Origin of the sequence: Okeania sp. SIO2B3 (assembly GCF_010672525.1) — a bacterium.
Taxonomy (GTDB): Bacteria; Cyanobacteriota; Cyanobacteriia; order Cyanobacteriales; family Microcoleaceae; genus Okeania.
This window is the reverse complement of the sequence record NZ_JAAHGH010000068.1, coordinates 1-40,883: the sequence shown is the minus strand read 5'-3', so window position 1 is coordinate 40,883 and position 40,883 is coordinate 1. Positions and strand designations below refer to the sequence as shown.

Sequence of the window (40,883 nt, the reverse complement as noted above, 5' to 3'; positions counted from 1 at the left end):
GCTGTTTTGGCCTAACAGGTCTCCTAATTGCTATAATTTCATGACTCATCCACTTAACTCCCTATACCTGATTTGAGCTTTGGTTCTATCTATAATAGCACTACCGAAATTGTGCTGTGGTTTTGAGCGGCCCAAATTCTGATTTTGGTTTCTATATGAGACTTTTGAGCAGAATCAATTTGTGTTCTGGAGTAACATATCTCTATCAATGTCAGCATTCAGCTAGCTCGCTGTTAGCTATAAGCTATTATGACAGGGTTTTAATGAATATAGACTGTTTCAGCTAGCTTTTAGGGGTAAGTATAAATTCTGACTCAATTACTCAAGCTTTGCTCTCAAACTCAAAGCAATAGCTGATGAATGATGGCTGTTAGCTCCGCATTCCCCAGGAAATGCTTACCTATCAATTTAATGATTAAAGGTGACAATTAAACTTCTAATTTTCAGTTTTGGAATCAGGAAAATATTCTGATACCATTTTCAAAAAATATTGCTACATTGACTATTCAAGGTCTTAGGTCTGAGGTCTTAGGTCTGAGGTGGTAGGTCTGAGGTCTGATCTCATGTCCGGATAAGAGCGATCTGGAAAAAACTGATCATGAGTGCTTAAACAGTAAATCTTTCTATTTTCCCCTCCCAGGAGGGGCCTGCGGGTGGGTCCCCTACTCCCCTACTCCCCTACTATCTTAATAATAACTATTCAACCGGACATGATATTAGATACTGGGGAATAAGTTCATACTTTGAGTGGTCATCAAGATGAAATTTATTGGGTTACTTTTAGTCCTGATGGTCATAGTATTGCTAGTGGTAGTAAGGACAGAACTATTAAACTTTGGCAACGATAAGTAATTACAGCAACGAAGAAGGAAGAAGGAAGAAGCAGGAAGCAGGAAGCAGTAAGTAGGAAGCAGGAAGCAGGAAGCAGGAAGCAGGAAGCAGGAAGGAAGAAAAAATGAAACAATGTTTCGTCAGTTGTGGTTTGAGTATTCAGCTAGAAAACGATCTATCTAAGGATTTTTATAGTTATTTTGAACTTATTGAAGAAACAGGAAATAGTTGAAATTGATCGAATAATTTTTCTTACTTAGGACTCGTGTAAAAATAACCTGAACAGTTTTTTTGATGGGAGCTATATTTCACAATTTATTCCAGATAAAATTTGTACAACTTATTTTTAGATGGCTCCTTAACTTTCAGAATTTTTTTATCTCTGAAAAAATGTACAAGTATTATTACCCAATAAATTTTAATAGGTCAAACTCCTGACGTATTTCTAGAAGAGGACGGTTAAGTAGAGACTCATAATCTAGAAAAGGGTAATATTTTCTTGTGCCACGAGTCTTAAACCAAATTATCAAGACTTCTGGTAGTAACCGTGGCAATACAAATAAAATTGAACTATACAACCATAAAACTCCATGCTGTTTAATTAAGTCATCATACATAATGTCTATTGCTGGTCTGATTTTGGGGTCTTTGCGGGTATTTATATAATCATCAAACTTAAAATCACTTGTCCAAAAAGATAATGGTAATAACTTGATTTCGTCATACATATCAGTGTCACAACCAAGGAGAACATGAGAAATATCGTGTGCCAACAAGATTTTGGCGAATTCTGGAGGCTGTTGTCTGGGGTCAGTGATATTAGGATTTACCTTAAAATATTCTTCTAATCCTTGCTGAAGAGTCTGAGTGCTATATTTATTAGTGTACTTAGGAGGAAAATGCTTACTCATTATCTGATTATTACGATACGACACTGTTTCGTAAGTATATCACAACAATTATGAGCAATACAAAAAAAAGACTAGGAAGACCTCGTAGTGCTAAATCTCATCAAGCCATATTACAGGCTACTTTAGAATTGTTAGGAGAAGTTAGTTTTGAAACGATGAGTATTGAAGCAATTTCTGCTCGTTCAGGAGTAGCTAAAACTACTATTTATCGACGCTATAGTAGTAAGGAAGAATTAGTCGCTGATGCGATTGAAAGTGTTAGACAAGATGTAACGATCCCTGATACTGGAAATATTTGGAGCGACCTTGATGAGCTGATTGAAAATGCTGCACAGATTACTCAAAGTTCTTTAGGACGACAAACTGTAGCCATGATTATCAGCAGTGCTTCTAGTAATTCTCAATTTGCTCAAATTTATTGGACAAAATATCTGCAACCTCGACGAGAAGCCTTTGCTATTGTAATTGAGCGAGCCAAGATGAGAAATGAAATTCAGGCTGATTTAGATTCTGGTCTGGTATTTGACTCTATGAGTGGAATTATGCTCTATTCTCTAATTTTTCCGCCTACAATTGAATCTTGGTCAGAATATGTTCGACGTGGATTAAATTTGTTATTTCAAGGAGTATTAAGTCCATCTCAATCATAGAGGCTGAGATGGCTGATGAGCAGACAGTAAATAACTTGGAGATTGAGGAGTTAATGGCGTTGGTAAAGCGCGGGTATGATATTAATCTTAATTACTGAGGAGTCAACCCACCCGCGCGCCACTCCCAACCCACCCGCGCGCCCCTCCCAGGAGGGGAGGGGAAGTCAGGAAGACCGAGTCAGGAGGGAAGAAAGAAGAAAGAGGAATAGAAGGAGAAAGTTTGGCGTTGGTAAATCAAGAGATGAAACTTTAAGGGTAATCCTCCTGTGATAGCTCCGAATACCTAACCAGAGTAGGCAAGGGATGTTAACCTTACTAGGAAATCATCTTACCAATTACCAACGCCGAGTTAATAAATGGCTGAAATTATTGCGACTTAGTTTCAGGAAAAAGTTAAGACTTTGAGTGATGATACAATCTAAAAAGGCTAAATTCCTTATCTGTCATACTTTTAGATTTAATCAGCAAGCTCTAATTAGATCTAAAAATATTGTCCATCTTCACCATTACCAAATCTTTATAACTGTTTTTTCTCCTGTAGGGGCGAACGGCCATTTGCTTCGCATAACTATTGTTAACGCCCCTACTCCTGACTCCTGACTCCTACCTTCAAAAGATTTTATATCGATGCTACCGGATTTGATATTAGGAGAGAGGAGGAAATTTTTTCTACTAGAAAACTATATATTTATATATTTATTAAGTCTTTATTCTATTCCCAGCTCTGATGTTCCCTATTAAATTGTGGCTGAATTGTTTAGACTAATTTGATACACCATAAGTGCTACAGCAGTAATACCAGTTAAAATCATTAATCCCGCAGGCATCATTTTACGAGTTTTCACTAAACGGATAATGAATGTAATTACTAGAATAGTTGCAATAATTGTAGAAAATATTAAACCCCAATTCATACCCATTAGTTGGATAATACCACTAATTATTAGTAGTAGACCACTTACACTACCAGAGATTAAGGAAATTTTGCTGCCCACTTTGGTATATCCGATAATGCCCCCAACAATGGCTAAAATACCATAGGCGATCGCTGCTATTATGGCAATATTCATAATTATTAGTATTAATTTTCAAGAACTAAAATTAATTTATACAGCTATTGTTATAGTCAGCTCTACTAATAGTTATAATTTTTATTAAATCTTAATATTACTTTACGTTTGATTTTCATCAAAACTTGAAAATAAGGAGAAAACTTCCCCATTTCCCTATTCCCTGTCCCGCAAAACTTAACTAGTAATGGAAGCGAAGTAACGATAATTAAAGTTTAAAGCCTAATCACATCAAGGAGAAAAAAATCCTTTGAGTCAATCCTATCCTTTTCAGGAGATGTAATTGTTAATTGTTTAATTATGAACCAAAACCTACTTTTTTCAAATTCAAATAGATAAAACCCTGAAAAATATTGTTAAAGATTCTCAGGGTTTATTCCAGATATTAATTTTCCAACAAACTCAATCAAATAATCAAAAATATTGTTAGTAAGTAGAGCAGGCTCAAAAAAAGACGTTACATTTTTAATCAAAAAACACCTCAAGGCAATGAATATAAACTTTTCAGCTAATTTAAAATTTGATACATAGCGCCCAAAATTCACCATGTTCTACTTAGTAATGAACCTTAAGTTAAGTTATACCTATCTATTAAGACTTACTTTCAGCAGCTTATAAAAATATCAGTATTTATTTCCTCTGTCTGAAGTAATATCTGCAATATCTTAAGTTAATCTAAAAAAATAATTTTCTATAACTATAGAGAGTAGACTTATTTTCAGAGTAACCCATAATTACTCTTAATAAATAACAAATATGGCTGAATAATTAGCAGTTATTAAAAAGGCAATCAAATTATCAATTATGTCTTCTCTAGATTACCAAACTATAGATTACCAAACTATAGCCCAAATTCACAACTTACAAAAGCAAACAGCATCTTTGTTGTTATATCAGTCTATTCTCAAAAATCCAGTAGGTGAAACTTTTATTCAATTATTACAATCTCTGTCTAAAAATGATGTAAATGAAATTGAATGTATTCAAGCTTATAGTAATTGGTTTAAAACTATTGCTAGTAGAAATATTTCCTGGCAAGAATATATAATTTCTCAGATTATTAAGGATGATAATCCCTTTAGCAAACAAGTTCAACAAAGAAAACTGACTGACCTTTCTCCAACGTTAATTTCAGCAGCAAAACATGATTTGCAAATTTTACAAAATCTTTATCAATGTAGTAGTCAAAAAATTAGTCAGTGGATACAAACAATAGCAAAATTAGAGAAGCCTCCTATTGCGTGGGAACTACAATTAAGAAAAGAAGAAGTTATATATAAAAAGTTAATAAATTTGGAAAATTGGGCAGATGCTATTGAAACCTTAGCAACTCATTATCATCAGAATGGTACGGGTTTATTCGCCGAATCAATTGCCTTTGAATGGCGTAACGGTCAACTACTTACTATTACTTACCCCGACCCAGTTGAATTAAAAGAATTAGTCGGATATGAATTTCAAAAAGATACCTTAATCAAAAATACAGAATTTCTCCTAGCAGGATATTCAGCCCTGAATATATTACTATATGGTAGTCGCGGTTCTGGCAAATCTTCTTTAATAAAAGCTTTATTAAATGAGTATAGTCAACGCAATCTTCGTTTAGTCGAAGTAGCTAAATCAGACTTAAAAGATTTACCATTAATTGCAGAAAAATTACGCGATATTCCACAAAAATTTATTATCTTTGTGGATGACCTTTCCTTTGAAGAAGATGATGATACTTTTAAAGCTCTCAAAGTAGTTTTAGAAGGTAATTTAACTGCTAGACCAGCAAATGTGGTAGTCTATGCTACATCAAATAGAAGGCATTTAATTAGAGAATTTTTTAACGATCGCCCTCGCCCAAAAGATAGTGATGAGGTTCATAATTGGGATACAGTTCAAGAAAAGCTTTCTTTTAGCGATCGCTTTGGCTTAACTTTAACTTTTGAGCCTGCTAACCAGGATACTTATTTAACAATTGTTAGACATCTGGCAAAACAGGCAAAAATCAATCTAAATTCTGAAGATTTAGACTATCAAGCCTTACAATGGGCTACTAGACATAATGGTCGCTCTGGGCGAACGGCACGACAATTTATTGATTTTCTCAAAGCTAATTTAGCAGTTTTTGAGAAGTATTGAAAAAAGTAGTAGGTGTTAACAATTAATAATGAATAATTAATAATTACCTCTCCTTGAAAATAAGAGGCTTTAAACCTTAATTATTCGGTAAATTTTAAGTTTTAGATTAAATATAAAACTTATTTGATAACACCTAATATTTTCCCAAAATAGAGATGGTAAAAAAATCATTAACGAGGTAACTAAAATGGGTCTTTTCGATCAAGGAACAACAACAATACAAGCTACTGATATTCAATTAGAACCCGCAGAAGCTTTTGCAGCGATCGCCTTAATTGCTGTTGCTGCTGATGGTGTTATTACTAGGAGTGAATCTCAAGGTATTAATAATATTTTCTCTCGTATGCAACTGTTTAGTGATTATCCAAAAGAACGTAAGACAGAAATGCAAGACCGTCTCCTTGGTATGATTAAAAATAAAGAAATAAAGCCTTTGTTTGATGCGGCAGTTGCTAAACTTCCACAGGAGTTAAGAGAAACAGTTTTTGCTGTTAGTACAGACTTGGTTTTAGTAGATGGAGACCTTGCTGAAGAGGAGGAACAACTTTTGAATGAGTTGTATAATGCTTTGGAAATTTCTGAAGCAGTAGCTACTAATATTATTGATGTAATGATGATTAAAAATAAGGGTTAATTTAATTACAAAATTAATTCTGATGAATGTTCAATGAACAATTACTACAATAAAATTGAGTATTGTTCATTGTTCAAAAAAGGAAGAAGGAAGGAGCGAAGGACTGAAAAATCTTGCGTTGTATGAGTTTTAAGCTTTTGATATGTCCGCACCATTTGCTTCAACTACTATATATAGTGAACAAAAACTATAACGTTATAGATATGTAGTGTTTAGAACTCAAAAATACCTAATTCCTAAGTATATGATTTATACTCCCTACCCTTCCTTGAGTGTTAGGTGGTAGGCGATCAGTATTTAGGTCAAGAGTATATATAGTGAGCAAAAACTATAACGTTACAGATATGTAGTGTTTAAAACTCAAAAATACTTAAGTCCTAAATATATGATTTATCCTCTCTACCGGGACTTTAGTGCTAGGTGTTAGGTTATCAGAATTTAGGTAAACAGAGTATATATAGTGAGCAAAAACTATAACGTTACAGATATGTAGTGTTTAAAACTCAAAAATCCCTAATTCCTAAATATATGATTTATCCTCCCTACCCTTTCTTGAATGGTAGGTGTCAGGCGATCCGGAATTTAAGTAAATAGGGTTTGCTGATTAATTATCAAACCATTAACAGGTAAAAGTTTGAGCTTTCTTGGATTCCCAAAAAGTGCGCTTGTTTTAGTCTAAAACCCTCATGCATGTTAGCATCAAAAGCAAAGTAAGGACAGAAAAATTGAGGGACAAAACGCCCGCTCCTACCTCCTCGCTCATTCCCCATTTCTCCTGACTTCCCCTCCACCGGAGGGGGAGGGGGCGAGGGGTGGGTTGTCTCCTACCTCCTACCCCTACTACTCATAGTTTATTCAGCAAACCCTAAATAAACTATATAAAGATATAGCGAGGAAAAACTATAACGTTACAGATATGTAGTTTCTAGCTCACGGGGTGACAAGCTAGTTGAAAGCTATATATAGAGATGGACTTATCGAATAAGCTGAAGAATACTTCAACAGAAAGGGAACCATTACAGGGCAAACGCATCTAAATTCTGGAAGCTTTTGTTGTTAAGCTTGAGAAAAGTAATGAGTAGAAATACTTATAAGTCTAACATCCTTGCCCTGTCAGAACTTCAAAATCAGATGCGTTGGCCCTGCCACACCCCCCACCTGCGTTGAATAATAGTTCAAGCTAGCCTCTAAAATCAGATTATCAAAAAACTCACTTTTATGAATTTTAGTTGCTCAGAAATAATTAAATATTAAGTAGTTTATTCATGGCTTTAATTCCATTTATGTAACATGGTAATTTATGATGATTAAACTTCATTAAATCTTCTACTAATTTCCCGATAATTTCATCATTTACAATTCAAAATGTTACCCATTATTTTTTCTTGTGCTGGTAGCACATTATCTGAAGCAGAGCGACAACTATTTACCCGTTGTCAACCTGCTGGATTTATTCTGTTTAAACGCAACTGTGAAACCCCTAGGCAAACGAAACAGTTAACCGATGTTTTGAGAGATTGTGTTAATCAAGAAAATATTCCAATTTTAATTGACCAAGAAGGGGGGCGCGTGGTTCGTCTGGATGCACCCCACTGGTGGCTGGCACCCGCTGCGGTTTCTTATTTACAGCAAACCAGCGATCTTACAGAAGCTGCTCGTTTGGCAGAAGCAGATGCAAAACGTAATGCAGAGCAATTAATAGCCCTTGGCATTAATGTTAATTGCGCCCCGGTGCTAGACTGTCCCATACCGGACGCTGACCCAGTGATTGGAGAACGCGCTTATAGCAGTTCTCCTCAAGAGATTATTACGATGGCTGAGGCTGTAATTAGAGGTTATCAAGCAGGGGGTGTGGTTCCGGTGATTAAACATATCCCTGGTCATGGTCGGGCTTTAGTCGATAGCCATGAAGCATTGCCAGTGGTGGATGCATCCAGACAAGACCTGTGTAACCGTGATTTTTTACCTTTTCAAGCCTTGGCTAAATCTGTTTCTTGGGCGATGACTGCCCATGTGATTTATACTGCCTATGATACAGAGCGTTGTGCCACCATTTCCCAAAAAGTGATTCAGGAAGTGATTCGCCAGCATATTGGATTTGAAGGGGTACTGGTGACCGATGATTTAAGCATGAAAGCTTTGTCCGGTGATGTGGTCGTCAAGGTTAGAGATAGTCTGGCAGCCGGTTGTGATTTAGCGTTGTATTGTCATGGTAGTTTAGCCGAGATGGAAAGTTTAGCTAATCATATTGCCCCTGTTGAACCTATTTCTTTTTTACCCAATATCAGTTAGATTCTGTCTCAAATATTAATTAATTTCATCTTGAATTGATTCAAAAACCCTCTTATACCAATTCTTAAAAGTAATGCTATACTTGGGTAACACTTCAGTTATTAAGTTATTAACACTAATTTTAGGCTTTGTTGCTAATTAGCAGCCTAGTTAATGTTAATTATTCTTATGTTTACTTCTCCTCCACTCCCCCACTCCCCTATTTCCCATCCTGGGAGGGGTTAGGGGTGGGTCCCCTACTCAAGAAAATGTAGAAAAGTTTTTGAGAAATGGTATTATGTCTTCTAAACTCAATAGAAAGTCTGAATTTACTTCTCTGTCTCTAGAGGAAATATTATCCAGCTATCGCCTCAGTCAAGCGATTTTTACCCTATATCACTTGAAATTACCCGAATATTTACACCAACAGGGTAGTCAAGACTTATCCGAGATCGGAAAAGCCTTTCAAGTTGAAACATGGATGTTAGAACATCTGTTGGAAATTGCTCAAACCCTCAATTTAGTTCAAAAAGATGAGAAAAATCGTTATCTGTTAACGGATGAAGGATTGCGTTTATGTCCAGATACCACTGATTCAATTATACCTATTTTAGCCCATTATGACTGTGGATATAGACCTTGGGGCTCGCTGTTGAATAGTTTATAAACAGGAAAATACGCCTTTAAGCAGGTGTATCAAACGGATATTTTTTCCTACTTTCGCCAGCATCCCGAACAAATTCTATAACTGGTTAGAGTTTAATTTTTAATTGAACCTAATACCTATTACCTATTACCTAAAACTTTATTCAACTTAATATCATTTCTTTGTAACGATGCACTTAATAATTTTTGCTCTGACCTTATTATTCTGATAATTATCATCTTTTATTAAGGGCAAATTCATAGAGAAATGGTTTAATGATAAAATCTATATCTATAAATGAAATGTCTTTTTACTATATAAGAATAGTTCATTTTCAAGACACTGATGCTGCTGGAGTAGTTTATTTTGCTAATGTTTTAGCAATGTGCCATGAAGCTTATGAAGCATCTTTAGTAGAATTTGGTATTAATATGAAAGTCTTTTTTAGTAATCAAGAAATGGCTATTCCGATTATTCATGCTAATGTTGATTTTCGTCGCCCGATGTTTTGTGGGGATGAGTTAACTATTGAATTAATTCCTAAAAGTTGGGGAGATGATGAGTTTGAGATTTCCTATCAAGTATTTTTAAAAGAAACAGGAGATAAGTGGGCGGCCAGGGCTTTTACGAAGCACGTTTGTATTCATCCTCAAAGTAGAAATCGGCAAAAATTATCTGATGAAATGAGGAGATGGTTATTGAGTTTTTCTAGTTTAGAGTTGAATAAATTTTACGAAAAATAGAATTTATGGATATATTTAAACCTTTTTTTGATTTGATAATAGATCCGCTGATGATAGGATTTACAATACTTTTCTTTGTAGTTGCTTTTGTTGCAGCATTTAGAAGTATAACTTTTCTTAAAACTATAATTTTAGCTTTAATCTTGTTTTTCCTTGCTACCGTTTTTTCTATCTTTATTCAGAATATTCCAGGAGGTGAAGCTGGAGTTATAAATATAAATTATATTTTCTTAGCATTGGCAGGAGGATTTGCTTTAGGAAAAATCTCAAAGTGGATAATGGAAAGACTATTCATGTAGCAAAATTAAAGTTGAAAAATTTGAACAGATAAAATAATGATAGAGCTGAGTTTAATACAGCAAAATGCAAGTATATGAAGTACAAAAATTTAAGACCTCGCTCTTAATAACAGGGTTTAAATAAAACTTTTGTGGTGTGGATATTTTCTCCGCTACTGGTATATCTAACTTAGGCAAAATCTACTGTATCAATAAATTTAAAATAATACTTACAGCATCATTAGTAGTGTCACACTGGATATTTTTTTAGTTTTCCAGTTTGCCAGTAATAAGTTTATTGATTATTTAAAAGTTATTGATAATTTTCTCTTTGTCGAATATGATCTAATGGTGATTCTTGTTGTGGGGGTTCTTCATAACAAAAATTCAAATTCCATAGTTTGAATACTAGCATTTTTGAGTATTACTTGAATTCTCAGCTTACCAGGTTTCCAAGTTTTAGAGCCAAGTTTTAATATCTTACACTCAATACCTTCTATTGGGAAAATTAACTTTATATTTCCGAAGATAATTCTTACTTCATTTTCAATAATTTCTAGCTTTTCTTGAAAAAACCTAGAGGCAATTGACTTAGAAGTATTTTTGTCTTGATCTATATATCACATCGCTTTCATAACTTCTCTGAATTCTTTTTCTTGTCAACTCCTTAAATCGTTCAACAGTAAAAGTATCTTTACCAATCATCAAAATATCAGTATCGCACTCTAGAGCTTGAAAAGTATTATCCATAATCTTCAAGGAGACTTTCATCGTTATGATAATAACACAATATTTTTACCAGTTAAAAATTGATTTATACAGCTTTATTATTCCTGATTCAATAAAATATAAACAGAGTCGAATTTAAGAACAATAAAATGTCAAAAAATACTTACGCTATTATTGGCAGTGGCGCACTAGGAGGTTTTTACGGTGCAAAACTACAAAAAGCAGGATTAGAAGTTCATTTTTTACTGCGTAGTGATTATCAGCACGTTCTCAAAAATGGTTTAATCATAGAATCCAAATATGGCGACTTTACCCTCCCTCAAATTAACGCCTATAACAATACCAATAAAATGCCAAAATGTGATGTGATTCTCGTAGCATTAAAAACAACACAAAACCATTTATTATCAGAATTACTTCCACCTTTATGCCAAGAAAATAACGTTGTCTTACTCTTACAAAATGGATTGGGTGCAGAACCTGAAATAGCCAAAATTATTGGTGAAGAAAGAGTAATTGGAGGAGTATCTAATATTGCTTCTAATAAAATAGGTTACGGTCATATTCGCCATGTAGATTATGGTCTAATTAGAATCGGAAAATATACCACAAATTATCAACCTGCTAATATTACTAATAAAATGCGTGAAATTTCCCAGGATTTTGAAAGTGCTGGAATACAAGTTAATTTGAGTGAAGATTTATTCCGAGAAAGATGGAAAAAATTAGTTTGGAATATTCCTTATAACAGCTTGTCAGTAATTCTAGATGCTCGAACTGATGAAATGATGGGAGATACTCATACTAGAAACTTAATTACAGAAATAATGCAGGAAGTATTGGAGGGTGCAAAAAGTTGTCAGTGCCAAATTTCAGATAGTTATATTCAAAATATGTTAGACGATACTGACAAACTAAAGCCTTATTTAACTAGCATGAAAATTGATTATGAGCGACGACAACCTTTAGAAATAGAAAGTATTATTGGCAACCCCTTACGAATGGCAGGTGCAGCAGGTATTCAACTAGATAAAATTGGGATGTTGTATCAACAATTAAAATTTTTAGATGCCAGAAATAGACAAGATATTTGAATTTTATCTCTCTACTTTATCAACCCAAATGGTTGAGATTTTTGATTTTTATTTATTCAATTAAAGACACTTTTTTGAGTGGTAAATAATATGAAATACTAAAACTTTTGTCACCTAATAATTAAGGTTTAAAGCCTCTACTTTAAAGGAGAAACAAGCGGTCGAGGGGTGGCTTGGGTTAGGGGTAGGGTTGACTCCTAAAAAATATCCTAGCTATTTTTAGCAAATATTGATCAATTTGTTATTATAGATTATTTGGTTAAAGTCAAACTCTGTTTTTAGTAAAGTCTTTTAAGTAAGGCCATTATTCGTAGCATGACTTTCCGTATTTCATATCATACCAAGCGTGGAAAAAGAATGTTGCGGATAATCAGGGCAGTAGGAGCGTTAACGTAGTTGCTAGCTAATGGCCATTTGCTAAGGTAGAGCTGTCGCTTTATATGTCGCGGGGCGTTAACATAGTTGTGTGCTAGCAAAACGCCCCTACTTTATAGGAGATGTCCCTTAGACTAAAAAGATAAATTCGGTTAAAATACTACCCTTGTAGGATTAGCGGAAAAATTAACGATGGTGACAAAAGAAGAAAGCGATCGCTTCTTAACCTCTTGGAACAATACTGCTGTGGAGTATCCCCAGGAAAAGTGCATCCACCAGTTATTTGAACAACAGGTAGAAAAGACCCCAAACTCGGTGGCATTAGTGTTTGAGGAAAAACAGCTAACCTACCGGGAATTGAACGGCAAAGCTAATCAACTCGCCCGCCACTTGCAAGATTTGGGCGTAGGGCCAGAAGTGCTAGTGGGTCTTTGCATCGATCGCTCTTTGGACATGGTTATCGCTATGTTGGGAATCCTGAAAGCGGGTGGCGCTTATGTGCCGCTAGACCCAGCTTATCCTACAGAGCGTTTAGCTTTCATGGTTGAAGATGCGGGTTTGTCTATTGTAGTTACTCAAGAAAAACTAGGGACAAAATTGCTGGAGTTGGCAACCCTGGCAACGTCTTCTTTGATGGTTAGCTTAGACAAGAACTGGGAGAAGATATCGCAACAGAGTCCAGAAAATCTAGACAGTAGGCTAAGTTCTGAAAGTTTAGCTTACATTATCTATACGTCGGGTTCTACTGGAAAACCTAAAGGAGTGCAAATTGCCCACAAGTCTGTAGTAAACTTATTACAGGCGATCGCTACTTGTCCGGGTCTCGGTGCTGGCGATACAATGCTGGCTGTCACCACTATATCATTTGACGTTTCAGTTCCCGAAATATACGGACTATTAACTATTGGAGGTCGCCTCGTCTTAGCTAGTCGAGAAGTAGTGAAAGACCCACCACAATTAATGGAGTTGCTAGCATCCCAAAATCCTACAGTTATGTCAGCAACTCCAGCAACTTGGCGAATGCTGCTAGACGCTGGTTGGCAAGGTAGTCAAAATCTGAAAATTATTTCTACTGGAGAGAAGTTATCGAGAGAATTAGCAGACAAGTTATTAGAAAAATGTGACTCCCTCTGGAATTTATACGGACCCACAGAAATTACTGTTTGGGCAACTATCTACCAGGTCAAACCCGGTGAAGGAGAAGTAGCGATCGGGCGACCAATTGCTAATACTCAAACTTATATTCTCGATCCGGAGCGGAAACAATTACCAATTGGCGAACCTGGAGAATTGCACATTGGTGGTGCAGGTTTGGCGAAAGGATACCTCAATAGACCAGAACTAACCGCAGAAAAATTTATTCCTAACCCATTTAGCGCTGAACCGAACTCTCGTCTCTACAAAACTGGAGATAAGGCACGCTATCTTCCTGACGGCAACATTGAATACTTGGGACGCATCGACCACCAAGTCAAAATTCGTGGTTATCGCATCGAAGTTGGAGAAATTGAGGCAACCCTGAGCAAACATCCCGATGTCAAACAAACTGTGGTTACTGCACGGGAAGATATCCCCAACCAAAAACGCCTGGTTGCTTACCTGGTTCCCGGTTCCGAAGCAGATACAGAAAATGTAGTCAAGCAAACCGAACAATGGCAAAAAATTTGGGATGAAGCTTATATTCAGCCAGACAATGAGGAAGACGCGAGTTTTCATATCGGTGGTTGGAACGATAGCTATACTGGGAAAGACCTAGACCCCGAACAAGTGCGAGAGTGGGTAGAATATACCGTTGAGCGGATTCTATCTTTGCAACCCAAGCGACTGTTAGAAATCGGGTGTGGGACGGGGTTGCTACTGTTTCGGATGGCTTCTCAATGTGAATATTACTATGCTACGGATCTTTCTGGGGAAGCAATTCGCTACCTAGAAAGACAAATTGGTAATAGTGAGTTAGCATCCTCAGTAGTGCTGCGTCAGACACCTGCGGATGGTTTAGGAGAAATTGTCAATGAACCCTTTGATACAGCTATCTCCAACTCAGTGATTCAGTTTTTTCCCAGTATTGAATATCTAGTTCAGGTTATAGAAACAGCGGTACAGTTAGTTGAACCTGGAGGTCAAATTTTTCTGGGAGATATACTGAGTTTGCCTTTGTTAGAAATGTTTCATACCTCGGTGCAGTTATATCAAGCTCCCGCTTCTCTTTCGATATCTGAATTACAGCAACGGATAGCTTCGCGCTTATCCCGAGAACAACGACTAATTATTGACCCCGAATTCTTTATTGCTCTCAAAGCGCATTTACCCCAAATTAGTCATGTAGAAATTCAACTCAAGCGCGGGTATTATCAAAATGAATTGACTCGCTTCCGTTACGATGTGGTTCTCCATTTAGGGAAAAAAGTCTCGTCTGCGACAACTTCCCCCGTATTTCTTAACTGGGAACAAGATAATTTAACCATCGCCAAAGTTCACGAGCAACTGATAGAAACTTCCCCAGAAATGCTCGTTGTGGCTGGCATTCCCAACGCCAGAATTTGGGGAGATGTGCAAGCAATGGCATTGTTGGCAAGTTCAAATTGTCCTGAAACTGTAGGGGAACTGCAACAAAAAATTACCCGAAACGGAATTGAACCGGAAGAATGCTGGGAATTGCAGAAAAAGGTTCCTTATCGGATAAAAATTACCTGGTCTGGCAATGGTGCTGATGGTTACTATAATGTGATATTCGTGCGAAACGATACTAATTTAATTGCAGACAGCACTATGACGTTGCTCAAGCAAGAAATGGATCGTCTTTCACTCCCCACACTTCCCACATTCCCCTCCTGGGAGGGGGAGGGGCGAGGGGTGGGTTCCACACTCCCCACACCCCCCACACTTAAACCTTGGAGTGCTTATGCTAATAAACCATACACTGGAACCAAACACAGTCAATTAATTCCTCAGTTGCGCGGGTTCCTCCAAGAAAAACTGCCGGATTACATGATGCCATCAGCATTTGTTGTTGTGGACGAATTCCCCCTCACACCCAGCGGGAAAATTGACCGACGCGCTCTACCTGCTCCAGATAAGTCTCGTCCGGTTCTGGATGTGGAATTAGTTGCACCGCGAACTCCCACAGAAGAAATTCTCGCAGGAATATGGGCAGAAATTCTCAGTCTTAACGAGGTAGGAGTATTAGACAATTTCTTTATGTTGGGAGGAGACTCCATTGGTGCAACTCAACTGATTTCACGAGTGCGCGATACTTTCCAAATAGAACTGTCGCTGCATCGGTTGTTTGAATTTCCAACAGTGGCAGAATTTGGGGAACTGATACTAGGAGCGACTCGCCAACAATTAGCTCCTATACAACCAGTGTCGCGAGATGGAGAATTGCCCTTATCCTTCGCAGAGCAACGACTGTGGTTTTTAGACCAATTGCAGGAAGGAAGTGTCGTTTATAACGAGCAAGAAGGGTTGCGTCTATCCGGTTCCCTCTCTGTCGAAGCATTAGAAAAAGCAGTACAAGAAATAGTTCGCAGTCACGAGAGCTTGCGGACGAATTATCAGGCGATCGCTGGTTCTCCTGTTCGAGTTATTCACCCAGAACTGGATTTGAAAATGCCTATTGTTGACTTACAGCAGCTGCCATCAGAGGAACAGCTAAAAGAAGTGCAACGCTTGGGTGAACGAGAAATTCAGCAACCTTTTGACTTAGCAAATGATTCTTTAGTGCGAGTTACCCTATTGCAATTGGCAGTCGATGATTATGTGCTGTTGTTGACAATGCACCATATTATTACTGATGGTTGGTCAACAGGTGTATTTAGCCATGAATTGGAAGTGCTTTATGGAGCTTATGTTCAAGGAAAAGCTTCACCCTTACCGCAACTGCCAATTCAATATGCTGACTTTGCTTGCTGGCAACGGCAACCTGCAACTGTTGAAATTCTAGCACCGCAACTAGATTACTGGAAACAACAGTTAACAGGAGCGCCACCTCTATTAGAATTACCTACAGACTATCCTCGGAAAACGGTGCAGACAGCTATTGGAGGTAAAGAGTTTTTTGAGCTTGGAGTCGATTTCACAAAACAGCTCAAGGGTTTGAGTCAAGAATTAGGAGTGACTCTATTTATGACTCTATTTACTGCCTTTAGCACTTTACTTTATCGTTATTCTGGTCAAGAAGATATAGTTGTTGGTACACCCATTGCTAACCGCAACCGCAGTGAAATAGAAGGGTTAATTGGCTTTTTTGTCAATACCTTGGTGCTGCGAACTCAATTTGAAGATAATCCCAGTTTTACTGAATTATTGCATCAGATACGGCAGACTGCTTTGGATGCTTACGCTCATCAGGATTTACCGTTTGAGCAATTGGTAGAAGCACTGCAACCGGAACGCAGTCTAAGTTACACGCCCATATTTCAGGTGGCGTTTGCCCTGCAAAATGCCCCGATGGCACCTCTGGACTTACCGGGGGTGAGTTTTAATTGGTTGCAGATGGAAAGTGCAAAAGCAAAATTCGATCTAACCTTGTCAATGGAGGAGACAGAAAAAGGATTAATTGGATATTGGGAATATAATCGGGATTTGTTTGAACCAGCAACTATTCATCGATCTATCGGACATTTTAAGACTTTGCTCCAAGCGATCGCTACTCATCCACAAATGCGTATTGGGGAACTACCATTGTTAACAGAAGGAGAACGCCATCAGTTATTAGTAGAATGGAACAATACCCAGGCGACCTATCCACAGGATAAGTGCATCCATCAGTTATTTGAGGAACAGGTGGAACGGACTCCCGATGTGGTAGCAGTGGTTTTTGAGAGCGAACAACTGACATATCGTGAGTTGAACGCGAAAGCAAATCAACTGGCACGGTATTTGCAAAACTTGGGAGTCAAAACAGAGGTACTCGTGGGACTCTGTGTTGAGCGATCGCTGGAAATGTTAGTAGGAATACTGGGCATTCTCAAGACTGGTGGAGGGTATGTAGCGTTAGACCCAAATTCTCCTCCAGAAAGATTAACCTATCAAATCTCAGATTCCCAGATATCGGTTTTGTTAACTCAGAAAAAATTAGATTGCGTACCGCTACAACCTCAAGTAAATCAGGTTTTCTTAGACGTAGATTGGTTGAAAATAGCACAAGAAAGTGACCGTAATTTAGTGAATCAAGTCCAGCCGGAAAATTTACTCTACACTATCTATACATCAGGAACTACAGGTCAACCCAAAGGAGTAGAGATCGAACACAAATCGATGACAAACTACCTCAATAGCATTATTCAACAATTTAATCTCAACTCTTGTCGTAACTTTGCATTAGTTTCCAGCATTACTACCGATCTAGGTAACACAATTGTTTTTCCTGCCTTATGTACAGGAGGGTGTCTTCACATTATCTCCCAAGAAAAAGCATCTGAACCCGATACCCTAGCTGATTATATCCAGCATCAGGAAATTGATTGCGTCAAAATTGTTCCCTCCCATCTGATAGCATTGCAAAGCGCGTCTCACCCAGAACGACTGTTACCACGTCAAGTGTTGATTTTAGGTGGCGAACCCTCTAATCCTGAGTGGGTTAAGTCCCTGCAATCTCAAGTTCCTTACTGTTCTATCTTTAACCATTACGGACCAACAGAAACAACTGTAGGAGTGTTGACTTATCAGTTCAACCAAGAGTCATCCATAGAGAGCAGATCAACCTTTCCCATCGGTCGCCCGATCGCCAACACCCAAATCTATATTCTCGACAAGCATCTCCAACCAGTCCCCGTCGGTGTACCAGGAGAATTGTACATTGGTGGCGCAGGATTAGCCAGAGGTTATCTCAATCGCCCGGAATTAACCGCGCAAAAATTTATTCCTAATCCCTTTAGCACGGAACCGAACTCCAATCTTTACAAAACTGAATATCAGGCACGCTACCTTAACGATACCAAAACAACCTATCCTCAAAATCAGTGTATTCATCAGTTATTTGAGTCACAAGTAGAACGAACTCCCGACGCAGTGGCAGTTGTTTTTGAAGACGAACAACTTACCTATCGCGACTTGAATGAGAAAGCAAATCAACTGGCACGGTATTTGCAAAACTTGGGAGTCAAACCAGAAGTTCTGGTAGGCATTTGCGTAGAGCGATCGCTAGAAATGATAATAGGATTGTTGGCAATACTCAAAGCAGGTGGAGCTTATGTACCCTTAGACCCAGATTATCCGAGCGATCGCTTGGCTTATATTGTCTCAGACTCCCAGGTTCATTTTCTCTTAGCAAATGAGAAGTCGAGCTATAAACTACCAAAAGATAACTTACAATTTATCTATTTAGACAAAGATTGGAACGATATTTCTTGCTATAGCCAAGAAAACAATGTGAGTCAAGTTCCTTCGGACTCCTTAGCTTACATTATCTACACATCAGGTTCCACAGGAAAGCCAAAAGGGGTAGAGATAGAGCATCGGTCTTTGAGCAACTTCGTGCAAGTAGCTCATACTGAGTATGGCATCAATAAGGACGATCGTGTTCTCCAATTTGCCTCAATTAGCTTTGATACAGCAGTGGAAGAAATTTACCCATGCTTGGTTTTTGGAGGCACTCTGATTCTCCGAAATGAAGAAATGTTGAGTTCTGTCTCGAAATTTATGCAAACCTGTCAGGAGTGGCGCATAACAGTATTGGATTTGCCGACAGCTTACTGGCAAAAAATCATAGCAGAATTAGATACTTCAATCCAACAGGTGTTTCCCGACTCAGTGCGTCTAGTCACTATTGGAGGAGAACGAGTGCTTCCGGAGTCAGTGAAGAATTGGCAAAAATATGTCGCCGTTTATCCAGAACTGTTTAATGGTTACGGACCAACAGAAGCAACAGTGATGGCAACGCTCCAGAAAATAACACCATCCCTCGCTATAGGGCAAGAGGTGCCAATTGGACGTGCTCTTGCTAATACTCAAATCTATATTCTAGACCGCCATCTCCGACCTGTCCCCATTAGCGTACCTGGCGAACTCCATATTGGCGGCGCGGGATTAGCCAGAGGTTATCTCAATCGCCCTGAATTAACCGAGCAAAAATTTATTCCCAACCCCTTTAATAATGAACCTGGTTCTCGCCTCTACAAAACAGGCGATAAAGCACGCTATCTCCCGGATGGCAACATCGAATTTATTGGACGTATCGACAACCAGGTAAAAATTCGAGGTTTCCGCATCGAACTCGGAGAAATTGAAGCAGTTTTAACTCAACATCCAGAGGTGGGCGAAGCTGTCGTTATTGTTCGAGAAGATACTCCAGGAGACAAGCGCCTCGTTGCCTATATTGTTGCTAAAGAAGAAGTAGCATCCTCTGAGTTACGCAGTTTCTTGAAGACAAAGCTACCAGACTACATGATACCTTCTGCTTTCGTCTGTTTAGAGGCCATCCCTCTAACTCCCAACGGCAAAAGCGATCGTCGCGCTCTCCCCGCACCAGATACTTCTCATCTGTCTCAAACAGCAGGAATAACTCCCCGCACCACTACAGAACTGAAACTGGTACAAATTTGGTCGGAGGTTCTCAATATTCCTACCCTGGGAGTGCGAGATAATTTCTTCGAGTTGGGTGGTCATTCCCTGTTAGCAGTGCGTTTGATGGCTCGCATCGAACAGCAGTTAGGAACTCATCTACCTTTAGCAACTTTGTTTACCGAACCCACTATCGAATGCCAAGCTAGTTTGTTAAGTGATACCACTCAGGCGCAACCTTTTTCCCCCTTAGTCCCTATTCAGAAAACAGGAGACTTACCACCTTTCTTCTGCGTTCATCCCGTGGGAGGCAATGTTTTGTGTTATGCACAATTAGCCGATCTTTTAGGAAATAACCGACCGTTTTACGGTTTGCAGTCCCCCGGTTTATCTGGAAATTCTCAACCGTTAACTAACATTAAAGACATGGCTACTTGTTATATTGAAGCTTTGCAGGCGGTTCAACCAAGAGAACCTTATTATTTGGGTGGTTGGTCTTTGGGTGGTGTCGTTGCTTGGGAAATGGCACAGCAATTGCAAGCATTGGGACAAGAAGTCGGACTGTTGGCTTTAATTGATAGTTACGCACCCACGGTTATTCAAGAACAAATCGATGACACTTTTCTGACTAATTCTCTAGTCACCGATATCGGCGGTATATTTGGCAAGGAGTTATCAATTTCTGCCAACGAACTCCAGCAACTTTTGCCAGAGGAACAATTAAATAGCATCCTCCAAGAAGCTAAACGCCTGAATATTTTGCCACCCGATATCAGTATAAAACAGATGGATCGGTTGTTCGAGGTCTTCAAGGCTAACCTCAAAGCGATGTATGAATATCTACCATCACCTTACTCTGGTCGCACAGTTCTGTTTTGTGCTAGCGATGAAGTCTCACAGCGAGGTTGGAGTTCTTTAGTTACGGAAGCGATGGAAATTTATACTATTCCTGGAGACCACTATGGGGTTCTACGCGAACCAGGTATTGAGGTTTTGGCCAAGCAGTTAGAAACTTGCCTCTAAATAGGGCTTGCTGATTAATTATCAAAGCATTGATAGATAAAGGTTTTAGCCTTCTGATATTCCCAAAAAGTGCGCTTGTTTTAGTCAAAAACGTTCAAAAAGGAGCGCATTTTGGGCAAATCAAGGACAGAAAAATTTAGGGACAATTCTTACTTCTACCTCCTCGCTCATTCCCCGTGTCTCCTGTCTCCCCCTCCCCTTCTGGGAGGGGCCCGCGGGTGGGTTGGGAGGGACCCGCGGGTGGGTTGTCTCCTACCCCTACTAAAAGACTTTTGAGCGCAAACCCTAAATATAGCAATTCCCAAAAAGAGTGAGGTACATAACTACTTGCTTTAGGCAACAGATCATCTGGCAACAGGCAATAGTGAAGTAAAGACAATAGTGTACCTCACGCTTACTGAGAAACGCTATATCAAATCCGGTTGAATACCTATTATATAGTTGGGAGAGATAGGGAGATGGGGAGATGAAGAAGTTGGGAGATGGGGAGAATTGACTTATTCCATTTTTGGGTGATAAGCTTCAGTCAAAACACAACTAATATCATGTCCGGATAAGAGCGTGATCAAAAAAACTTTCTTCCTTCTTCCTTCTTCCTTCTTCCTTCTTCCTTTCACTTTCGCTGAATAAATAAAGCGATCGCTCCTAAAAAAAACCACCCCATTACACCCGCCAAAGGATTACCATTTATCCCAACTACCCACTCTTCAACTACACTAGAATATTTAACTAAACCACCCACATTAATAATGTAATAACCCCAAACAAAACCAGCATGAATACCAATAGGCAAACCCAATAATTGTTGTTGATAATCAATACATTTATCTTTTTCTTTTGAGTTTAATACCCCCCTATCTACAAGGTCTTTAAAATTAGTCTCCATCCACTTCTTCCTTCTTCCTTCTTCCTTCTTCTTTCTTCCTTCTTCCTTCTTCCTTCTTCCTTTCACTTTCGCTGAATAAATAAAGCGATCGCTCCTAAAAAAAACCACCCCATTACACCCGCCAAAGGATTACCATTTATCCCAATTATCCACTCTCCAACTACACTAGAATATTTAACTAAACCACCCACATTAATAATGTAATAACCCCAAACAAAACCAGCATGAATACCAATAGGCAAACCCAATAATTCTTGTTGATAATCAATCCATTTATCTTTTTCTTTTGAGTTTAATACCCCCCTATCTACAAGGTCTTTAAAATTAGTCTCCATCCACTTCTTCCTTCTTCCTTCTTCCTTTCATTTTCGCTGAATAAATAAAGCGATCGCTCCTAAAAAAAACCACCCCATTACACCCGCCAAAGGATTACCATTTATCCCAATTATCCACTCTCCAACTACACTAGAATATTTAACTAAACCACCCACATTAATAATGTAATAACCCCAAACAAAACCAGCATGAATACCAATAGGCAAACCCAATAATTCTTGTTGATAATCAATCCATTTATCTTTTTCTTTTGAGTTTAATACCCCCCCTATCTACAAGGTCTTTAAAATTAGTCTCCATCCACTTCTTCCTTCTTCTTTCTTCTTTCTTCCTTCTTCCTTCTTCCTTCTTCCTTTCACTTTCGCTGAATAAATAAAGCGATCGCTCCTAAAAAAAACCACCCCATTACACCCGCCAAAGGATTACCATTTATCCCAACTACCCACTCTCCAACTACACTAGAATACTTAACTAAACCACCCACATTAATAATGTAATAACCCCAAACAAAACCAGCATGAATACCAATAGGCAAACCCAATAATTCTTGTTGATAATAAATCCATTTATCTTTTTCTTTTGAGTTTAATACCCCCCATATCTACAAGGTCTTTAAAATTAGTCTCCATCCACTTATTCCTTATTCCTTATTCCTTATTCCTTCTTCCTTCTTCCTTATTCCTTCTTCCTTCTTCCTTTCACTTTCGCTGAATAAATAAAGCGATCGCTCCTAAAAAAAACCACCCCATTACACCCGCCAAAGGATTACCATTTATCCCAATTATCCACTCTCCAACTACACTAGAATACTTAACTAAACCACCCACATTAATAATGTAATAACCCCAAACAAAACCAGCATGAATACCAATAGGCAAACCCAATAATTCTTGTTGATAATAAATCCATTTATCTTTTTCTTTTGAGTTTAATACCCCCCTATCTACAAGGTCTTTACAATTAGTCTCCATCCACTTCTTCCTTCTTCCTTCTTCCTGCTTCCTTCTTCCTTCTTCCTGCTTCCTTCTTCCTGCTTCCTTCTTCCTTCTTCCTTCTTCATCACGTTTTGCCCAAACAAAGATTAAACCTAACAACACCAAACCAGGAAACTGAAACCAAGTCCGCAAAATTTCCTCAACTGGTTTAATAAAGTGTAGTAAAGCATATACAAAACTACTTACCCACAAAGCTACTTTTGGTTTGTAGTCTCGCTCCAACTCATCCAATAACCACCCTCGAAATAGTAACTCCTCAGCAAAACCAATACCCAGAGATACCAAGAAACCTTCCAGAATAAATTGAGGTAACTTTGCTGAAGGTGACTGCCATATTACCCATCCCAGGAGCGCTTCTAAAATAAAAAAACCAAATAAGCTAAATAAACCTATTCCTAAACCTTGAAAAAAATTCTGAAAGTTGCGCCTACTTATTTCTAAACCGTAGCGACGTAGTAGATGTGGTTGTTGATAAACTTTCTTTCCCCAAAACTGGACCAAAATAATAAACTCTATATATAGGAGAGCGATCGCCAATATACTCGCCAAATTTGCATCTTGCCCAAAAAAATATATTGGTGCTGCTAGTGGTATCCAACTCAGAAGTAATGTTAAAATAAAAATTCCTACTCTTATAGGAACCGGAAACTTTGCTATTTTGCTGAATGATAAATTAGGCACTACCAACACCTATACAAATGAGAAACCGAGCTTCTCAAGGTCGAAACTCGGTTTCTATATTACAATTAAATCAATCATCAGGTTCTATAGTGCTAGTTAGTCCCTGATTTTTTAAATTTTCGCAATAAAACTCAGCGTGTTCTAAAGCACAGGTAATAACCAATGCAATACCGTTACTGTGAGCTTCCATCATAATATCGACAGCTTGGGGTTGAGTTAGACTCGGCACTGTCTTCATCAATGCCTGCACTACATACTCCATACTATTAAAATCATCATTATGGAGTAATACACGATAACGTGGTGCAGGTTTACGGACTGTGGAAGTGGAACGTTTTTCTATAGTCTCGACAGACACTACTCTATCCTGATTAAAAAATACTAATAGTTCATAAAAATATAGTCAAATATGACGTATCATTATTTTGCAAGTGTTACCTTGACTGGGTAAACTACAACACCCTCTATCCCATAGCTAAAAGCATTTGGGACTGCTTTTTTCTTTTCCTCTTTGCATGATTATCTCCCTGATTCAATTTCTACTTGGTCATAATACAGAGGCTTGGACATAGGTTCTGATGTGTCTAGAGGTAGCGTGTCAGTCCAGGAATTTCACCCTATTGAACTCAGATCGTTGACTCTTGAGGATATTTGATTTTCGTTATATCACAGACATTGTTAGATTATGTCAATAGTCGCCCAAATTTCTGGAGACCATATGACTATATTTAACTATATCAGGATTTACGCAAAGGCACTATTTATAGAGTGTAAGTTCTATTGGACAATAGTTTTAAGCGCTATATATAGCGTATCTGCGTAAGTCCTATATATTTGTTTTGAATGTTTATGATACCCAGATATTGTAAGTATATAGTTCATAAAAATATAGTCAAATATGACATATCCTTATTTTGCAGGAGTTACCCTGACACTCGTGTTAGCGCAGCTCCTCCGGAGGAGGCACTACAACACCACGCCAGTTGCGTGACTGTCGGGAAACCCGCAAGGGCGCACTGGCTTCTCTATCCCATAGTCAAAGATATAAGAGAGCTGCTTTTCTCATTATGTTTAGAGAACCGTTCACATAACTCATTGATTAACCCAGTAACTCTGGGCAAATTTGATTATACCATTAATACAGATAGTCAAAAGTGATTAAATGTTGTCAAATATTTAATCACTTTTGTACAAATCTAACGAAGATATTTGACATCACTTGACTATATATGACTATATTTATGTATAAATTTTATTATACTTAAGATAATTATAACATAAAACTTAACATTGCTCAATAAAGTAAATCAAAAAAATCAAAATTAGGAGGTTATCTGACTTTTGACTTTTAAATTTTGACTCAAACGCTCTAATTTGAGAATTATAATCTAAGAAGTTCTATAACTTAACTTTATTTATAATCTATATGAAACGTAGACCTCAAACTACCACCGAACCATCTAGATTCAACTATGCCACTATAGCAATATTAGGAGGAGTATTTGTTTTAGGAATTGGCATCGGCATTGCCTTTAGCTCCACCGCTAATTTTACTCCCCAAAATGTGGCCTCTCGTGAATTTATCGATCGCAGCGTACCAAACCCAGAACTTTGTGTACAGTTTGGAGCTAGTGCTATGGTAACGAATATGAGAGTTTTCTTGACTCTAAATCCTTTTAATGTATATGTATCTCAACCAAATATAAAACCAGGGTGTGTCATCCGCAGAAATAACTGGTCAATTCTGGAGAAAAGAAACTTAGTCAACAACGAGGAAGTACGCAATTGTAAAAACAGAATGAATACTTTTGGTTATACCGGAAATATTAATGACGACCCAGAGATTAATTGTATCTATCAAAACGATAGTGCTCAAAACCTCTTCTTACCCGATCAATTAGGGCCAGGGGGAAATGCTCCTGAAAATAACTTTTAAGGGAGTAGGGAGTAGGGAGTAGGGGAGTGGGTGAGTGGGGGAGTAGGGGAGAAGTCAATCTAGTAGGGTGCGTTAATGAAATGTAACGCACCCTACTGGATTTTAATTTTCGGTGTGTTACGCTGATGATTTCACAGAACTCAGGAGGACCGAGTAGCAGCTAGAAAGAAGTTTTTCCGTGACTTTAGAGTCAGAAATAGATATAATTCCCACTATCGTTTTGGGTGATATATACCGATGTTGAATTTCCTACATCAAATCAGCAACGCCTAATTTTTTGTAGAGACCTGGTTACTAATTCCCTTGACCTACCTCTAAAAACTGCCAATATCCTCGTAAAACCTAGAACTAGGTAAATCCTCAACTACACGAACCTCTATAATACTATTGCCTTCTAGGATAAAAGGACGAGGAGAAGTAAAAACAACACTACCAGCACCAAGAGCTGCTCCTGCCAGAAAACCAAAACCTGAACCTGTCAGTAGTAATAATCCTAACCCCCCACCAGCGCTACTGGCCGCCAAAACTTTTTCATTTATATTACGATGGCCTCGGAGTAATTCTGATTCAGCAGAAAAAGGAATTAAGCGCTCATCTACATATATAGCCCTAGCGATAAATTTACTTCCATGAGTGGTAGTATCAAAACCACCAACTACAGGTGTTCTAGCTGGTACTATAACTCTACCAGATTCGTCAACGATCGCCTCTTTGAGTAGCAAAACTTCCTGTATCTCAATATCTCGTGGTAATGTAACATCTTGAGATGGATAAATTAAACCTATGACTTCTCCTTCCTCAATTAATATGGCAATATCATCTTCAGATTGTTTTTGCCCCGATGACCCAGGCAAAGGTTCTCCAAAAGTAATTATATCTACTGATTCTGTAGTATTGTCTTTGGGTTTTTCTGTGGACTCTGGAGGAAGTGAAATAACTGTCTCTTCTTCCTCTGTAGTCTCAAGTGTGGGTGTTTCTACAACCTGAGAACTTTCCGTTTCCGGCTTTTCATTACCCAGAGCATCTATTACTGGGGACCTAAGTCTACCTGGCCTGTCAGTGGGAATGACCAAAAATGGTACGGAAGGCTCTGCAGAAGGCCCTGGGTTTGGTAAAGGAGATTCTTGTTCCGGAGCAGTGTCTAATAAACCTACACTATCTTGCTTTGGTTGAGTAGAAGTTTGATTATTTTCTTCTTCTTCGGTAGTTTGAGCATTTTCTAATTCTGTATTTTCTGGCTCAGTTAGCTGTTGGTTGCTAGTTTGAGAATTTTCTAATTCTGTATTTTCTGGCTCAGTTGGCTGTCGATCTGAAATTATGGCCTCTGCTGGCTCTGAAAATTCCCCCTCAGCTACAAGTAAACTTAACTGCCAACTATTTTCCTGTGGTTCGACCTGTTCTAATTGTACTTGTTTGCTAGAGATAACCACTTCTGGAGCAAAATCTATAATAACTTTTGCTTGTTCTGGTTGCTCTTGAGAAAGACTAACTCGGCGTACCAAACCTGCCGGATATAACTCAGTCACATCTACACTAACCTCTGTATTGGGAATGTATACAATTAGACGAGCTGGTTTATTTTCCAAAGAAAAACTAGGAGCTGTACCTGATGGGAGAGTAAACTGGAGTTGATTATTGTCTGGGTCAAAAAACCAGTTTGTTAAGAAGGCGGCAAAAACTGGCCGAGTAAAACTAAAGTGAATTACCAGTGTTCCTACTAATCCAATAAATTTTAATAAAAATTTTGATTTTAACAGATTTTTTGGAGATAAATATTGATTGGGCATAGCTAATTCCTCAAATTTTGGGTAGTGGGGGAGTGGGTATGTAGGGGCGAATGGCATTCGCCCTCACTGTATTTAGTGTCCGTGGGTAAGTCCTGATTATTAGACATCTCCGATAATAAAAAATAAAATCAATTCTTATCCATAAATTATCAATTATTTCTCCCTGTTCCCTGTTCCCTGTTCCCTCTTTTTGGAGGAGATATCTATTAGGTAATTTATCCCAAATTCCATCAATACCATTACGGTTGCAGGACACCAAATTTTGGAAAAAAATAGCGCATCATATAAAATATAGCAAGGAACGAGTTGGTTAGGACTTATGTTTATGTTGATGATGAACCTGAGACAGAGAAAAGCTTTTGTTACTGTTCCCTGTTTCCTATTCCCTATTCCCTATTCCCTGTTCCCTGCTATAAATTAGATAAAGTTTAAGACTAACATATAATGGTACAAGCACCAGCAAAAATTCAAACTACAGAATTAGCTACCCTCGCAATAGACCTAATTCGTCAGTCCGGATGTGAATATGGAGATATTCGCTTATGTACTTATCATTCTCAAAATTTAACAGCTCGCGATCGCTCTCTCAATAGATTAGAAGATAAGGTTAATTCTGGTTTTGGGGTGAGAGTTTTGCTCAATGGTTCATGGGGTTTTGCTGCCAGTCATCGCCAAAGTCTAGAAGAGGTAGCTAGAATTGTTGCTCTAGCAGTAAATATTGCTAAGGGTAGTCGTCTCTCTCAACGGACACCAGTAAAGTTAGTACCTGTGGAAACCCACCGCGATAGTTATATTACTCCAATTGAAATTGACCCTTTTGCAGTACCTATTGGCGAAAAGGCAGAATTACTTTTAAATTTGAATGAGAAGTTATTGAGTTATGAGGAGCGGGGAGTGAAAAAAGCTGCTTCTTTTCTCCGCTTTAGTAAAGAAGAGAAAATATTTGCTTCTACAAATGATTCCTTAATTGAACAAACAATTTACCGCAGTTATCCTGGGTTTTCTTGCACAGCTATTGCTAATAGTGATGCTCAAAGTCGTAGTTATGAACGACCTCCTTTGAATATTGGTTATGAGCATATTAACCCCACGGATCTATTGAGTCAGGTAGAGCGAGTTGCTGAGGAAGCAATTGAAAAAGTTTATGCTCCCAAAGGACCTGCGGATATTCGCTCCACTCTAATTTTAAAACCAACGAATCTATTTTTAACCATCCACGAATCTGTTGGACACCCCACGGAATTAGATAGGGTTTATGGTTATGAATCTAATTTTGCTGGTACCAGTTTTGCCACTACAGATAAAATGGGTAAACTTCAATATGCTGCTCCCTGGGTGAATTTTAAATGCGATCGCACTCAACCAGGTGGCCGTAGTACTATGGGATATGATGATGAGGGTGTGAAGTCACAAGAGTGGTATGTTGTTAAGGATGGGGTATTAGTTGATTATCTCACAGACAGAGAAACAGCTTATCGACTTGGACGTGGTAGTAGTAATGGTTGTGCTTTTGCTGACAGTTGGTCGAGTGTACCGATGGTGCGCATTCCGAATTTGGGGTTAGAAGCGGGTCCTGATGATGGTAGTCATACTGCGACTTTAGACGAAATGATTGCTGATACTGAAGATGGGATTTTAATTGATGGTGTTGGTAGTTTTTCTATTGACCAACAACGACGGAATTTTCAATTTGGTGGAGATGCGTTTTGGCAGGTGAAAAAAGGGAAGGTTGTGGGAATGTTGAAAGATGTTACTTATCATTCAATGACTACAGATTTTTGGAATAGTGTTGATGCGGTGGGAAGTGTTGCAGAAAGGGAGCAGTGCGGTACGAATATTTGTGGGAAAGGGGAACCTATGCAGTTAGCTCAAATGACTCATAGTTGTGTACCTGTGCGAGTGCGCGATATTGTGATTGGTAGTGCTTCGTAGGTTTTTGACTTGCTTCCTCTTTTAGGATAATGAGGTACAGTTTTAAAATTAATATTTTTTTCCCTACTCTCTAAAGTCCTAAAATTTTGGGTGGTGGTGCATTTTAATGGTCGTGCGGAACAGGAACAGGCAGGATGCCCATTCCACATACGTTAGTGGGAGCATCTTGCTCCCGTGCCAAGCATCCCTTGTTTCTTGTATACCATTACTATGCAGGACTACCAAATTTTGTACCTCATCAACTCCAAAACTGCTGTAAATGGTATAATTTTTATGCGGTTTAACTAATTTGAAAAACCCTAACTTCTGACTTCAAACAAACCTACTAGAAAATCAATCAAACCAGAAAATGACAAAACTATTAGAAGAGGCTATCGCAGCCTTAACCAAACTCCGAGAATCAGAACAAGATGGCATTGCTACTCTAATTTTAGAAGAGATTGCTTCGAAAAAAAGGGTGCAAGAAGCCTCTGACAAATCCCAATTGCAATTGGGGCAACAAGCAGAGGAAGCCTTAGAAGAATTTCTTCAAGACGATGCAAAAACCCCTGCGAGCGAAAAAAAACCCTTCGGAACCTGCGGTTAAACCCTTCTGGCAAAAAATCAAAGAAATAGGCGCTAAAGTTCCCCGGGAAGAATGGGAAAAACTGCCAAAGGATTTTGCTCGCAACTTTGAAAGCTATATGTATGGAGTACCAACAGAAGAATGAGAAGGATATTTTTAGATACTTCTTATCTTCAAGCGCTGGCAGACGAACGCGACGACTTACATGATCGAGCGGTCGCAGTCTCCGAAAGCAATGGTTTCTATGGTGGTGTAACTACGGAGATGGTACTAACGGAACTACTGAACGCTTTATCCAACCGAGGAGAATATCTGTGGCAGGTTGCAATAGAAATTGTTGAAGCTTTGCGTGACGATCCAAACATAGAAATTATTCCCCAAACCACCGACCAGTTCGAGAATGCGATCAAGTTCTACCAACAACGACTGGACAAAGGCTATAGTCTCACCGACTGCGCCTCCATGCTAGTTATGAAAGAACAGGGGTTATGGGAAATAATGACTTACGATCGCCATTTTACGCAAGAAGGGTTTAATGCCTTGCTCAGAGACAATTAGCTGGCAATCAAAACCCCAGAACTCCTGGATAAATAAAAAGCGATCGCTGTCTAATCGAAATTATCGAGTTCAAGCGCGTTAAAAAATTTTGAACAAATTGGAGGATTGAAGATTTAGTGTCAGCAGTTCAAAGAGAATTGACTTAATCAAAGAATAACGATATAATGCATTAGCATACTATTAGACAGGCTGCGCTCACCCGTATATGAAATCCATTAGAACCAAACTCAAATTAAATAATCGGCAGAAAACTCTGATGGCTCAACACGCAGGCTATGGCAGATGGTGTTATAATTGGGGGTTAAGTTTGTGGAATGCAGCTTACAAAGATGGTTATAAACCAAATGCTCGTAAGTTGAGAGAGGTTTTTACTAACCATACAAAACCCTTTTATCCCTGGATGAAAAACTTGTCCTCTAGGGTTTATCAATATGCTTTCATCAATTTGGGTGAGGCATTTAAAAGGTTCTTTCAAGGGTTAGGTAAATATCCAAAGTTTAAGAAGAAAGGCAAACACGATTCCTTCACGATAGATAATTGTGGAAAACCGATAGAACTAAATGGTTGGAATCACAAATTACCTTTTATTGGTGTTGTTAGAACTTATGAACCCATTGAGGCAACAACTCAAAAAATAACTATTAGTAGACAAGCGGGTTCATGGTATTTAAGTTGCAGCTATGAATTTACTCAAGCTCCAACTCCAAAAACTACTGAAGTTGTAGGTGTAGATTTAGGTATTAAGACATTAGCAACTTTAAGTGATGGAAAAGTATTTGAAAGTGCGAACTCATACCGTAAGTTTGAAGCCAAGCTTTCCCGACTACAATACCTCAATCGGAATAAAATTGTTGGTTCTACTAATTGGCAAAAAGCACAACTTAAAATTGCGAAGCTACACACAAAAGTAGCTAACATCCGCAAAGACGTACTTCATAAATTGACAACATACTTAGCCAAAAACCACGGCGGTGTTGTCATAGAAGACTTGAATGTTCGCGGTATCTTAGCTAACCATAAGCTAGCTAAGTCAATTGCAGACCAAGGATTTTATGAATTTAGGAGACAACTTGGATATAAGTGTCAGTGGTACGGTTCTGAGTTAGTATTAGTTGACAGGTTTTTTCCATCATCGAAGACTTGTTCTAACTGTGGTCATGTTCAGGATATGCCATTAAATAATCGGACTTATGATTGCCCTGAATGTGGGTTGTCAATAGATAGAGATTTAAACGCAAGTATAAATTTGAGAGATGCGGTCGGCTCGACCGTGAATGCCTGTGGATGAGTAACCGCCGACGGCCTCAGTAGAAGCAGGAAGTAAACATCAATTCGTCTCGTTATGTGACGCTTTGTCTCAGTTTTATAGAACAGATATTTATGGTAATTATGTAGTCAAGGATCGGATGTTTTGTACCTATTTAATTACTCACCTAAATTACCCATTAGTCTAGTGCCGCTACGCGGAAGTCAAAAGTCGTAGGGGCTAATGCCATTCGCCCTTACAAAAGTCAAAAGTATTAATTGGTAAAGCTTTTAGGATTTTGTAACTGGTTAGTTATTTCTGCCATCCTACACTAGAGTGTTGTCAAGTTCTTTTAAAACAACAGTTGGTGATTAAGTTGATAATTAAATCCGATAAATTTTATAAAAATATATTCAAACTAATTCAAGTTATTTTACCTGAATTAATAGGTTTTCTAGGATTTATAACTATATGGCAAATACTAGCAATGCACTATAGTTCAATCATTCTACCTTCTCCCCTAGAAACTCTAGTTGCTCTGAAAAATTTGGCAACGGCAAATAAATTAACTTTGGCTATTTTAACTACTACTTTAAATGCCATTAGTGGTTTCACAATAGCAACATTAAGTGGCAGTTTGCTCGGAATAATAGCTGGTATAAAACCTTTGATTAGTCGAGCAGTCAGACCTCTGATTACTGCTTTGCAAGGAGTACCACCTATTGCTTGGATTGTAATTGCATTACTTTGGTTTGGCACTGGTAATTCTACTTCAATATTTACCGTTGCTGTTGCTACTTTACCAATTATTTTTATTGGTGCTGTGGAAGGTGTGAGAAATATCAATTCACAGCTAATCGAAATGGCTTTTACTTTTAAAATCCCTATCAAAAATTTATTATTAGACTTATATTATCCACATTTATTATCAAGTTTATTTCCTTCAATAACATCTGGATTAGGATTGGCTTGGCGAGTAGCAATAATGTCTGAATTATTATCATCAGAAACAGGTATTGGTGCAGAAATGAATCTAGCTAGAATTAATCTTGATACGGCGGAAGTAATGGCATGGGTGGTTGTAACAGTGGTATTAATTTTGATATCTGAATATTTAGTTATTCGCCCCATCCGTAGATTTTTAGAACCTTGGAATTATGGTGAAAAAAATAAGTAAAGAAGGAGTCAGGAGACAGGAGACAGGAGTCAGGAGGGAAGAAGGAGTCAAGAGACAGGAGACAGGAGGGAACAAAGAAGGAAGAAACAAAAGTAAAGATAACTTCAGTATTTATAAAGAGAATTATTTTTGACAAAAAAGCTGTTTTGGCAATTTTATTCAGAGTTTTATTCTTCATAGATTTTGCAGTACTGCCTATTTGAAGTTAACAATTAAAATCTGAACAGTATCCAACCAGAAATAGCACCTAAAAAAATCATCAAAATAATATTTACCTTCCAACGAAAATTTATCAGACAAGCACATATAGCGATCGACAAAGTTTGCCAGTTAATCAGTGTCGTTCTAGATAATGTCAGAAAAGCAGATGCCATTAAAGCAAAGGAGTCAGGAGTCAGGAGACAGGAGACAGGAGGGAACAAAGAAGGAAGAAACAAAAGTAAAGATAATTTCAGTATTTCTAAAGAGAATTATTTTTGGCAATTTTATTCAGAGTTTTTTTATTATTATTACTTTATTCTTATAGATTTTGCAGTACTGTCTATTTGAAGTTAACAATTAAAATCTGAATAGTATCCAACCAGAAATAGCACCTACAAAAATCATCAAAATAATATTTACCTTCCAACGAAAATTTATCAGACAAGCACATAGAGCAATCAACAATGTTTGCCAATTAATAAGTGTCGATCTAGATAATGTCAGAAAAGCAGATGCCATTAAAGCAATAGAAGTAACATTAATCGCATCAAGTAATTCACAAGTCCAGCGAAAATTACGCATTTGTGGCACCAAAGAATTGAGTGCAGCACTAAACAAAAATGCAGGTAATAAAATTGAAATAGTCCCTACTATTGCCCCTGGTAATCCTAATAATAAATAGCCGATAAAAGTGACGCTGGAAATCAAAGGACCTGGTGTAATTTGTCCGATAGCAATAGCATCCAACAATTGTTGCTGAGTTAACCAATGAAACTGATCTACTAAATCTTGTAGGAAGGCAATTAATACATAACCACTGCCATATAATAAACTGCCTACCTTCAGGCAAAAACTACTGAGTTTCCATAGAGAAATCTCGGATGTTGTCAGGATATCAATTAATAAAAATACTCCCAGGAGTATCAATAAGATTATCAGTGTTTTTGGTAATCGAATTCTAGTATTTTCCGAAGGTATATTTGCCGGAGTTTCAGTGGTAAATTCCCGATAAAAATGAAGCCAAAACATACCCAAAAATCCCCCAAGAAGAATAACAATTATGTTATTTAATCCCAAGATTGATGCTGGTATCACAAAGATGACAATTACTGCCAAACTCCAGTGTTTTATTGCTGTTTTGCCCAACTTATAGACAGGCAGTAAAATTAGAGATAGAACAACTGGTTTAATCCCATCTAGAAAAGGTGTAACTTCAGGAAGTGAGCCGAATTGATTGTAGAGGATAGCCAAAGCAATTGCAATTAGAGCTGATGGGAAAACTAAACAAAGACCAGCAATAGCAAATCCCCACCATCCACTTTGCAAATAACCAACATGAGTAGCAATTTCCACAGTATTTGGTCCAGGGAGCAGGTTGGTAGCACCAAAAAAGTCGATAAATTGGTCTTGAGTAAGCCATTTTCGCTTATCAGTAACTTCAGATTTAATCATAGCAATAATGGCTGGCATACCACCAAAACCGATACTACCTACTTTGAGAAAAACACTTGCTAGTTCGAGGAGTCGTTGCAATTTTTCTTTGCTAATCAATGACTTTTATCCTTAACTAATTTTCTAAGTAATTACTATATAAACATCTCTTAAAATAGTTGAATCCCTATTATAATTATTTTTTAAGGAGCATTAATTTATAATATATTTGATTTTTATATTTTAAGGAGTAAATTTTGCAATTAATTACCGTAATTTTAAACTAATTAATAAATTATTTTATCAGTTAACCAAGGGGTTTTTAGCTGGATATTTTCAGAGTTATTTTCTCTTACAACTTGTTTGATTTGTGCCAAATAATTTACTTACTGAAAAATTAAGGTTTAAAGCCTCTGCTTTAAAGGAGAAACAAGAAAAAAACCTTTGAGTCAATCCTCTTCTTTTCTAGGGAAAGTAATAATTAATTATTAATAATTAATTATTGAACATAGCTATTTTCAGAATGTCTATAGTACATTTATCGATATTTTTTTCAGTGTGATTAGTAGTAAGAATTATATATTTATTTGCATAAGTCAAGTAATTTTTTGGAAATATTAAAATAAATGTTAAGAGCTTCTAAATCAACTAAGCGACAGGAAGAGAGGAACTTTGACGGCTTGTCTTTTGACAGAGTAAAACCTATTACTTATGATACTAAGCGCCATTATATTAGGAGCTAAAAAAATAATTCATTACAAAATAAAATCTAGAAATTTAATAAATAAGCATCCAAAATACCACTAAACCAAGATTTAAAAATTATTCCTATAGTTAGTAATTATCTTTTCCCTTATAGGCTTAATACCCCACCGTCTAAACGGTGCTTAAAATTATTTGGGGTTAGAATCCCCATACAATTTTCCCTTCTGCCTCCTGCCTTCTGCCTCCTGCCTTCTGCCTTCTTCAAGCTAATATGATTGTCTTAGAAAACATTCACCATAAATACAGTAACCTCACGGTACTTAATAATATTAATATTCACCTAAAACCAGGTAAAATTTTATGCTTAACAGGACCTTCTGGTTGCGGAAAAACTACTCTTTTACAAATCATAGCAGGCATAATTAAACCAACTTCAGGTAAGGTAAAAAATCAATTTGTACAGACAAGTTATGTTTTCCAAGAAGCAAGACTACTTCCCTGGTTTACTACTTTAGAAAATATTGCTTTTGGTTTAAAAGCAAAAAGAATAACTAAAAAACAACGTCAAAAAATAGCGATCGCTCTAGCTCAACAATTAGGTATTAATAAAGCAGCTAACCAATACCCACATCAACTTAGTGGTGGAATGCAGCAGCGAGTTGCTTTGGGGAGAGCATTAGCAGTGGAACCCGATCTACTTTTGTTAGATGAGCCTTTTAGTGCTTTAGATATTGGTAGAAAACGCGATTTTCAGAGGCTATTGTTAAAGTTATTGAGCGAACGTAATATGGCAGCTATTTTAGTTTCCCATGACTTAGCAGAAGCAGTCTTAGTAGCAGACAACTTGATTATTTTATCACCCTCTCCCAGTAATATTGTCTATGAGTGGCAACCCGATAGACCGTCAACAGCAAGAGATGAAGCATACATTTACAAAACACTTTCTCAACTTTTGATGATTCCAGAAGTAGCCACTTGTTTCCGACTATCAACTGGATTATTTGTTGGTTCTAAAAGTTAGTCATTTCAGTTATCAGCTATTGCTTTTAGTTTAGGAGCAAAATTAATTGTCTTACTACAAAAGTGACCTCCCTTGCTCTTAAAGTCAGTTATTAATTTAAACACTTTCCTGAAGGAGATATTCTTGTTGTTGTTAACGCAGTTCCTCTGGAAGAGGCTAGCTGACTGCTTACGTTAGTCGTCTACTTTTTTTGATTCTAATTTTACCGAATAATTAAGGTTTAAAGCCTCTCCTTGAAAAGAAGAGGAAATTATTAATTATTAATTATTAATTATTTAAGAATGCTTAATCAAAAACGTCGTCAATTTTTACAATTAATATTAGCTACTACTGGTTTAACATTTACTACTAATTTATCTGAGGGAAAAGCAGAAAAAATTATCGCTCAGTCTCAGGAAAAACTGGCAAACTTAGCCATTGGTGGCTCTCCAATTATGATTACAATTCTGCTAGCCTATTTAGCAGAACAAAGTTCAATTAAAAACTTAGTAGAAACAGTAGACTTCCGTATTTGGAAAACTCACGACCAACTCCGAGCAGATGCTGTTTCAGGAAAGCTACAAGTATCAGCAACTCCCACATCCCTCGCAGCAAATCTATATCAAAGAAAAGTTCCGATAAAATTACTTAATGTACTGGTTTGGGGAGTGTTAAATATTTGGTCTAGCCAAAATATCCGCAGTTTTGAAGATTTAAAAAACAAAACATTACTAATAGCTTTCCGGGGCGGTTTGCCTGCTCAATTATTCTTTTATTTAGCCAAAGAAAATGGATTAGACCCAGAGAAAGATTTAAAAATTCAATACACCACAGACTTTGCTCAAGCAGTGCAATTATTATTAGCTGGTCGTGGTGATGCAGCTCTTTTATCTGAACCTGCGGGTACTGGTGCTGAACTTCGCGGTCAACAACAAGGATTAGATATAAAACTGGCAATTAATTTACAAGAAGAATGGGGAAAAGTGACAGGTAGAGCGCCTCGTTTTCCCCAGGCAGGAACTTTAGCTTTAACTTCTTTAATCGATAAATATCCCGATATAATTCAGATTATTCAAAATGGATTAGTTGAGGCTGTAAATTGGTCTCAAAAAAATCCTGATGATGCTGCTGCTTTGGGAGCAAAATATCTAGGTTTGAAAGCTCCTGTTATTAAAAAATCTCTGGGATATACGCCATTAGAAATGGTGAGTGCGAAAGATGCAAAAGAGGATTTAGAGTTTTGGTATTCTCGTTTATTGGAGCAAAATCCTAAACTTTTTGGTGGCAGTTTGCCCGATGATAAATTTTATTATGGATGATAAATATGACATAATTTATTAATCGCTGAAGAAACTAATTGGGTGTTCATTAATGGATAATGGATAATTACCTCTGGTTAAAACCGAGAGGATTGAGAATAAGGAAATATTATTTTTTTTTCCCTTAAAAGGGTCGGCTTTAAACCAGAATTATTTAATTATTAATTATTAATTATTAATTATTAATTATTAATTGTTAATTGTAATAATAGATATAGAGTTTCTCTGATCAATGAGATATATTCCCTAGTTAATCTGTTCCCTAAAATGCTATATATAGCAAACCAAGAACTTTATTTATTGGCGAGGAAATAAATTCTATTTTAACGGATAAAAATTAATCATACACAGGACTTATGCAGAGACTCTACATATAGCGAGGGCGAATGCCATTCGCCCCTACAAATCCTGGGTTAAAGGTTGATTTGCGTAAGTCCTGATACAGTTTACTCTAGGGTTTTGGTAATTACACTCCCCATTGCCGTAGTGATATAGGAATTATTAGTAGCATTTATTTTAGAGTTCTATTTTTAATAAAATCAATTTTTTTTAGGAGTTAAATATGTCAAAAATTTTGTTTAATTGTCTTTTATTAATCTTCTATAAAACCGTAATATTTTGTGCTGTAACTCAAGCAAATGAAATTAAATATACACAAATAAATTCTGAAAGAAAAACATTAGAAAAAGAATCATCAAAACCAAATATAACTCCAGTTTCTGAAGATGCAATTATTGTTAAACCAAATCAACTTGAGCAAAATACAGACTCAATGGGTCAAGTTACTTCTGTCTCTCAATTATCCGATGTTCAACCCACAGATTGGGCATTTCAAGCATTACAATCATTAGTAGAACGTTACGGTTGTATTGTTGGTTATCCCGACGGTAGTTATCGTGGTAATCGTCCTATGACTCGCTATGAATTTGCCGCAGGTTTAAATGCTTGTTTAGACAGAATTACCGAATTAATTGCTGCCTCTACAGCAGACTTAGTAACTAAAGATGATTTAGAAGTTTTACAACGTTTACAAGAAGATTTTGCTGTCGAACTTGCAGAAATTAAAGGCAGAATAGATGCTCTAGAAGCACGGACTACAGAACTAGAAGCAAATCAGTTTTCTACCACAACTAAACTAGGTGGAGAAATTGTATTTGCTATTAGTAATGTCTTTGGAGAAGAGAAAGCTGGCGGTGGTAGTTTAGAAGATAATACCGTTTTAAATAATCGAGTAAGTTTGAATTTTAATACTAGCTTTACAGGACGAGACTTATTTAGAACTCGTTTAGATGCTCTGGATACTGTTGCCTATGGAGTACCAATAACTGGAACAAATATGACTCGTTTAGCATTTCAAAGAAATACTAATAATACTGTTGATATTGGTAAATTATTCTATCGCTTTCCAATAGGGAAAAAATTTAGAGTTCATGTTGACGCTATTGGCGGTAGATTTAATATGAATGTTTCTGATAACTTCAACAGACTTTTTGCAAATAGAATATCAGGGGCAATTTCTAGGTTTGGACGCTTCAATCCTATCTATGCTCAAGGGGCACGAGGTGCTGGAGTAACAGTTGTTTATAATATTAATAAATCGGTAACTTTATCATTAGGATATTTAGCAAGAGATCCAGAAAATCCAACAGAGAGTAATGGATTTTTTAATGGTAGTAATGCAGGTTTAGCACAACTAGATATTCGACCAAGCGATCGCCTCCGTTTTGGCGTTACTTATGTACGTTCTTACTATCCAAAAAGGAAGTTATTTGTCTCAGCAGCAACAGGTAGTAGAAGAGCAAATGCACCATTTGGTAATTTAGTTCCTACTTCTGCAGATCATTTAGGTATTCAAGGAAGTTGGCGTGCTTTGAATAATTTCACAGTTTCCGGTTGGACTGGATGGAGTTTTGCTGATGCTGAAAAATCTGTTGGTATGGTTAAGGAAGGAGATGAAGCAACTATTTTTAATTGGGCGGTTACTTTCGGATTTACTGACTTAGGTAAACAGGGAAGTTTGCTTGGTTTTGTAGTTGGAAATCCACCTAAAGTAACTGATACTGATAATGGTCCAGATGATGATGATACAGCTTGGCATTTGGAGAGTTTTTATCGCTATCAAATTAATGACAATATTTCAATTAATCCGGGAGTTTTAGTAGTTATTAATCCCGAACATGATGAGGATAATGAAACTATTACTGTGGGAATTATTCGGATGATTTTTTTGTTTTAGGAAAAGAAAGAAGAAGTTCATTAATTGATAATGGATAATTACCTCTGGTTAAAACTGTTACGGAACTGAATATAAAGAATGTAGGGGTGTTCCATGGAATATCTCTACAAGGATTTATTTATTTCAGGACTTACGCAAAGGCACTATTTATAGAGTAAAGTAACTGTTGGACAATAGTTTTGAGCGCTATATATAGCGTATCTGCGTAAGTCCTATATTTGCTATTAAACTATTGCTTTGAGAAACTGCATAAGTGCTTGATTGTCAAGAAATATAATTGAATAGAAGCAAGTTTAAGAGTGAATGTAATGAGGGCAATAGTTAGATATTCTCTGGTGTGGAGAGCAACATTTATTGGTATCTGTGGGTTAACTGTGGGGATGGTTAAACCAGTGGTGGGGGAAATTCAACCTCCTGTGGTAGCGCAACAGTCTGGGGAAGTTGATGTAGAGCGAATTTTCCAGCAACCAGATCGGTTGTCGCAACAGGAGAAAGACAAAAACAAAGCCCAACGTATCTCTCCTTTTATCTGGGTAGTAGTAATCATTGGCCTCTACTACGGATTATTGATAGGGATACCCAAACTAGCTCCTGAAAGCGCTGCTGCTGCAATGGTTCTCAGTTTTTTAGGTCGAAAGAAATACTACCAAGGAAAGTATGATGAAGCCGAACCTCTTTTGCAACGCTCCTTAGCCATCAGAGAGAAAATCTTGAGAGATGACCATCCCCATTTGGAAGAAAGCCTCAATAACTTGGGAGAACTCTACCGCAAGCAAGGAAAGTATGATGAAGCCGAGCCCCTTTTGCAACGTGCTTTAATTATTAAGGAGAAAGCTTTCGGGGTTGACCATCCCCATTATGCTCTCGGCCTTAGCAATTTAGCATTACTTTACAACGTAAAAACTGAAAACTAATCAACACAATTTTTTTTTAACAATGGAAATAATCTCCTGAGAGTAAAAGCTATGGTTCGAGAGTGAACTAAGTTGGTAAATTTTCCCGTTTGT

At 37.5% G+C, this 40,883-nt stretch carries 32 protein-coding genes; 21 read left to right on the top strand and 11 right to left on the bottom strand.

All coding sequences use genetic code 11. The features are described from left to right. Window positions 1-743 precede the first annotated feature (743 nt). Window positions 744-848 (top strand): WD40 repeat domain-containing protein, encoded by a 105-nt coding sequence (locus F6K15_RS27590; protein ID WP_363268842.1) that lies wholly within the window; start codon window positions 744-746, stop codon window positions 846-848. A gap of 387 nt (window positions 849-1,235) precedes the next feature. On the opposite strand, the gene F6K15_RS27585 is transcribed toward F6K15_RS27590, so the two are convergent. Further along, window positions 1,236-1,742: a hypothetical protein gene (locus F6K15_RS27585; RefSeq protein ID WP_293067143.1), complete on the bottom strand. Its 507-nt coding sequence runs from the start codon at window positions 1,740-1,742 to the stop codon at window positions 1,236-1,238. A 50-nt stretch (window positions 1,743-1,792) separates the two neighbouring features. Here F6K15_RS27585 and F6K15_RS27580 point away from each other — a divergent pair, with 50 nt between their 5' ends. Beyond that, entirely contained in the window at window positions 1,793-2,392 is a 600-nt protein-coding gene (locus F6K15_RS27580; RefSeq protein ID WP_293067141.1) for a TetR/AcrR family transcriptional regulator, read from the top strand. A gap of 737 nt (window positions 2,393-3,129) precedes the next feature. Here the strand turns inward: F6K15_RS27580 and F6K15_RS27575 are convergent. Continuing rightward, on the bottom strand, window positions 3,130-3,462 hold the full coding sequence (locus F6K15_RS27575) for a TMEM14 family protein (RefSeq protein WP_293067139.1): 333 nt from the start codon (window positions 3,460-3,462) through the stop codon (window positions 3,130-3,132). 804 nt (window positions 3,463-4,266) lie between these two features. Between F6K15_RS27575 and F6K15_RS27570 the strand changes: the two genes are divergently transcribed. From F6K15_RS27570 to F6K15_RS27545, 6 genes are all read left to right on the top strand, one after another. After that, complete coding sequence (locus F6K15_RS27570) at window positions 4,267-5,589, top strand: ATP-binding protein (RefSeq protein ID WP_293067137.1); 1,323 nt, start codon at window positions 4,267-4,269, stop codon at window positions 5,587-5,589. A gap of 187 nt (window positions 5,590-5,776) precedes the next feature. Then, window positions 5,777-6,223: a tellurite resistance TerB family protein gene (locus tag F6K15_RS27565; protein ID WP_293067134.1), complete on the top strand. Its 447-nt coding sequence runs from the start codon at window positions 5,777-5,779 to the stop codon at window positions 6,221-6,223. Window positions 6,224-7,588: 1,365 nt separating this feature from the next. Next, a complete protein-coding gene (gene nagZ, locus F6K15_RS27560) occupies window positions 7,589-8,515 on the top strand; it encodes a beta-N-acetylhexosaminidase (protein ID WP_293067131.1) in 927 nt (308 codons plus the stop codon). A gap of 277 nt (window positions 8,516-8,792) precedes the next feature. Continuing rightward, complete coding sequence (locus F6K15_RS27555; protein ID WP_293067128.1) at window positions 8,793-9,161, top strand: methyltransferase dimerization domain-containing protein; 369 nt, start codon at window positions 8,793-8,795, stop codon at window positions 9,159-9,161. Between the two features lie 281 nt (window positions 9,162-9,442). Next, window positions 9,443-9,883 (top strand): thioesterase family protein, encoded by a 441-nt coding sequence (locus tag F6K15_RS27550; protein ID WP_293067125.1) that lies wholly within the window; start codon window positions 9,443-9,445, stop codon window positions 9,881-9,883. A 5-nt stretch (window positions 9,884-9,888) separates the two neighbouring features. Continuing rightward, the gene (locus F6K15_RS27545) at window positions 9,889-10,182 is read left to right on the top strand and encodes a hypothetical protein (RefSeq protein WP_293067122.1); all 294 of its coding nucleotides are present in this window, start codon (window positions 9,889-9,891) and stop codon (window positions 10,180-10,182) included. A 353-nt stretch (window positions 10,183-10,535) separates the two neighbouring features. Here the strand turns inward: F6K15_RS27545 and F6K15_RS38675 are convergent, their stop codons facing one another. Continuing rightward, a complete protein-coding gene (locus tag F6K15_RS38675) occupies window positions 10,536-10,715 on the bottom strand; it encodes a KGK domain-containing protein (RefSeq protein ID WP_363268844.1) in 180 nt (59 codons plus the stop codon). A gap of 324 nt (window positions 10,716-11,039) precedes the next feature. On the opposite strand from F6K15_RS38675, the gene F6K15_RS27540 reads away from it, so the two are divergent. Together F6K15_RS27540 and F6K15_RS27535 are read left to right on the top strand one after the other, a co-directional pair. Then, a complete protein-coding gene (locus tag F6K15_RS27540) occupies window positions 11,040-11,984 on the top strand; it encodes a putative 2-dehydropantoate 2-reductase (RefSeq protein WP_293067119.1) in 945 nt (314 codons plus the stop codon). A gap of 567 nt (window positions 11,985-12,551) precedes the next feature. Then, on the top strand, window positions 12,552-20,885 hold the full coding sequence (locus F6K15_RS27535; RefSeq protein WP_293067117.1) for a non-ribosomal peptide synthetase: 8,334 nt from the start codon (window positions 12,552-12,554) through the stop codon (window positions 20,883-20,885). A 613-nt stretch (window positions 20,886-21,498) separates the two neighbouring features. Here the strand turns inward: F6K15_RS27535 and F6K15_RS38670 are convergent. The 6 genes from F6K15_RS38670 to clpS form a co-directional block, all read right to left on the bottom strand. Next, the gene (locus F6K15_RS38670; protein ID WP_363268837.1) at window positions 21,499-21,879 is read right to left on the bottom strand and encodes a hypothetical protein; all 381 of its coding nucleotides are present in this window, start codon (window positions 21,877-21,879) and stop codon (window positions 21,499-21,501) included. After that, a complete protein-coding gene (locus F6K15_RS27525) occupies window positions 21,834-22,106 on the bottom strand; it encodes a hypothetical protein (RefSeq protein ID WP_363268835.1) in 273 nt (90 codons plus the stop codon). The genes F6K15_RS38670 and F6K15_RS27525 overlap by 46 nt, the downstream gene beginning before the upstream one ends. Before the next feature lie 27 nt (window positions 22,107-22,133). After that, the gene (locus tag F6K15_RS27520) at window positions 22,134-22,319 is read right to left on the bottom strand and encodes a hypothetical protein (RefSeq protein ID WP_363268833.1); all 186 of its coding nucleotides are present in this window, start codon (window positions 22,317-22,319) and stop codon (window positions 22,134-22,136) included. A 143-nt stretch (window positions 22,320-22,462) separates the two neighbouring features. Beyond that, entirely contained in the window at window positions 22,463-22,648 is a 186-nt protein-coding gene (locus F6K15_RS27515; RefSeq protein ID WP_363268831.1) for a hypothetical protein, read from the bottom strand. A gap of 157 nt (window positions 22,649-22,805) precedes the next feature. Beyond that, the gene (locus tag F6K15_RS27510) at window positions 22,806-23,783 is read right to left on the bottom strand and encodes a type II CAAX prenyl endopeptidase Rce1 family protein (RefSeq protein ID WP_293067114.1); all 978 of its coding nucleotides are present in this window, start codon (window positions 23,781-23,783) and stop codon (window positions 22,806-22,808) included. A gap of 70 nt (window positions 23,784-23,853) precedes the next feature. After that, the gene (clpS, locus tag F6K15_RS27505) at window positions 23,854-24,141 is read right to left on the bottom strand and encodes an ATP-dependent Clp protease adapter ClpS (RefSeq protein ID WP_293067111.1); all 288 of its coding nucleotides are present in this window, start codon (window positions 24,139-24,141) and stop codon (window positions 23,854-23,856) included. A gap of 1,068 nt (window positions 24,142-25,209) precedes the next feature. On the opposite strand from clpS, the gene F6K15_RS27500 reads away from it, so the two are divergent. Continuing rightward, window positions 25,210-25,719: a DUF3172 domain-containing protein gene (locus F6K15_RS27500; protein WP_293067108.1), complete on the top strand. Its 510-nt coding sequence runs from the start codon at window positions 25,210-25,212 to the stop codon at window positions 25,717-25,719. A 314-nt stretch (window positions 25,720-26,033) separates the two neighbouring features. Here the strand turns inward: F6K15_RS27500 and F6K15_RS27495 are convergent, their stop codons facing one another. Further along, window positions 26,034-27,563: an AMIN domain-containing protein gene (locus F6K15_RS27495; RefSeq protein WP_293067105.1), complete on the bottom strand. Its 1,530-nt coding sequence runs from the start codon at window positions 27,561-27,563 to the stop codon at window positions 26,034-26,036. Between the two features lie 387 nt (window positions 27,564-27,950). On the opposite strand from F6K15_RS27495, the gene F6K15_RS27490 reads away from it, so the two are divergent. The 6 genes from F6K15_RS27490 (at window position 27,951) to F6K15_RS27465 (ending at window position 33,117) form a co-directional block, all read left to right on the top strand. After that, window positions 27,951-29,438: a TldD/PmbA family protein gene (locus F6K15_RS27490; RefSeq protein ID WP_293067102.1), complete on the top strand. Its 1,488-nt coding sequence runs from the start codon at window positions 27,951-27,953 to the stop codon at window positions 29,436-29,438. Window positions 29,439-29,787: 349 nt separating this feature from the next. Continuing rightward, window positions 29,788-30,024, top strand: coding sequence for a hypothetical protein (locus tag F6K15_RS27485; RefSeq protein ID WP_293067099.1), 237 nt, complete (start codon window positions 29,788-29,790; stop codon window positions 30,022-30,024). 120 nt (window positions 30,025-30,144) lie between these two features. Continuing rightward, on the top strand, window positions 30,145-30,561 hold the full coding sequence (locus F6K15_RS27480; protein WP_293067097.1) for a type II toxin-antitoxin system VapC family toxin: 417 nt from the start codon (window positions 30,145-30,147) through the stop codon (window positions 30,559-30,561). Window positions 30,562-30,766: 205 nt separating this feature from the next. After that, a complete protein-coding gene (locus F6K15_RS27475) occupies window positions 30,767-31,849 on the top strand; it encodes an RNA-guided endonuclease TnpB family protein (RefSeq protein ID WP_293067095.1) in 1,083 nt (360 codons plus the stop codon). A 325-nt stretch (window positions 31,850-32,174) separates the two neighbouring features. Further along, a complete protein-coding gene (locus tag F6K15_RS27470) occupies window positions 32,175-32,984 on the top strand; it encodes an ABC transporter permease (protein ID WP_293067092.1) in 810 nt (269 codons plus the stop codon). Then, window positions 32,965-33,117, top strand: a complete 153-nt coding sequence (locus tag F6K15_RS27465; protein ID WP_293067089.1) for a hypothetical protein — start codon at window positions 32,965-32,967, stop codon at window positions 33,115-33,117. The genes F6K15_RS27470 and F6K15_RS27465 overlap by 20 nt, the downstream gene beginning before the upstream one ends. A gap of 425 nt (window positions 33,118-33,542) precedes the next feature. On the opposite strand, the gene chrA is transcribed toward F6K15_RS27465, so the two are convergent. Further along, the gene (gene chrA, locus F6K15_RS27460; RefSeq protein WP_293067086.1) at window positions 33,543-34,736 is read right to left on the bottom strand and encodes a chromate efflux transporter; all 1,194 of its coding nucleotides are present in this window, start codon (window positions 34,734-34,736) and stop codon (window positions 33,543-33,545) included. 856 nt (window positions 34,737-35,592) lie between these two features. Here chrA and F6K15_RS27455 point away from each other — a divergent pair. The 4 genes from F6K15_RS27455 to F6K15_RS27440 all read left to right on the top strand — a co-directional run bounded on the left by F6K15_RS27455 (window position 35,593) and on the right by F6K15_RS27440 (window position 40,790). Then, window positions 35,593-36,342, top strand: a complete 750-nt coding sequence (locus F6K15_RS27455; protein ID WP_293067083.1) for an ABC transporter ATP-binding protein — start codon at window positions 35,593-35,595, stop codon at window positions 36,340-36,342. A 281-nt stretch (window positions 36,343-36,623) separates the two neighbouring features. Next, window positions 36,624-37,640 carry an ABC transporter substrate-binding protein gene (locus F6K15_RS27450; RefSeq protein WP_293067080.1) on the top strand — a complete coding sequence of 339 codons (1,017 nt, stop codon included), beginning with the start codon at window positions 36,624-36,626 and terminating at the stop codon, window positions 37,638-37,640. A gap of 562 nt (window positions 37,641-38,202) precedes the next feature. Beyond that, window positions 38,203-39,876, top strand: a complete 1,674-nt coding sequence (locus F6K15_RS27445; protein ID WP_293067077.1) for an iron uptake porin — start codon at window positions 38,203-38,205, stop codon at window positions 39,874-39,876. 308 nt (window positions 39,877-40,184) lie between these two features. Continuing rightward, window positions 40,185-40,790 carry a tetratricopeptide repeat protein gene (locus F6K15_RS27440; RefSeq protein WP_293067074.1) on the top strand — a complete coding sequence of 202 codons (606 nt, stop codon included), beginning with the start codon at window positions 40,185-40,187 and terminating at the stop codon, window positions 40,788-40,790. Window positions 40,791-40,883: the final 93 nt, after the last annotated feature.

Excerpts from the sequence above, each read along its gene's own strand:
- F6K15_RS27585 (WP_293067143.1), bottom strand. The coding sequence starts at position 1,742 with ATGAGTAAGCATTTTCCTCCTAAGTACACTAATAAATATAGCACTCAG.
- F6K15_RS27580 (WP_293067141.1), top strand. The coding sequence starts at position 1,793 with ATGAGCAATACAAAAAAAAGACTAGGAAGACCTCGTAGTGCTAAATCT.
- F6K15_RS27575 (WP_293067139.1), bottom strand. The coding sequence starts at position 3,462 with ATGAATATTGCCATAATAGCAGCGATCGCCTATGGTATTTTAGCCATT.
- F6K15_RS27570 (WP_293067137.1), top strand. The coding sequence starts at position 4,267 with ATGTCTTCTCTAGATTACCAAACTATAGATTACCAAACTATAGCCCAA.
- F6K15_RS27565 (WP_293067134.1), top strand. The coding sequence starts at position 5,777 with ATGGGTCTTTTCGATCAAGGAACAACAACAATACAAGCTACTGATATT.
- nagZ (WP_293067131.1), top strand. The coding sequence starts at position 7,589 with ATGTTACCCATTATTTTTTCTTGTGCTGGTAGCACATTATCTGAAGCA.
- F6K15_RS27555 (WP_293067128.1), top strand. The coding sequence starts at position 8,793 with ATGTCTTCTAAACTCAATAGAAAGTCTGAATTTACTTCTCTGTCTCTA.
- F6K15_RS27550 (WP_293067125.1), top strand. The coding sequence starts at position 9,443 with ATGTCTTTTTACTATATAAGAATAGTTCATTTTCAAGACACTGATGCT.
- F6K15_RS27545 (WP_293067122.1), top strand. The coding sequence starts at position 9,889 with ATGGATATATTTAAACCTTTTTTTGATTTGATAATAGATCCGCTGATG.
- F6K15_RS27540 (WP_293067119.1), top strand. The coding sequence starts at position 11,040 with ATGTCAAAAAATACTTACGCTATTATTGGCAGTGGCGCACTAGGAGGT.
- F6K15_RS27535 (WP_293067117.1), top strand. The coding sequence starts at position 12,552 with ATGGTGACAAAAGAAGAAAGCGATCGCTTCTTAACCTCTTGGAACAAT.
- F6K15_RS27525 (WP_363268835.1), bottom strand. The coding sequence starts at position 22,106 with ATGGAGACTAATTTTAAAGACCTTGTAGATAGGGGGGTATTAAACTCA.
- F6K15_RS27500 (WP_293067108.1), top strand. The coding sequence starts at position 25,210 with ATGAAACGTAGACCTCAAACTACCACCGAACCATCTAGATTCAACTAT.
- F6K15_RS27495 (WP_293067105.1), bottom strand. The coding sequence starts at position 27,563 with ATGCCATTCGCCCCTACATACCCACTCCCCCACTACCCAAAATTTGAG.
- F6K15_RS27490 (WP_293067102.1), top strand. The coding sequence starts at position 27,951 with ATGGTACAAGCACCAGCAAAAATTCAAACTACAGAATTAGCTACCCTC.
- F6K15_RS27485 (WP_293067099.1), top strand. The coding sequence starts at position 29,788 with ATGACAAAACTATTAGAAGAGGCTATCGCAGCCTTAACCAAACTCCGA.
- F6K15_RS27480 (WP_293067097.1), top strand. The coding sequence starts at position 30,145 with ATGAGAAGGATATTTTTAGATACTTCTTATCTTCAAGCGCTGGCAGAC.
- F6K15_RS27475 (WP_293067095.1), top strand. The coding sequence starts at position 30,767 with ATGAAATCCATTAGAACCAAACTCAAATTAAATAATCGGCAGAAAACT.
- F6K15_RS27465 (WP_293067089.1), top strand. The coding sequence starts at position 32,965 with ATGGTGAAAAAAATAAGTAAAGAAGGAGTCAGGAGACAGGAGACAGGA.
- F6K15_RS27455 (WP_293067083.1), top strand. The coding sequence starts at position 35,593 with ATGATTGTCTTAGAAAACATTCACCATAAATACAGTAACCTCACGGTA.
- F6K15_RS27450 (WP_293067080.1), top strand. The coding sequence starts at position 36,624 with ATGCTTAATCAAAAACGTCGTCAATTTTTACAATTAATATTAGCTACT.
- F6K15_RS27445 (WP_293067077.1), top strand. The coding sequence starts at position 38,203 with ATGTCAAAAATTTTGTTTAATTGTCTTTTATTAATCTTCTATAAAACC.
- F6K15_RS27440 (WP_293067074.1), top strand. The coding sequence starts at position 40,185 with ATGAGGGCAATAGTTAGATATTCTCTGGTGTGGAGAGCAACATTTATT.